This window comes from Clostridium sp. Cult1, assembly GCF_021655095.1.
Taxonomy (GTDB): domain Bacteria; phylum Bacillota; class Clostridia; order Tissierellales; family Tepidimicrobiaceae; genus Schnuerera.
The window spans coordinates 1,540,265-1,588,375 of sequence record NZ_PPXW01000001.1 but is presented as its reverse complement, the minus strand read 5'-3'; the positions used below and the strand labels follow the sequence as shown (position 1 = coordinate 1,588,375).

Below are 48,111 nucleotides of genomic sequence, written 5' to 3'. Positions count from 1 at the left end.
ATATCTTCTTCAGTTACTGAATAAAGAAATGAGATTTTTAGAAAAGTTTTAACTGCATAGTCTTTATTGACTATGACATTATTATACTAGGGGGGATATGGGTAGATGACTTTATTAGCTGATAATTTAAGTTTTTCCTATACTGAAGACTATATTATTCATAATATAGTGTTTTCAATAGAAAAGGGGGATTGTTTAGCGGTTTTGGGGACTAATGGGGCAGGAAAATCCACTATTTTAAAATGTCTAAACAGAATATTAGAACCTCGGCTAGGAACGGTATATATAAATGGTAGAGACAGTTCTTTATTAAAAAGGTCTGAACTTGCAAAAAAAATAGGTTATGTACCTCAAAGCCATTATTGTACAAGAAATACAGTTTTCGATACGGTTTTACTTGGAAGAAAACCATATATAAAAAGGGATATTAGGCAGAATGATATTGAAGTTGTTGAGGAAATCCTAGACTTATTAGGTTTAGATAATTATTCTATGCGTTACACTGATGAATTAAGTGGTGGTGAATTACAAAAAGTTATCATAGCTAGAGCCCTGACACAGGAGCCAAAGGTTTTACTTATGGATGAACCAACTAGCAATCTGGATTTAAAAAACCAAATAGAAGTACTTAATATAATTAGGAAAATCCTTAAGAAGAAAAAAATTTCAGCAGTAATTACTATGCATGATTTAAATTTGGCTCTACGCTTTGCTGATAAATTCCTCTTATTGAAGGAAGGTAAATGCTTTGATTTTGGAGATGCATCTATTATAAATCCTGAATCCATTAAAAAGGTATATGGCGTGGAAGTGATGATAGAAAGTTATTCAGGGATTCCAGTAGTTATTCCTCTATAAAATATATAGTTATTTTAAATATAATTTTTGAAAAGGAGGGTTAAGGATGAAGAGAAAAATAATTTTGTTATGAACTGTAGTAATATATACTGTTTGTGTTTTAACTGGTTGTACTCAGTCAGAGGACATTGTTAGTACTAAAAAAAGTCAAACTAATGACGACACTAATATTGTTGAAATAACAGATATGGCAGGACGTAGTATTGTTTTAGAAAAGCCAGTGGAAAGGGTAGTAGCTATAGGTTCTGCACTAAGAATTTACACTTATATAAATGGTACCGAAAAACTTGTCGGAGTTGAAAAGGGGCAACAATCTGCAGAAACTGGCCGTCCTTATATAATAGCCAACCCTGAGTTAGAAAAGCTTCCATTAGTAGGTGAAGGGTTTCCAGCAAGTCCAGATCCAGAACTGCTTATAAAGGTAAATCCAGATATTATAATAGCGGGAGATATACTAGATGTGGCTGAGATTGAGGAAATTGAAAAAAAGACGGGAATACCCATTGTAATTGTTACAACTGGTACTTCGGCAGTTTTTGATGAGGATATGTATAAATCCTTAAAGATTATTGGAGAAATAGTAGGAAAGGAAGACAGAGCAGAGGAATTAAAAGAGTATATGGAAGCTTGTAAAAATGAACTATTAAATCTCACAAAAGATATCCCAGAGGATAAAAAGCCAAGTATTTACATAGGGGGGTTAAGCTATAAGGGAATCCATGGAATTGAAAGCACTTCAGGCAATTCTCCTATATTAAATGCTATTAGTGCAAAAAATGTTGTCGATGGGCTGGTAAAAACTGGGTCTATTATGATTGATAAGGAACAGCTAATAGAATGGGATCCAGATATACTTGTAATTGATGAAAATGGTTTAAATTTAGTAAAAGAAGATTATGCTAAAAACCCAGATTACTATAATGCATTATCTGCTGTAAGAAATGGAAAAGTTTATGGACAACTACCTTATATTTCATACTATAACAATATTGAAACTGCCATAGCTGATGCATACTTTTTGGGAAAGATACTGTATCCCAACGAGTTTAAAGACATTGATGTTATAGAAAAAGCAGATCAGATATACACCTTTATGTTAGGTAAACCTTTATATAATATTATGGCAGAGAGATTTGGTGGTTATGTGAAAATTGATTTATAAAATAATAAGTTTTGAGGAAGGTGATTATAAAATATGAGAGAATTTAAAGTTTTAGAAATTAAAGAAAGTGTTTTTGAAGACAATAATCGACAGGTAGACCTTCTGAGAGAGAGATTAAAGAAGAACAAAACTTTCCTACTAAATTTAATGTCTTCCCCAGGCTCAGGTAAAACATGTACGGTTCTGAAGACTATTGAAGCCTTAGGCAAAGAGATGAATATTGGGGTTTTAGAAGCAGATATTGATTCAGATGTAGATGCCCATGCTGTTTTTGAGACTGGGACAAAGGTAATTCAGCTACATACAGGAGGAATGTGCCATTTGGATGCAGAAATGACTAAGCAAGGTATAGAAGGATTAGGTATAGAGGATATTGATTTTGCTATTTTAGAAAATGTAGGTAATTTAGTATGTCCAGCAGAATTTGATACTGGAGCTTCTAAAAATGCTATGATTTTAAGTGTACCAGAAGGGGATGACAAACCTTTGAAATATCCTCTAATGTTCTCGAAGGTAGATGTACTGTTAATCAATAAAATTGACACTCTAGATTATTTTGATTTTGACTTAGAAGCAGTTAAAGAACGTGTAAAGAAATTAAACCCAGATATAAAAATCATTCCTATCTCAGCAAAAACAGGTGAAGGAATTGATGAATGGGCAAATTGGCTTCGTGCTGAAATAAAAAATTGGAAAGAGTAGTAAACTTTAAAGTTTAGGGGGGCTTAATATGGTTAAGGAAAAAGTACTCGATCTTGCTAATCATATTGGTATGAAAAAACCTGGTTCTAAATCAGCATATAAACCTACGGATCCTGAGTATATGATTTTGGAGCCTGTTGTTACAGATGAAATGGCTGAAGTAGGGCTTTGTTTAGAGTTTCGAAAACCAAAGAGCGCTGAGGAAGTAGCTCTTTTGTGTGGTAAACCTGTAGATAAAACAGCAAAACTATTATGGGATTTAGCAGTGGCAGGAGTTTGTTTTGTTAATGAAATTGATGGCGTTGATAAATATTGGCTTGATACTTGGGTTCCAGGTGTTATGGAAATGATGGTTAACAACAAAGAGAATGTTAGAAAGTATCCACAAATCGCAGAAGCTTTTGAAGCATATGGGAGAGTAAGAGGCCCAATGACTGCTGGAGTTTTCCCTGTAGGTACGGGTCTTATGAGAGTTATCCCTATTGAAACAGCAATTGATGGTGAAACTAGAAGAGCATCCTATGAGGAGATTTCAAAATACCTAAATGAAAATGACATATTCTCAGTTTCAGACTGTTCTTGTCGTACGTCTAGGGAAATCATGGGAGAAGGTTGTGGACATTTAAAGGAGGATATGTGTATTCAACTAGGTCATGCTGCTGAATATTATATCCGCACTGGCAGAGGGAGACAGATTACCCGTGAAGAAGCTTTTGAAATTATACATAAAGCTGAAGAAAATGGTTTAATGCATCAAATACCTAATGTAGATGGTTTTGGCAAAACTCATGCAATTTGTAATTGCTGTTCTTGTAGCTGTTTTTCTCTTAGAACTGCTACTATGTTCTTAAATAACGATATGATACGTTCTAATTATGTTTCACGAATAGACCCAGAAAAATGTGTTGCTTGTGGCCAATGTGTACAGGTATGTCCAACTAATGCCCTTAAATTAGGTCAAAAATTATGTGAGGAAGCACAGGTTATTGAAGAAAGAATAGATTTACCATCTAATTCTAAATGGGGGCCAGATAAATGGAATCCAGATTATCGAATCAATAGGGAGATTGTTTTAGATTCAGGAACCAGTCCTTGTATAACTCAATGTCCAGCACATATTCCTATACAAGGCTATATTAAATTGGCTTCCCAGGGTAGATATACTGAAGCTTTAGAATTAATCAAAAAAGAAAATCCTTTCCCAGCAGTATGTGGACGGATATGTCCTAGGACTTGTGAATCAGTATGTACTAGGGGAAATGTAGATGAACCAATAGCTATTGATGATATTAAAAAGTTCATTGCAGAACAGGATTTAAATGCAGATATTCGCTATATACCTAAAAAAAGACATGACTATAGGAAGAAGATTGCTATTGTAGGAGCAGGACCTTCAGGTCTATCTTGTGCATATTATTTAGCTATAGATGGCTATAATGTAACTGTATTTGAAAAGCAAAAGGTTCTTGGCGGTATGTTAACTTTAGGAATTCCTTCATATAGATTAGAAAAGGATGTAATAAATGCAGAAATTGATATCTTAAGGGAATTAGGTGTAGAATTTAAGACGGGGATAGAAGTAGGAAAAGATATTACTATAGATGAATTGAGAAAACAAGGATATGAAGCATTCTATCTTGCTATTGGTGCCCAAGCTGGTAGGAAACTAGGTGTTGAGGGGGAAGATGCAAAAGGGGTAATCTCAGGTGTGGATTTCTTGCTAGATGTGAATCTAGGGAAAGATGTTAATATGGAAGGTGATGTATTAGTAATAGGTGGAGGTAATGTTGCAATAGATGTAGCAAGAACTGCTACAAGAGCTGGTGCTTCTAGTGTTGAAATGTTTTGTCTAGAGAGCAGAGAAGAAATGCCTGCCCTTGATGAAGAAATTGAAGAAGCCACGTCTGAAGATATAGTCATCAATAATGGTTGGGGTCCAAAACGTATTCTTACAGAGGATGGTAATGTTGTGGGAATAGAATTTAAAAAGTGCATTTCGGTTTTCGATGAAAATAAGAGATTTAATCCAAAATATGACGAGAACGATACTAAGATTGTTAAAGCAGACAAAATTTTGCTCTCCATTGGCCAAACAATAGACTGGGGTGGATTATTAGAGGGTTCAAAGGTAGAATTAAATAGAAACCATACAATAAAAGTGGATCCTATTACTTTGCAGACAGGAGAGTCAGATATATTTGCAGGTGGAGATGCAGCAACGGGACCTAAGTTTGCAATAGATGCTATAGCATTAGGTAAAGAAGCAGCAATTTCAATACATCGTTATGTTCACCCAGGGCAAGATTTAATCTTTGGTAGAGATAGAAGGGAATTTAAGGCTTTTGATAAGAAAAATCTGGACTTAGCAGGTTATGACCGTCTTCCAAGGCAGAGAACAGAACCTGTAGATGTATCTAGGGCTAAACAATCCTTTAAAGATTTAAGACCTACCTTGACAGAGGAGCAAGTAAAGAAAGAAACAGAGCGATGTTTAAGTTGTGGTGCCACAGTTGTAGATGAATATATATGCGTAGGATGCGGACAATGTACTACTAGATGTAAATTTGATGCCATATCATTGGTAAAAAAATATGATGCAGAAAATGTATCCTTTGAAGACCTTAAACCCATAATTGTTAAAAATGTTGTTAAAAGAAAAGGTAGAATGGTTGCCCATAGTATTAAAAAGACATTAAGTGGTACTAAAAAGAGGTAGTGATTCCAATAGAATTTTATTAAGAATAGGGGTGAGATAGAATCTCACCCTAGGTATTTATACTAGAAAAGAGGTGGGTATTTATGCATGAATTAGGAATAATGATTAATGTAGTACGGACTGTTGAAAATTTTGCAATAGAAAATGGTATTACTGAAATAGACACTTTAGTACTTCAAATTGGAGAGTTATCTTCTGTAATACCAAGGTATGCTAAAGCATGTTATCCTGCTGCAGTAGATGGCACCATGTTAGAAAATACTAAACTAGAGATTGAAATATTGCCAGGTAATTGCATATGTAATAATTGTAGTAGAGTATTTAATTATCTTCAATATAAGGGAGTTTGTCCAGATTGTAATAGTGATGACTGGGAACTTTTAGGAGGGAGAGAATTTTTTATTAAGGAAATAATCGCTTGTTAGATGAGAAAAGTATATGCTTTTTCTCGCCTAATTCTTATAATGATTTATAAATAGCAGACAAATATACTAAATCCTTTAAAATACCTTCTAATTAGAAGGTGTCAGACTGAAGACAAAGTACAAATTTTTTATAAAAAAGCAGAAAATCCTTGAAAGCAAAAAGGATTTTCTGCTTTTTTGTAGAATATATAATATATAACATATTTTTAAATGAGGTGTTGTTATGCTAACGATAAATAAATCTGATAAAAGAAATCAAGTTGAAATCATATCTATTTACCAATTGGTCCCAAAAGATCATTTAGTTAGAAAACTTGATGCTTGCATAGATTTTAGCTTTATCTATGATTTAGTAAAGGACATGTATAGTACTGAAACCGGCAGACCAAGTATAGACCCTGTAGTTTTATTTAAAATTGTTTTCATCCAATATATCTTTGGGATAAAATCAATGAGGCAAACTATAGCTGAAATAGAAACTAATGTAGCCTATCGCTGGTTTCTAGGATATGGTCTACATGATAAGATACCCCACTTTACTACATTTGGAAAGAACTATGTTAGAAGATTTAAAGATACAGACGTATTTGAAAAAATATTTATGCGTATCCTAGAACAAGCAATAGATGCAGGATTCATAGATACAGATGCAGTCTTCATAGATTCTACCCACGTAAAAGCTAATGCCAATAAGAAGAAGTACAATAAAGTTAAATTAGAAAAGAAAATGCGTAGCTACCAAGAATTACTAGACAAAGAAATAAATGAAGATAGAGAAATACATGGCAAGAAGCCCCTTGATATGAGTAAAAAAAAACAGAATACAAGGAAGTAAAGATAAGTAAAACCGACCCAGATAGTGGAATGTTATATAAAAGTGAGAAGGAAAAATGCTACGCATATTCTTTCCACACAGCTTGTGATAAGAACGGGTTTATACTTGGAATAGACGTAACTGCTGCTAATGTCCATGATAGTGCAATGTTTAAAACAATATTAGATAAGGTTAAAAGAAACTTAGGCAAACCAAAGTATGTAGCAGTAGATGCTGGATATAAAGTTCCGTATATAGCTAAATTGTTAATAGATCAAGAAATTAGGCCAGTAATGCCCTATACAAGACCTAGGGGTAAGAAAGAATTTTTTAAAAAACATGAATATGTATATGATGAATACTATGACTGTTACATATGCCCAAACAATCAAATATTAAAGTATAGTACAACCAATAGGGATGGCTATAGGGAGTATAAATCAGATTCTAAAATATGTATAAATTGCCCAGATATAAACAAATGCACAAATAGCAAAAACCATACTAAAGTTGTTACCCGTCATATATGGGGAAATTATATGGAGGAAGTCGAGCATTTAAGGCATACAAGCATTAATAAAGAAATATACGATATGAGAAAGGAAACAATAGAACGTGTATTTGCAGATATGAAAGAGAAGCATGGCATGCGCTGGACAACCCTACGGGGCTTAAAAAAAGTTAAGGCGCAGGCGATGCTTATTGCTGCTTGCATGAATTTAAAGAAGATAGCGAATTGGATGTGGAGGTCCAGGAAAAATGGACCAAATCCATCCAATCCATGCGTTAATATGCATGGTCTTTTATCAAATTTATATAGTTTTATTATTTGTTCATTAAGAAACACGGTTTCCATAAAGAAGGAAACCGTGTTTTGTCTACAAACTGATACCTTCTAATTAGAAGGTGTTTTAATTTTGTAAAAAGCAATACGAAAAATGCAAGAAAATAAAAAAAACTTGCAAAAACGTATTGTTATCATTTTAATTTTGTGTTAGAATAAATTCAATTATTATTTTTTATCAAAAAAACTACATATCTCAAAGAAGTATCAAAACTTGCAATAAACACAAAATCAAATATGAATTGGATTAAGATTTTGAACCATTATATTAATTTATTGAATTAATGCATCAAATTTGGTAGAAGAGATAAAGAGTAAAAAAATGAAACTAAAAAAAATAAACTTGCAAATAATAATGTTAAGGAGGAATAGCAAATGAATTATAAAGTAATCGATACTTTAAGACCAAATCTATTTAAGGATGTATTTCCTTATTCTGAAATTCCAAAGATTAAGTTCAACAATATCCAACTTCCTATGGAAATTCCAGAGGATATATGGATTACTGACACTACTTTTAGGGATGGTCAACAATCGATGGAAGCTATGACAGTTGATCAAATGGTAAGGATATTTGAATATCTACATGCATTAGACAATGGTTCTGGTATCATCAGACAAACGGAATTCTTTTTGTACTCAGAAAAGGATAGAAAGGCAGTAGAAAAATGCATGGCTAAAGGATATGATTTTCCTCAAATAACTTCGTGGATTAGGGCAAATAAAGAGGATTTTAAACTGGTGAAATCCATGGGGATAAAGGAAACTGGAATACTTATGTCTTGTTCTGATTATCATATTTTCCATAAACTAAACATGACTAGAAAAGAAGCGATCCAAACATACCTTACTATTGCAGAAAATGCATTGGAAAATGGTATTACTCCAAGATGTCATTTTGAAGATATAACTAGGGCGGATTTTTTTGGATTTGTAGCTCCATTGGCTAAAAGTTTAATGGAATTATCTAAAAAATACGATATTCCCGTAAAAATAAGAGTTTGTGATACTTTAGGTGTTGGAATACCTTATGTGGGAGTCGAATTACCAAGATCGGTGCCTGCTCTTGTTCACGGCTTAAGATATTACTGCGATGTACCTTCAGAATCCATAGAATGGCATGGACATAATGATTTTAATAATGTAGTTGTAAATTCTACCACATCTTGGCTATATGGAGGGGCTTCAGTAAATAGTACATTATTTGCAATTGGAGAGAGAACAGGGAATTGTCCTTTAGAATCTATGATATTTGAATATGGGCAAATTAAAGGGAACACTAAAAGCATGAATCTTAAAATCATTGCTGATATTGCAGATTATTTTGAAAGGGAGCTAAATTACAAAGTGCCAGCTAGAACTCCTTTTGTAGGTAGTGAGTTCAATGTTACTAGGGCTGGTATTCATGCTGATGGAATGCTTAAAAATAAAGAGATATATAATAGTTTTGATACTAAGAAGGTTTTGGGTAGACCACCTTTAGTAGCAGTAAATTCTTATTCGGGATTAGCTGGAATTGCTGCATGGATTAATGGATATTTTAGATTGAATGATGAAAATAAAATTGATAAAAGCGATGCTAGGATTATTGCTATAAAAAAATGGATTGATGATGAATATGCAAAGGGAAGGACTTCAAATATTAGAAATGATGAACTAAAGGAATTAGTTTTTAAATGTATTCCTAATATTTTAAACAATGAAGAAACTGAAGCAATGTAGACAAAGACTGGAGGAATATAAATGGGATTAACAGTAGCAGAAAAGATAATTAAAAAACATTTAGTAAAGGGAGAGATGAAGAAAGGAAAGGAAATAGGGTTAAGAATAGATCAAACTTTAACTCAAGATTCTACTGGTACTATGGCTTATTTACAATTTGAAGCTTTAGGTGTAGAAAGGGTTAAGACTAAAAAATCAGTAGCTTATATCGATCATAATTTATTACAAACAGGGCCAGAAAATGCAGATGATCATCTATATATACAAAGTATAGCAAAAAAATATGGGATATACTTTTCTAAGGCAGGTAATGGAATATGTCACCAAGTTCATTTGGAACGGTTCGGAGTACCGGGTGAAACTTTATTAGGTTCTGATAGTCATACGCCAACTGGTGGAGGATTAGGAATGTTGAGTATTGGCGCTGGTGGACTTGATGTAGCAGTGGCTATGGCAGGAGGAGCCTACTATATAAATATGCCTCAGATAGTGAAGGTTGAGTTAAGGGGAAAATTAAATGCTGGAGCATCAGCTAAAGATATTATATTGGAAGTTTTAAGAAGGTACAAGGTAAAGGGAGGACTGAACAAAATATTTGAATATGCTGGTGAAGGTATTAAAACCCTGTCTGTACCTGAAAGAGCAACTATAACTAATATGGGAGCAGAACTAGGAGCAACTACTTCAATTTTTCCTTCTGATGAAATTACCTTTAGGTTTTTAAAAGCTCAGGGAAGAGAAGAAGATTATACAAAAATAGAAGCTGATAAGAATGCTCATTATGATGAAATTATAGTTATAGAATTAGATGAATTGGAACCTTTAATAGCCTGTCCCCATAGTCCAGATAACGTAGTACCTGTAACGGAAATGGAAAAGATAAAAGTTCATCAAGTGGCTATAGGAAGCTGTACCAATTCTTCATATATGGATTTGATGAAGGCGGCAAAGATATTAGAAGGAAAAACCATAGCGGAGGATGTTTCTTTGGTTATTGCTCCTGGTTCTAAGCAAGTATTGAATATGTTGGCTGAAAATGGAGCTTTAGCAAAACTTATATCATCAGGAGCTCGAATACTGGAATCTGGATGTGGACCTTGCATTGGAATGGGTCAATCCCCTAGTACCAATGGGGTTTCTCTAAGAACTTTTAATAGGAATTTCAAAGGAAGATCAGGTACTGCATCTGCTGATGTATACTTAGTAAGTCCGGAAGTTGCAGCTGTTTCTGCTTTAACAGGGTATATTACCAGCCCCAAAAATTATGTTAGAGATTTCAATATAGAAATGCCAGAAAAATTTTTGATTAATGATAATTTAATAATTAGTCCTGCAAATAATGGAAAAGATGTAGAAATAATTCGTGGACCAAATATAAAGCCTTTTCCTCAGGCAAAGGCTATTGAAGAGACTATAAGAGGAAGAGTACTTATAAAATTAGGTGATGATATTACAACGGATCATATAATGCCTTCTAATGCAAAACTCCTTCCCTATAGATCCAATATTCCATATCTTTCAGATTATTGTCTTGTGCCTTGTGATTCACAATTCCCTGAAAGGGCTAAGAATAATGGAGGGGGAATTATACTAGGTGGACTTAATTATGGACAAGGTTCCAGCCGTGAACATGCAGCACTGGTACCATTGTATTTAGGCATAAAAGTTATAATTGCTAAATCTTTTGCAAGGATACACAAACAAAATTTAATTAATAATGGAATTATACCCCTAGTATTTATGGAAGAAAAAGATTATGATAGTATTAATATGCTTGATGACTTAGTTATAGAAAATTTATTAACCCAAATTGAAGAAGATGAAATAGTAATTAAAAATAAAACTAAAGGTCAACAATTTCTAATGGTTCTGGATGTAACTGAACGGCAAAGACAAATACTTAAAGCTGGTGGTCTTTTAAACTTCATAAAGAACTAGATTTTTTAAATTATCTGAAAGGGGAATTGATATGGCAAAAACTATAACTTTAATTCCTGGAGATGGGATAGGTCCAGAGGTTATTTCTGCTACCGTAAAGATTATTGATGCCACTGGAGTTAATATAAATTGGGATAAGGTAGAAGCAGGAGCGAATACTATAGAAACCGAAGGGACACCTCTTCCAGATTATGTAATAGATAGTATAAAGAAAAACAAGGTAGTTTTAAAGGGCCCCATAACTACCCCTATAGGACAAGGTTTTAGAAGTGTAAACGTAAGTTTAAGAAAGAAACTAAATCTATTTGCAAACATAAGGCCTATTAAATCTTTTGATAAAGTAGAAAGTCTTCATAAAGATGTAGATTTGCTTATAGTAAGGGAAAATACAGAGGATCTATATGCAGGTATAGAACGTATGATAGATGAAGATAGGGCAGAAAGTATAAAAATTATAACTAGAGAAGCTAGTGAAAGAATATGTAGATATGCTTTTGAATTAGCCATTAAAGAGAATAGAAAAAAGGTTACTCTGGTTCATAAAGCAAATATTATGAAATTATCCGATGGACTATTTTTAGAATCTGGGAGAAAAATTGCTAAAGATTATCCCAGTGTAGAGTTTGAAGAGATGATTGTAGATGCTATGAGTATGAAGTTAGTTCAATTTCCTCAAGAATACGATGTAATAGTAGCTCCCAATCTATATGGAGATATATTATCTGATTTATCTGCAGGACTCATTGGTGGTTTAGGATTAGCACCAGGGGTCAATATTGGAGAAGAGGTAGCAATTTTTGAACCAGTCCATGGTTCTGCATTGGATATAGCCAACAAGAATATAGCCAATCCCACTTCAGCAATTTTATCTGGAGTACTGATGTTAAAACATATTGGAGAATACAAAGCAGCAACAAAAATTGAAGAAGCCCTACAGATGGCATTAAAGGATAAAGAAAGTAGAACACTAGATATAGATGGAAAATTAGGAACAAAAGAGTTTACAGAAAAGATCATTGAGATTATGAATAGATGACAGAGTTTAGTATTTTGGTGGAGGCGATTAGATGAAGAAAAAATTCAAAAAAATATTAGTTGCAAATAGAGGAGAAATCGCAATTAGAATTTTTAGAGCATGTAATGAACTGGGAATAAGAACTGTAGCAGTATATTCTAATGAAGATAAAAACTCTTTGTTTAGAGTAAAAGCTGATGAATCCTATCTAATTGGGAAAAATAAAGGCCCTATAGAAGCTTATCTAAATATAGATGAGATTATAAGACTTGCATTGAAAAAAGGTGTAGATGCAATCCATCCAGGGTATGGGTTTTTATCTGAGAATCCAGAATTTGCAAGGAAATGCCAAGAAGTGGGGATAGAGTTTATTGGGCCAACCTATGATATGATGTTAAGTTTAGGAGATAAGATAAAGGCCAAAAAAATGGTAAATAGTGTTGGAGTACCTACAATTCCAGGAATAGAAAAGGCAGTAATTTCAGAAGAAGAGGTCATTGAATTTGCCAATTATTGTGGCTACCCAATTATGCTAAAAGCTGCTGCTGGAGGTGGTGGCAGAGGTATGAGAGTGGTAAGAGATGAGAAGGATTTGATTCAAGAATATTATAGTGCTAAAAATGAAGCCAAGAAGGCTTTTGGGATTGATGATATATTCGTAGAAAAATATTTGGAGAAACCAAAACATATAGAAGTACAACTTTTAGGAGATAAGTATGGAAATATCGTACATCTATATGAAAGAGATTGCTCCATCCAAAGGAGACATCAAAAGATTATTGAATATACTCCTGCCTTTTCTATAACGGAGGAGCAAAGACAAAGGATTTGTGAAGATGCAGTGAAAATAGGAAGAGCTGTTAATTATAGAGGTGCAGGAACAGTAGAGTTTTTACTAGATAAGTATGGAAACCATTATTTTATTGAAGTAAATCCTAGGATACAAGTTGAGCATACCGTATCTGAAATGACCACAGGTGTAGACATAGTTCAGGCACAGATTTTAATTGCAGAGGGATATTCTCTTGATTCTCAAGAAATAGGTATAAAAAACCAGAAGGATGTGCAACCAAGAGGATTTGCAATTCAATGCAGAGTAACTACAGAAGATCCATTGAAAAACTTTATGCCAGATACAGGTACCATAGACATGTATAGAACTAGTTCTGGATTTGGTATAAGACTAGATGGAGGAAATGGGTTTGCTGGAGGTACTATAAGTCCCTACTATGATAGCCTTTTAGTAAAGGTACAGGCTGGTCTAGAACTTTTGAAGATGCTAGCAAAAAGGTTAGTAGAGCCTTAAAGGAAATAAAAATAAGAGGAGTAAAAACCAACATACCTTTTTTAATAAATGTACTGAATCATGAAGAATTTTTAAGTGGAAAATGCGATACTGGATTTATAACATATAATCCTGAATTATTCGATATAAGAACCAAAGAAGATATAGAGCTTAAAGTGCTCAAATTTATTGGTGAAAAAGTAGTAAATGAAACAAAAGGGTATAAACCAGATTTTGATATTCCAAGGGTTCCTAAGGTGAATAGATCTAAAGAATATTTTGGTACCAAACAAATATTGGATGAAAGGGGACCAGAAGGTCTGGTCCAGTGGATTAAAAATAGAAAGAACCTATTGCTCACAGATACAACTATGAGAGATGCCCATCAGTCCTTAATGGCTACTAGAATGAGGACTACAGATATGTTAAGGATCAGTAAGGCAACTTCTGTACTAGGAAAGGATTTGTTTTCCTTAGAAATGTGGGGAGGAGCTACCTTTGATGTATCTTACAGATTTCTAAAGGAATCGCCTTGGACACGATTGGAACTTTTAAGAAAAAGGATACCGAATATATTGTTTCAAATGCTAATTAGAGGTTCTAATGGAGTAGGTTATAAAAATTATCCAGACAATGTAATTAGAGAATTTATCAGAGAATCTGCTGAAACAGGAATAGATATTTTTAGAATATTTGATTCCTTGAATTGGATAAAAGGTATGGAAATAGCTATAGATGAAGTGTTAAAATTAGGGAAAGTTGCAGAGGCTTGTATATGTTATACAGGTGATATTCTAGATGATAGCAAGGATAAGTATACCTTAGATTATTATGTAAAAATGGCAAAGGAAATAGAAAAGACGGGAGCTCATATATTAGGAATAAAGGATATGTCATCCCTTTTAAAACCTCAGGCTGCATACAATCTTATTAAAGCATTAAAAGAAGAAATCGACATACCTATCCACCTTCATACTCATGATACTAGTGGAAATGGCATAGCCACAGTATTGATGGCTGCTCAAGCTGGTGTAGATATAGTAGACACTGCTTTTAATAGTATGGCAGGTTTAACCAGCCAACCAGCATTGAACTCTGTAGTTGCTGCATTAGAGTATACTGATAGAAGTACGGGATTAAATTTAGATGATTTACAAAAGATATCTGATTATTGGAGTGATATAAGACCCATATATAGTCAATTTGAATCTGGTTTAAAATCAGGAACTACGGAAATATATAAATATGAGATTCCTGGAGGCCAATATTCTAACTTAAGACCACAAGTTGAGAGTTTTGGATTAGGCCATCGATTTGAAGAAGTGAAGGAAATGTATAGAGTTGTAAATGAAATGCTTGGAGATATAATAAAGGTTACCCCTACTTCTAAAGTTGTTGGCGATATGGCAATATTTATGGTACAGAATGATTTAACTCCAGAAAATATCTACCATAAGGCTAAAGACATGGCTTTTCCAGATTCAATAGTATCTTATTTTAAAGGTATGATGGGGCAACCTATGGGAGGTTTTCCAAAAAAACTTCAAAAATTAGTCCTAAAAGATGAAGAACCTATTAATTGTAGACCAGGAGAGTTAATTGAACCTGTAGATTTTGATAAAATCCGAGCATATTTAAAGGAAAAATATAATATAAATCCTTTAAAGAAGGATTTATTGTCCTATGCCTTTTACCCTAAAGTATTCGAAGATTATTTAAAAAATATAGAGGAACAAGGTGATTTTAGTAGAGTTAGTAGTGATATATTTTTCTACGGATTAAAAGAAGGAGAAACTGGAGAAGTAGAAATAGAAGAAGGAAAGATTTTAGTAATAAAACTTCTTGAAATAGGAAAATTAGATGAGGATGGATACAGGACTTTATATTTTGAAGTCAATGATAGCAGAAGAGCTGTAAAGATATATGATAGAGCCAGTAATATAGTAGCCAAACCAGTTTTCACCCAAATTGCAGACCCAGAGAATAAACTAGAAATCGGTGCCAATATACCTGGAACTGTAGCTAAGATTTTAGTTAAGGAAGGTGATAAAATAAAAGCAAATCAATTAGTAGCTATAATAGAAGCTATGAAGATGGAAACAAATGTTACTTCTTCAATTGAAGGTACAGTTAAATCAATATCCGTTAAAGAAGGACAAAAGGTTGAATCAGGAGAACTATTGATTAGATTAGAGTAGTTAAGAAGTTAATCCATAGCCAAACATTCCCCTTATAAAATAAATAATAGAAAAAATAAAATTTCAAAAAAGTTAAATAGTGGACAAATGTGATATAAAGTAGAAAAAAGGAATTTACTTTTGATATAATAATTACTAAATTCAAGTAGGGCAGACCTATATGTCTGCCCGAAAAATAATAGAAGATAGATGCATGGGTCTGCATCTACAATGTCTTAAAATTTTTGAGTATCTCTACAACTTCTTCCAAAATAAAATCTCTATTTTCTTCTGTAACTGTAATGACTATAACATCATCTCTGCCCTTTATATCATTAATGAATTTACAATTATCATCTTTTAAAACACCAAATACTATTTTTTCACTATCTAATATTTCAAATACTTTAGAAGTAAATATATCTATATCATTTTCTGCAGGACCTAGTTCATCTAGAACGATTACATCCCTATATTTTAAGCTCTTATCTAATATTGAAACAACTCCATTTTCGAAGGCTTCCATAAAACTTTTTTTTGAATTATCCCTTGAGTCAACTTTTATAATGGTATATTTTTCTTTATTATCATATAGGGATTTAACGATATATTTCCTATAATAGCCTTCAAAAATTCTTTCTGTTACATAGCCTCCAACTGACAAATCTATTTTTTTCAATGCATTTTTTAATATAGTTGATTTTCCTACTCCTATTTTTCCGGTTAAAAAGAGATTATTCATTAAAGACACCTCACATTTACTATAGTCTATGGATAATAGTTTAGCATATTTAGTAAAGAAATGAAATTTGTCTCAAAAATTATTTTAATGAATATTATGGTTGTTTACTACTTTACATAGGAAGATAAGTATGTTAAAGTATTAATAAACTAAATAAATCTCCGAGCATTTTAACCTGTGAATTTTAATTTATGGTTGACTTGCCGATAGGGTTTGACTGGAAACGGTCAAGCCTCCCATTGGAAAGGAGAAGTTTGTTATAACAGCATTTCCATTGGGGTGCTGTTTTTTACTTTTCCTCTCCTTAAAACTTTAGATTTAGTTAGAACTAAATTCGAAAAAAGAAAGGTGGAGGTAGAAATGATTATTAAAAAATTTAAATCAGTAACATTTATTCTGGCAATAGTATTGCTATTATCACAGGGAGTTGTATTGGCAGACAATATTGTTAATTATTCAGTAGAGATTCAAGGAACAGGTGTAGAAAAAGAATTAAAATTAACTTTAGAAGATTTGAAATCTATGCCAGAAGAAGCACAAATTAATGAAGAATACATATACAATAGCAAATCAGGAGAAAAGTCTGTAATAGTTAAAGGAGTTAGCTTATCCTATATATTAAAGGAAAAAGCTGGTGTAACTGCTAAAAATGCAGAGGTAAATTTTGAAACATCTGATGGTTATCCAATTGATCCTCAGACTCTAGAAGATATTTTCAATGAAGATCTTAAATATGTTTTAGCATATGAAATCAATGGTGAAGCAATAGATAATGATGACAACCCAGATAATGATGAAATAGTTGTATATAGAAAAGTGAAAGAAGAAGGAGAATTTGGTACTGTATTTAAGATGGTAGTGAAAATAACTGTGGGAGATCCTATTGATGGAACAGAAAAGGAAGAGCCAGTTAAAGAGGAACCAGCAGCAGAAGTGAAGGATATTGCTTTTACCGATATTACGGAAGAATATGAATTTGCTGTAACTGCCATAAAAGAGCTTGCAAAAAAAGGAATAATCAATGGAGTAGGTAATGAGAAATATGCTCCAGAAGAAGAATTTACAAGGGCTCAGTTTTGTAAAATAATTGTGGAAACTTTAGGTTACGAAAAAGGTGAATATACTGGTAATTTTAATGATGTTAAGATTGATAGTTGGTTTGCTCCATATGTAGAGGCAGCAGTTGAAAAAGGCTTATTTACAGGTTATTCAGATGGAACTTTCAAACCAGATAGGGCAATAACAAGAGAAGAAATAGCAGCTGTAGTAGGAAGAGCTGCTGTATTAGCTAATGTTGTGGATGCTGAAAAGATGGACAAGTTTGTAATGGAAAAGTCAAATTTTGAAGATAGGGATTTTGTTTCCCATTGGGCAGCTAGTCAAGTAGCTTGGTTAGAAGCTGAAGGAGTATTTGCTGATATTGCAGAAGAAAAATTTGAACCAGCAAAAGTAGTCAATAGAGCAGAAGCGGCTGTTATAGTATATAATACATTATTTAAATAATTGATTTTCCAAGAAGATTAAGAAAGAGGGGTAACATCGTTTTCCCTCTTTTCCATAATATAGGGAGGTATTGTATGAAAGAAAATAAAAAGGTTAAGTTTCTTTCAATTTTATTAATTTTAGGAATGGTTTTTTCTCAATTTACTTTCTTTATAGACTTTGTTGAAGCATCTAGAGTAGAGCTTTTAATTACAGGCACAGGTATTAATGAAGAAGTACGAATTACAGAATCTGACTGGTCAAAATATCAGATGATAGAAAGAATCTATTCTGGAAACAATAGCTTAAATTTTCATAAGATCATAAAAGCAAAAGGTTATGATTTATTCGATTTAATAGGTAAAAATAATTTAAAAACCAATAAGGATTATCAAATTAAATTTACTTGTGCAGATGGATTTGAATTTACTAAAACTATAGGTGAACTAAAAAACACTTATTATTTCAGGGATTTTACAGCTAAAAGCAAAGAAAAATCTGAACCTATGATTGCTAAGTATACAGCTATATTGGCTGACTATGCTAAAGATAATTTTTCACCTCCAATAAAATGGGAAGATAGAAATATAATTGAAAAGGATTTAGATAAAGGTTTCCCCAAATTAGTATTCGGTCAAACTAACATAGATGATATGAATTTATCCCAATGGGGGAAAGAGGTTGTAAAAATAACTATTGGAGAAGATAGGGCATCTGAAAAACCTAGTGACGGAATAGGATTAGATTCTTCCTATAAACATATTAGTCATGATGGGGCACCTTATAATATTGACGCTATAACCGGTGCAACTTTTACTATAGAAGGCCCTGGAATTGAAGGATATAGAGCTATATCTTTAAGGCAGATAGAAGAGGATATAGATGGACAAGAGCAAGGTACATATTATGAAAAAGTAGATGGAAAAGTTGTTCAAAACACCTATGAAGGAATAAATGGGAAATACTTAATAGACAATTACGTAAAGGTCAGATCAAATGCAGGGAATGTAATATTTAAAGATAAATCTAGAAAGACCATAATTACTGTACCTATAGGGGAAGTAGGTGATTATTTAATAGCTTATGGAATCAATGAAGTTCCCCTTGTATATCTAGATACAGATGTGGGATATAAGGCTAAAAAACATAATGATAATGGCTGTTTTAAGTTAGTCTATAAACAAGAGAAAGCCAATGCTAAGGAATTCTCCAATGTAGCATATATTTATATTGAGGAAAAGGACGCTAAAAATATTTATGAGCACACTTATCCACCTTATGATGATCCTAAATATTCGAAATATGAAATAATCATTCATGGCGATAAGATAGATAAGGAAATAAAGCTAAAAGTATCAGATATAGAAGCAATGGATGATATAAAGTATGAGGACGAGTATAGTCTTTCTAATAGTGAATATTTTTGGTATTACAATAAATATAAAGGAGTACCTTTATGGGATTTACTCTTAAAAGTAGGGATAGATCCAAAAATTGATGAGGATACTAGCATTCAGTTTATTGCAGCAGACAATTATAATTTTCCCCCAATGACCATAGGAGAAATAAAGGATAGTTCTCTATACGGATATTATGAAAAAAATGCAGAAGATGTAGGAGATGGGAAATTTGATGGCTCTAATGAAAAACCCCTTCATACAGGAATGCCCGTTCTTGTAGCCTATGGTTTTAATGGTTATCCTTATGTTATCAGACCAACAGATGAAGGATTTAATCCTGGTCTTGGTAATGATGGAGGACCACTTAGAGTTATATTTGGAAAGACGGATTATAATGATCCTAACGGTGCTAATCAAGTACAATTTTTAAAGGAAATTATTATTGGGGGAGGAGAGTCTGTATCCACTGATTCTGGAGATAAAACTGGGGAAGGTGAATCTACTCACAAAAATGTAGATAAAAGTTCTTCTTGGAACCATAATCAAGGAATCTATACTGAATACTTGGATATACCAGTTCTTCGAGTAACGGGTTCCCAAGTAAAGGAACCAATGACCTTTACTCTTAGGCAAATAGAATCTATGATAGATTATTCACTAAGAGATGTTTATACTGGAGATGGTGTTCGTGAATTTGAAGGAGTAGTACTATGGGATATTATTTCAAAAGTTGTTGGATTAAAAGATGATGTAGGTGTTCCAAGTATAAGGGTATTTAGTGGACCTAATTATAATCAAATTTTAAGAAGTAGCCAACAGTTGATGGAAGGAGTTTTAAATTCTAAAGAACAGGTTAAGAAGATTATTTTAGCTTATGCAGTAGATGGATATCCTCTAGTGCCTAATGAAAGCGATGTTGGATATATAAACAACAACGCCTATGGTCCTTTAAGACTTATAGTTGAGGAAAGCAAGTCCATGTGGGTAAAATGGACAGATTGTATCGTTGTAGGAACTGGAGATTATGAAGAGCCAAAGATAGAAGATGTAATAGAGTTGGATTTGCCAGAACTTTCGGGTTCTGATGAAGAGAAATATTTAAACAACAAAGTATGGATTACCTATAGAAACGATACAGGAAAAGAACTACCAGAAGCAAGTGTAAGGAGTATGGAATACGACAAAGATGGTAGTTTGTGGATTGGTACCAATAATGGGGGACTTTCTCATAGAACCCCTTCAGGAAAATGGTCTACTATAAAAGAAATAGAAACTGAAAATGCAGGTATTGTTAAAGTGGATACATGTTATGCCATAGTCCAAAGAGAAAATGGAGAGCTATGGATTACCCTTGGAGGAGCTTTAACACCTCAGGGAATATTGATAAAGAATAATAATACTTGGAAACTTTTAAATACAGAGAATTCATTGCTACCTGCCAATTTTGTTCAAGAATTAGAGCTTGATGGCAAAGGTGGATTATGGATAGGCACACAGAGTGGTGCTGTATATGTAGATAAAGATGATAATTGGACGGTTTATACAGAAAAAGAAGGACTTCTACCTTACTCTGTAGATGCTATAGAACCTGATGGAGAAGGGGGAGCTTGGATAGGATATTATCCTGATGTAAAAGGAGATGAGGAGAATCCACTTTATATTGGCGGATATCAACATATAGCAGCTGACGGAACTATTACAACCTATGAAGGATTTGATAACACTAATTTTAATCTAAATTGGGTAAGAAGCATATCTATGGATAATAAAGGTGGAGTATGGGTTGTAAGATCTGGTAATGCACCAGGTTTTGGCCAAGGAGAAGTAGATTATATATTAAATGGGAAGAGAAAGGTTTATACAGCAAAAGATTTGTATCCAACAATAACTGAAGATGATGATATAAGATTGGTCTTAGCAGACAAAGAAAATGAAGGAGTCCTTTATATTGCTACAACTGCTAATGGTATAATTAAGACTGAAGGAATTGGAAAAGTAGCTGAAATAATTAATGCATCAAATGAATTTCCATCTAAACAATGGAATAATGTCTATTTTCTAGATTGGGATAAAGACAATTTATTTGTAGGAACCAATGGTGGAGCGGCTATTTATACCTATGGAAAAACTTTTAATGATGTAAAGTCCCATTGGGCTAAAAGGGAAATTAAAAAAATGGTTACTATGGGCTATATAAAGGGAACTAATAACAAGTTTAATCCAGATAATGATATTACGAGAGCAGAATTTGTGGCTATAATGATTAGAATACTAGGTCTAGATTCACCCGAAATAGATAATATTCCTTTTAGTGATGTAAAATCTACAGACTGGTTTGCAAAAGATGTCTTATTAGCTGCAAAAGAAGGAATAATTAAGGGCTATAAAGACGGTACCTTCAAACCAAATTCACCAATTGAAAGACAGGAGATATCAACTATATTAGCTAATTTATTAGATGGAGAATTGACCAATGAAGAAGTAAAAAATATATTGACTAACTTTGATGATGAGGTAGACCAATGGGCAAAAAACTCTGTAGCTAAAATGATAGATGCAGAAATTATGAGAGGCTTATCAGACAATATTATTGGGGGACAGTTAAATGCAACAAGAGCAGAAGCTACAGTAATGTTATTGAGATTTTTAGAATATTAGTATAAGGCAATAGGACTTGATCCTATTGCCTATTTAGGAGGTTTATATGAAAAGGTTTAAATTTATTAATATATTTTTAATTATTACTTTAACCCTTTCTTTAATATTATCTGGATGTGGTTCAAAAGATGAAAATGAAGATACTACGGTGAATATAGAACAGGAAGAAGAAATAGGTCATAAGGATATAGAAGATGGAACTGAAAAAGAAACAAAGGAGGAAGTAGATCTATCTGAGGACCTAGAAAAGGGAGGCCAAGAAGAGGAATTAGAAAAGGAAGATCAAGTAAAACAAAATCTAGAAAGTGAAAACAAAAAGGAAGAAGAATCAGAAAGTGTTAAAAAAACAAATGATGAAGTTGAATCAGATAAAACCAATAAAAGTGAACAAGTAGAAGAAGATGACAATATTTTAAAAATAGAAGGAAAAGTAGAAAACCAGTTGAAATTAAGTTTAGATAACTTAAAAGATATGGAAAGTATTATTTTTCAAGGAGATTTTTATTCTTTAAACAATTTTGGGACTACTGCTCATACGAATTTTAAAGGCGTTAATCTATGGAAGTTGTTAGAACAAGAGGCTCAGATATCTTCAAATGCTACAAAGGTTACCATAGTAGCAACAGATGACTATAAAATGGAGTTTTCTGTTGAACAAGTTAAAAGACAAGATTATATTGATGAAACCGATCCTGATAAAAAGTTTCCTATGATTATTGCTTGGGAAGAAAATGGAGAAGAATATGATATAACAGAAGGGCCTCCCTTTAAATTGGTTGTAGGTCAGAAGGAACCAGGAGATATAAACAAACCTCAATGGGTATCAAATATCGATAAAATAATAGTAGAGTAGGTAGTGGTATGATGAAAAGTAAAAAATTCTATTTAGTTTTTTTAATGGTTGTGGTTGCTGTAGTTCTTATATTTTTCAGCCTAAATAATAAAGTTTCTGAAGAAGAACTTAAAGTAAAGGATTTTTACCCTAATGCCAAAAAGATTCAGATTGTTAAAGATATTTCGGATGATATATTTATTTCTTTAAATTTTCCAGGTATAAAGAGAGCTTATGAAATAGATGGACAAGTTAGGGCTTTTGTCGTCAGTTGTGTAGGTTACAATGGCCCTATTGATGTATTAGTAGCCATGGATAGCGAAGATGATAAATTAATGGGAATAGAAATACTAGAACATGAAGAAACCTTAGATTATGCAGAACATATTGAAGAGGATTGGTTTTTAGATAGATTTAAAAATATAGTAATTGATAAATATCTAAACCTGGTGGTTTTAGATAAGAAAAATCCAGAGGATATAGTCCAAGTAACTGGGGCTACTGTAAGCTCTCAGGCAGTAGTTAATGCTGTAAATGCGGCTATTGGAGCATATCAATATAAGGTGAATGATATAGAAATGGAAAGGGTTGCCGATGTGGTTCCCCAGGAAATGTGGCAAAAGGATACCAATAGCTTTGCAATAAACTGGGAAGATGGTTCGACTAGAATAGATATAGAGGAAATAAAAGAATATGAGCAGCTGGAAATGGAAGTAGTTTTGATCAATACTACAGGTACAGAGACTAAAATGAAGGTAAAAGGGCCAACTCTTAGAGATGTTTTGGAAAGAGAAGGTTTGGATTTAAAGGATTATGAAGGTGTAGGAGTCACAGGTCGGGATGGTTATTATACAATGATAGATAGAGAAAAACTGGAATCTAGTGATGTGATTTTGGTATGGCAGGTTAATGGAAAAGATTTAAAAGAAGAGGAAAAACCTGTAAGGATAGCCATACCTAATGAATTGGGACCTTATTGGGTTAAGATGGTTTCCAATATAGATTTATACGATGAAATATCGCCTAAAGACATTGATAAGATACATATATTTAATCCTTTAACTGAAGATATAGAACCTTATTACTATGAGTACTATGGCAGTAAAGACAAGTCTATCGAGGTAGGACAAATTCTAAGAAAGTTTGATATGGTTGATGAAAAAGGATTTTTCACAATGGCTGCTTCCGATGGGTTAATAAAAAATGAAACTATTTCTTTAGTCAGACAAAGATACTTTATAAAGGTAGAGGGGGAAAATGCCCCTATGAATATAGCACCAAATTTTAAACTTGGCATGAATGTTAAAAATATGACTCATTTTTCTACTACTAAAGATGCAGTAATATTTCCTGAAAAAATGGTTGAAGTAGTTAGAACAAAAGATATTAATGGTAAGGAAGGATTATTATTGGAAGATGTATTGTTAACAGCAGGTATGAGATGGACTGAAGGAAATCAGTTCGTAGTAGTAAGTAAGGATGATGAAATAGAATTATCCTTAAAAGAAATGATTAATTCCTATATAATAGATGGTGGCAATAAAGTAGTTTTATACCAAGGAGAAAGTGAGCTAATGAAAGATATAGTAAGGATTGAGAAAAAATGAACTTAAAAAAACGTAGTTTAATACAAATTGTTTTTACTCTACTTATGATATTAATTTCTATAATATATTTTTTATATATTAATGGAACTATAAACTGGAGAATATTATCAATTGGCGATATAAATCCCTATGGAGGGTGGAGTGCATTAAAATCTGCCTTTACAGACCCATCCTTTAGATGGAGGGGAATATCCAAATCTATGGCACTTACAATTGGAATATCTTTAACTGCATTATTAATGGGTAGGTTTTTCTGCGGATTTATATGTCCAATTGGAGCATTACAAGATTTTTTCAAGTTCTTAGGGGTAAAACTTGGTATTAAGGAAAAAAAGTTACCAAAGGGGAAATTTTTCAATCCTGAAATATTGAAATACTTTATACTATTGTTGATTTTGATATTAAGTATTCTAGGCAAGGGGAATGTAGTATCTCCCTATTCCCCTTGGTTGGCTTATTTAAATGTTTTTATGGGAATGAGTTTTCAAATAGGATCTATAGTATTGTTGTTGATTGTACTGTCTTCCTTATTTTCCAAAAGGGTCTTTTGCAGATGGTTTTGTCCTCTTGGAGCTTTTCAGAGTCTCTTATCTGCCTTGGGACCATCGAATATTTATAGCAATAAAAGATGCAATGGATGTAATTATTGTTTAAAGAATTGTCCTGTTAACATAGAAAAACCAAATAAACTGGAGATTTCACCAGAGTGTATTAAATGTTTAGAATGTGAAGAATCTCAGTGCTTAAAAGGTACAGAAGGTTATTCATTAAATTTTGGAAGGTTTAGTTTGGTGAAAAACCAGTATATAACAATTAGCCTTATTTTATTAATTAGCATATATCTTCTACTTCCATTAATTAAACCAAAGGCTAGCTCTCAATCTATTGTCGATTTAGACAGTTTAAAAGATGGAACTTATATAGGTACAGGTATTGGTTTTGGTGGTATTATGCAGGTAGAAGTTATAGTAGAAAACAATAGAATAATTGAAATATATCCAATTAGTCATAGTGAAACCACAGGGTATTATGAAGAGGTATTTAAAAAAATTTCTTTAGAGATAATAGAGACTCAAAATTTAAACATAGACACAATTAGTGGAGCTACAGCTAGTAGTAGGGGATTTATTAATGGGGTTAAAAGTGGAATAAGCCAAGCCTTAGAAAGAAAATAAGGAGGATGCTATGAATCTAAAAAAGATTATACCCATAGTGATTGTAATTGGAATAATACTTATATTTAGTTTTTCTAAAGGAGGAAATATATCTATAAATATTGTTCAAGGAGAAAATCAGCAGGTGGTAGAAAAGGATTTTATATACAATCATAGTGATGCCATAAGTTTCCCTGCTGTAGTAAGAAGTAGCGGTAACAAACCTGTTGAAACGGAATATAAAGGAATTGAAATGTCAAAGCTATTATCTTCATTAGATTTTGATATATCAAAGGTTGAAAAAATAACTTTTAATGCATCAGATGGATATAGGATTATCTTAGGTATAGAAGAGATAAAAGAGCCAAACAATATTTATTTAACCTTTGAAAGAGATGGAAAGCCGATGAAATCTAAGAGTCAAGGAGGCAATGGGCCATTCCAATTAGTGATAAGACAAGACCCATTTAGTCAACGTTGGATTAAGCATGTGGAGGAGATTATTTTGGAGTAGTATTTATATAGGATGAAGATATTTAAATTTTGGAGGAAATACTATGCTTAAAAGACTAGTCAATAAATTCTCTGTATTTGAAATAATTGTTATCGCCCTTATGGCAACATTAGGTATAGCAACTAAACCCGTTATAGTACCTCTTGCACATATTATAACTGGACCTCTTTATATTCCTGGTGGTGCCATTGCAGGTGGTTTATATATGATGTGGATAGTTTTAGGAATGGGTTTAATAAGAAAAATTGGAGTTGCTACATTAATATCCATAGTACAAGCTATTATGGTAGTGAGTCTAGGAATCTACGGTACCCACGGGATTATAAGTTTTCTCACTTATATAATTCCTGGATTAATAGTGGATTCATATATGTTAATGGTTAAATCTAAAATATTTCAAAAAGGTGATTTTTTTATTGCTGGAATATTAGCCAATGTAAGTGGAACTTTTTTGGTCAATGTAATCTTTTTTAGGCTACCCTTAATTCCTTTAGTGTTGACTTTGGCTACAGCTTCTTTATCAGGAGGAATAGGCGGATTAATAGCATATGGAAGTTATAAACAGCTGAGAAAGAATCAAGTATTGGAAAATCTGATCAATGGGAGAGAATATAATGAATAAAAGAAACTTTATTTTGTTTTTTGTGTTGAGTGTAATAATACTATCCATAACTTCATGTGCTAAATTTATGTCTAAGGATAATGAATTACCTCTTCCAGATAGAAAGGATATTGGAATGAATATTATAGACAGTGAAAAGAATATAAAATTTATCTCAATAGATAATCAAGATGAAGTATTTAAATTAGAAGGTATTGTAGAAGAAAAATATGAAGAAGCTTTAATCATGGGAGGATTAGGCGAGTTAGAATATATTGAAGAAGATGGTTATTTCCAAGTCAAGGATAATTATATAAATTACGTAGATGAAGGTGGTAATACCATAATAAAAGATGTAAAAGGAGTTATGATTAATCCTCCTAAGGCCAGTATAAAAGATGCCTATTATCATATGTCCCATTATTTAATAGAGGAAGATGTATTATTTATTTTATTAGATGGATTTGGCTATCATCAATATAAATATGCTGTAGAAAATGGATACCTACCTTTTCTAGGAATGCAACCAGAAACAACTAAAGCATTGTCTGTATATAAACCCGTTACAAATGCAGGGTTGGCTGCAATAATTACAGGTAAAAATCCTATAGAAAGTGGGATTTATTCAAGGAAACAAAGGGAGTTGAAAGTCGATTCTATTTTTAAATTTGCCCAAGATTTGGAGAAGAAGACTATGTATATAGAAGGAAATATTGGAATATTACAGACAGAAATTGAGCCAGTATTAAATTTAGATAGAAATGAAGATGGATTTACAGATGATGAAGTATTTCAATCTACTATGGACGCCATAGAGAAAGATTATAATTTTATATTTACACATTTTCATGGAATAGATGATTGTGGACATACCTATGGTGATCTATCTATAGAAGCCATGGAATTTATTAAAAGAGTAGATGCTTATGTGGAAGATATAGTGTCTAATTGGAAAGGTAAAGTAATAATCACCGCTGACCATGGTATGCATTCTACAGAGAATGGTGGGGATCATGGGGAATTTAGACATGAAGATATGGTGGTTCCCTATATAATTATGGATGGAGGGAACCAGTTTGAACAATAGAACTATAGGAATCATTATCTTTATACTAATTATTATTATGGGGGTTTTTGCTTTTATGAATAGGGAAATGGTAAAGGACAATAGACAAGCCCATGAGAATGCGGAGATTATAGTAAAAGGAGAAGGTTTAGAAACTAGACTAAAATTTGAGGATATAATTAAGTTAGGGGAAGAAGAATTTGCTGCAGTTTTAGATACTAGTGATAGTAATCCAGAAGAACATAATTATACTGGAGTGCCTGTAAAAAATATAATCGAGGAAGCTAGGATTGGTATTGAAGATAAACAGCAGATTCTAGTAAGGGGAATAGATGGTTATACTGTAGCCTTTAGTATTGAAGAAGTAATTGATAAAGATAATATATATTTAGCATATCAATTTAATGGAAATTTTTTAAAAAGCAAAGAAGAAGGAGGAAGTGGTCCTTATCAAATAATCGTTAGAAAAGATCAGTTTAGTCAAAGATGGTGTAAATTTGTAGTGGAGTTGGAAGTAAAATGATGAATCCGATAGAGATAAAAGATTTATATTTTAAATATAAATCTAGCTCCCATTATGTATTAAAAGGAATAGATTTAACTGTATTTAAAGGAGAGGTGTTAGCATTAATAGGTTCGAGTGGCAGTGGAAAAAGTACATTATTAAGTATAATGAGTGGAATAATTCCTCATATTCGTAAAGGGGAAGTCTATGGTGACGTTAAATTGTGGGGAAAAAACATGGATCATTTAAAGATAGCAGATATTACAAAAAGGGTTGGAATAGTATTTCAAGATCCAGATACTCAACTTTTTTCACCTACTGTTGAAGATGAAATAGCTTTTGGTCCTGAAAACCTAATGGTAGAAAGAGAAGAGATAGGAAGACGAATAGAAAAGGTACTTAGAATTGTTCATATGGAAGATTATAGATATGAAAATCCTAATAAATTGTCTGGAGGGCAGAAGCAATTAATAGCCATTGCTGCCGTTTTAGCTATGGAACCAGATATTCTATTATTTGATGAAATTACAGCTCAGATAGATAATGATGGGAGGAAAAGAATAAAGAAGATAATTCAAAATTTAAAAGAAGAAGGAAAGACTATAGTTTTAGTGGAGCATAATTTTGATATTTTAGATATAGCAGATAGAGTATTAGAACTAAAGAATGGTTTGCTAAGGGGTTATAAGGTTGGTGAATAGATTGGGCTATATAGAGTTGGAAAATCTATATTTTGAATATAATAATGAAAAGCCAATAATAAATAATATTAACTTAAAAATTATAAAAGATGAAGTTACAGGTATTATAGGGGCAAATGGAAGTGGAAAGACCACTTTAGGAAAACTTATGATGGGGATTTTAAAGCCCAAAAATGGACAAGTATATATTGCTAATAGAAAGATATCTCAATTTAGCTTAGCTCAAATAGGATCTAGGATAGGTTATCTTTTCCAAAATCCTGAAAATCACTTTTTTACCAATACAGTAGAAGAAGAATTAGGATTTACATTAAAGTTTAAAGGTTTTAATGAAGTGAATATAGAAGAGAAAGTAGAAGGGCTATTAAAATTGTTTCAAATAGAAGATTTAAGGAAACAATCCCCACTACTTCTAAGCCAAGGAGAAAAGCAACGGCTAGCTATAGCTACAATATTGATTAATGATCCAGAATATTTAATATTAGATGAACCGACTACTGGACTTGATTTTGAGAGGAAAAATATATTGATGGAAGTGTTAAAAGAACTTATGAAAAAAGGTGTAGGCATGACTATCATTAGCCATGATAATTTCTTTGTAGATGAAATTTCCCACCGAGTGATAAAGATTCATAGAGGTGAAATAACCTATGACCAAAGAACTTGAATTTGATCCAAGGACAAAATTGATTATTGTAATGTGTATCTCAACTTTAGGAATAATAATTAAAGATAGCCTTTCTCTTTTTTTAATTTTAATTTTAACTATTTTAATTGCTAAGCTTTTTAAGATAAATTTGAAAAGAAGCTTTAAAAAAACTAAAAGGCTTCTCTATGTAGTAATTCTAATTGCAATAATTCAAAGTATATTTTCTACTGAAGGAAGAATTCTTCTTTCTGCTGGAAACTTTATAATTCTGAATACTACTGGCTTGGCAAAGAGTATGCAATTTATATTGCGAATGATGATAATAATATTTTCTGTGACAATTATTGCTACTTCAAATTCAAGGGAAATAGTTCAAGGATTTGTCCAATGGGGATTACCATATGATATAGCTTTTATGGTAGCCCTTGGGATTCGGTTTTTGCCTCTATTAACTGAGGAGATTAAAGATTCTTTAATTGCTATCCAACTCAGGGGAATTGAAATCAATAATATACCAATAAGGAAGAGGATTAGTCTGTATTCATACATATTTACTCCCATATTAGTAGGAACTATATTAAAAGCTGAAAAGCTTTCTATAGCTATTGAGATGAGAGGCTTTAGAGCTTATGATAATCGTACAAGCTATTTGGTTTTGAAAATGTCTAAAATAGACTATTTGATAATTTCTATAAGTGTTTTTTTTACTGTTTTTTCTATTGTTTTTTATAATTTTAGATAATTGGAGGGAAATAGATGAAGGTTTTTTCCGTAGTGGGAATTACAGAATCAGGCAAGACTACCACCATAGAAAATATAATAAAGGAATTGAAAAAAAGAGGGTATTCTGTAGGGTCAGTTAAAGAAATACATTTTGAACAATTTGCCATAGATACTGAAGGGTCAAATACATATAGACATAAAGAAGCTGGGTCCCAATTGGTAACAGCTAGAGGGTATTATGAAACGGATATACTTTTCCAAGAAAAATTAAGTATAGAAAAGATATTGAAATTTTATGACCATGATTTTGTTGTATTAGAAGGGGTTATAGATGCCAATGTACCAAAGATAATAACTGCCCATAATGAAAAGGAAGTACTTGAAAGATTAGATGATATGGTATTTGCCATATCGGGAAAGCTATCTAACACATTAGAGGAGTTTGAAACATTACCAGTAATTAATACTATGAATAATGTAGAAAGGTTAGTTGATTTAATTGAGGAAAAAGTTTATGATAAATTACCAGACTTTCCAGAAGAATGTTGTGACAAATGTGGCTATAATTGTAGACAATTAGGTGCTATGATTTTGAAAGGTCAGGCTAAAAGGGAAGATTGTATATTGAAGAATTCAAAAGCAAAACTTCAAATAGATGGAAAAGATATAGATATGGTTCCTTTTGTTCAAAACATATTAACTAACGCTATATTAGGAGTAGCTAAGGAATTAGAAGGATATGAAAAAGGAAAGGAAATCACGGTTAGAATATTGTAGAGAAATATTCCTGATGTCACAGTTAAGGCATTATAAAATTATATTAAAAAAGTATACTATCAAAAAATATCTTGTCAGCATAAGAATTATAATAGATTTAATTTTGCCAGTTTTGAGAATAAAATTAATAAGATATGATATAATGCTAGTATAAATATGGTAAATGTTAGATAATATAAATTATAAAAAATTAAGAATTTGGTAAGGAGGTAAATTTGTTATGACAAAAATTATAATGGATAGTACATCAGATTTACCAGATGGCATAATTGAAAAGTATAGTATAGATATTTTACCCCTTAGAGTGTTTATAAAAGATAAGGAATATTTGGACAAGGTTACTATTTCTGTGGAAGATGTCTATGATGCAATGAGAAAAGGCATATGCCCTATGACTTCATTACCAAATCCTAAAAAAACCTATGAAGCATTTAAAAAATATGCTTCTAATGGAATAGACTTTATTTTTTACTCTTTTTCCTCTAAATTATCTAGTACATACGAAACCTGTTACCTTATTATAGAAAAGCTTAAAAAAGAATTTCCAAATGTTAAAATGGATATTGTAGATACAAAGGCTGGATCCTTTGCATCTGGATTGGTAGCTTTACAAGGCGCCATGTTAGCAAAATTAGGCAATAAATTTGAAGATATAGTCAAAGCATCCAAAGAAAATATACAATACATAGAACATATTTTTACTATCGATGATTTAAGTTGGCTTTTAAAGGGCGGCAGGATTAGTAAAAGTGAAGCAATAATAGGAAATGCTTTAAATATCAAACCTATTTTAGATGTTCAGGATGGGAAAATGGTAGTTATTAAAAAAATTAGGGGAAGGAAAAGAGCGTTAAATACAGTGGTAGATCTTGTCCAGCAAAGAATTAAAGAATTCCCAAATCAAATCATTGGTATAACCCATGCTGATGATTTAAAAACTGCTTTAGAAATAAAGGACATGATAATCGAAAGGATCGGAAATAATAATAATATTTTAATAGAAAAAATAGGCAGCGTACTTGGCTCTCATTTAGGTATTGGCGGGGTTGGGGTATTCTTTTTTAACAAAAAACCAGATTCCTACGTAAATAGTATACAAATATAATATTTGGGATAACTGATTTTTTTGTATAGACCATAAAGACCAATTAAGTATATTTTATATAGTTTCGAGGAGAGGTAAAATGAAAAATAATAAGATTATAATTCAAGGGAAAAATATATCTTTAAAGCTTATTGAAGATAGCGATATTCAAGACTACTATAAAAGTGGTTTTGAATCTATTGATGAAGAAGTACAATGGTATACTGGTACAAAACATGCTGCTACAAAGGAAGAGATAGAATCATATGTTCATAAAATTGTTGAAGATGATTCTAGGTATGATTTTTTGATTATCAATTCAGAAGGTCAAATTATTGGTGAATCAGTTATTAACGAAATAGATGAAAATGCTAGATGTGCAAATTTTCGAATTGCTCTATTTAAGAGCCAATGTTGCGGACAGGGAATTGGCAGTGAAGCTATCCAGCTTACTTTACAATTTGGATTCGAAAAGTTGAAATTACATAGAATTGAGTTGGAGGTATTTTCGTTTAATACACGGGCATATGCAGCATATAGCAATGCAGGATTTGTTGAGGAAGGTAGAAGACGAGAGGCAGAATTTATAGATGGCAGATATTGGGACGTAATTATTATGGGAATTCTTCATCATGAATATAAGGAAAAGGTATTAGTTTAATAATAATGTAAAGATGATACCTTTTTTTCAACCTCTAATTGAAAAAATGAATTCTCAATTAATAGTCTATTGATATAGTATAGATTATCAAACTATAATCAAATAAAGGAAATAAAGTATAAAATTCAGATACAGGGGTTGATTTAGATTATTGAAACAATAATTTTGATATTATTAACAAATGGAATATAGTTTAAAGTTGGAGGGGTTAATATGGATACAAGGGAAGTTTTAAGTAGAAATATTTCTAGGTATCGCAAGGAAGAGGGCTATGCCAGGAGGAATTGGTAAGAAGATAGTAACAAAAGTTAATGTTTTTGTGGAAAAGCCTTTTATTGATCCGCCACCAGAGAACGAACCTAATGCTTTTAATTGGATTTCAGGTGAATTATTTAACTATTATCATGATTGGGAGATTATAAAATTTGAAGAGATAATTCGATTTGCCTTTGAGGATAACTATGTGTTTCGCATATCGACTGGGTGTATTAAAGATAACCTAGGATCTAAGAAAGTAATGCAAAAATGCGGTATGATTAAAGAAGCGGAACTCAAAATGATTGAATGGTATGATGGGAGAATGAAAGATAGAGTATTATATAGACTATTAAAAAATGAATGGGTGGTTAATGGCGCTAAAAAAAGTATACAGAATAGCTTTATAAAGAGTTCTTTTCCATCTTCATGCACATAATAATCCTAGAAGAATAAATTATATTATATAATCATTTATAGGAGGTTTTCATATGGGGAAGATTCGAAGAATGTTTCCGGGAGGGAATACTGCTAATGGGTTTTATTCTTTCCATGATAATATAATGGGTCCAGATAGGAATAAACTATATGTGCTGAAAGGGATGCCTGGTGGAGGAAAGTCTTCTTTAATGAAATATATTGCTGAGAGGGTTTTAAAAAAAGGATTTAGTGTAGAGTATCACCATTGTCCATCAGATCCACAATCAATAGATGGAATAGTCATTGAAGAATTAAATATTGGAATAGTAGATGGAACTGCCCCGCATATAATAGATCCAGTATATCCTGGATTGACTGATAGATTAATAGATTTAGGTCAATTTATAGATGAGGAAAAGCTATTAAACTCTAAAGACAGGATAATAAAGGCTAAATTGAACAATAAAAAAGCCTATGGAAAAGCTTTTGCCTATTTTAAAGCAGCAAAAATTGTATTTGGGATAATAGAAGAAAACAATAAAATAGGGGTAGATTTTAATGGAGTAAATAAGGAAACTAGTCAGCTGACAGATGAAATCTTCGCAAAAAAAGGAGAGAAGAGGGACTCACCCTTTAAAGAAAGGCACCTTTTTTCCAATGCTAATACACCTGAGGGGTTTGCAGACTATACAGAATTTATTTTAGAGGGAATTGAAACCGTCTACTACTTAGAAGGAGAAATAGGCACAGGAAAGTCTACATTATTAAATAGACTTATAGAAGAAAGTAAAATTAGAGGCTACCATTTAGAAATATACCATAATTCTACTATACCAGAAAAAATAGAAACTTTAATAATTAAAGACATAGATACATGTATTACTTCAAATAAATATGGAGTAAAATATGCAGATAAAAAAATAGATTTAAATAAATATTTCGATGATAAGATAAAGAATAGCGATGATTATAAAACTTATGAATTACTAATTAAAAAAGCTATAGCTAGCTTAGTTAATGCTAGTGAAAATCATCAAATATTGGAAAAGACATATAAACCTGTAGTAGACTATGGTGGAGTAAATAGGATTAGGGAAGAACTATTGAAAGAAATATTAGACCATGTAGATTATAACTAAAGACTGTGAAATGGTTTGTTTTAAAAAGGGATCTCATAAGTATGAGATCCCTTTTTAAAGATTTTCTATAACTCTATCATAAAAAGCTTTTAATGTTTTATCTAGCATATCTATTGGGCAACCGCCTTGTATGGTTTGGGGACTACCTCCTCCTCTAATTTCCATGTCCTGGGAAATTTCTTCAAATATTTCTTTCATATTTATCTGTAAATTTTGGCTTCGACTTAAGATGAATTGTCCAGTGTCCTTACCCTCTACACCAAAAAGAACAATGGTATTTTCGATTAAATTTACATATGGAAGTAAACTTTGTAATTCTTTAAACTCCATATCTATAGATTTATTAAAAATTAAATTAATACCATTTATCGTCTCTGACTTCCTTATTAAATCAGCTGCAATATATTTATTTAGCTTTTCTTTTAATAGTCTATTTTCCTTTTCTAAATTTTCTTTTGCAGTGTATAATTTCTCTACCCTATTATAAGCATCCTTGTCTTTTGAAGATAAAAGATTGCTGATATCTTTGATAGATTTGCTTTTCCAAGTATAATCTTTTAATGCCCTATTACCACAGACGAATTCAACTCGAATATTACCTTTATAAGACTCTACTTTTCTTATCTTAATCATTCCAATCTCTCCTGTGTTCCTTAAATGAGTACCACAGCAAGGAGAGAAATCAATCCCATCTATTTCGACAATACGGATATTAGAATTAACTATAGGATCCTTTCTTACAGGTAATTTATCCATGTCTTCCCTTTCAACTATATAGGACTTAATTGAAAAATTGGAAAAGATTATCTTGTTAGCAAATTCTTCTATTTTTTCGATTTCTTCTTCGGTGATCTTAGGAATATCGATATCTATATAAACGTATTCTTTTCCAATGTAAAAGCCTATGGTTTCACCATTAAATAGTTTATAAAAAACTGATGACAAAAGATGCTGTCCAGAATGTTGCTGCATATAATCAAATCTATTATTCCAATCTATGAATAGCTGTACTCTATCACTATGGATATTTTCTTTAACCACATGTACAATGTCTATTCCATCTTCATAGGTATCGAGTACCTCTACTCCATTGATAGTTCCTTTATCTCCAGGTTGTCCACCTGCAAGATTTGGATAAAAAATAGTTTTATTTGTTTTAATATAATATTTATTATTCATATATTTCTTTTCTGTAATCCTAGCTTCAATTTGACGTAAATATGGATTTTCTAAATATATTTTTTCTGTCATCTCTATACCACCTTTTTCTATAAGTATTATAATTATAATATCATTTTTTAACCAAAACTAACAACATTAATTGTATTTCCTATGCTATAATCTAAATTAGTAAATTAGATGATTTTAAATTTAAAAAGGAGTGTAGACATGAACACACAAAATATGGGTAGTATGTTTGTGTTATTAGGGATGATTTTAGTAATATGGTCTTTAAATCGAATTAATAGGAATAAAAAGGATTGATACTATGAGAAGGCCTTTTGTTTTTCTTACCATTCCTATGATATTAGGGATAATATTCTACTATTATATTTACACAAACATCTACTTAATTCTAGTTTTATTTTTATTGTCTTTAATTGTCAATTTAATTGGATTTAAATTTAGTCGGAAAATCATATCGTCTATTTTTATTTCTATATTTCTATTAGGCATATTGATAGCAGGTTTTAAAATGGAGAGTAGTTATTTAATAAAATATATAGATAGACCAGTAGAGTTAAAGGGAAATATAAAGGAAGTAAAATCGGTTTCTCAGGAAGAAGGTAGATATGTAATCCAAGTTGATAATATATTTGATGATGGAAGGAATACAAAAGTCTCAGAAAAGGCATTGTTAAAGGTACTAGGAAACAATAGATTAGAGCTTGGAGATAAAGTAAGATTCATGGGAGTATTGAAAGAGCCTTTACCTAATACTAATCCAAAATTGTTTAATTATAAATTAAGCTTGCTAGCGGATAATATACATACTACAATAACCATAAAGGATTATTCAATACTAGATATAGATAAGAAGAATTCAAATCCTCTATCGAGACTTAAGAAAGGATTTGTTAGTAGGGTAGAGGGGGGATTGGATCTTTATTTGACAGAAGAAAATGGTTCTTTAATGAAATCCATACTATTAGGGAAATACTCCTATTTAGATGAAGAAAGTAGTCAGAAATTTAGAGATTTAGGACTAGCTCATATATTAGCGGTATCTGGATTACATATTGGAATTATAACTAGTCTTTTCATTACATTATTTGCATATTTGGGAATGAATAGAAAACTAAATATAATATTGACTATTGGAGTCATATGGATATATGGATATATAATTGGAAATCCTGTGTCTGTTCTCAGGGCTAATATAATGTTTAGCATATTATTGATTTCACAACTAGGAGCAGAACCCTATGACTCAATAAATACCATGTTTTTTTCATTGTTTATATTGATTATTATTAATCCTTTTTGGATATTTAATCTGAGTTTTCAATTGTCTTTTATTGCTACTTTTTCTATTCTTTATTTTGTTGATAAGCTTAACTCAATATTATACTTAAATGACGGCAGCATTTTAAAATCTCTATCAGGAATGATATCGGTACAAATTGGTTTATTGCCAGTGTTAGCTTATTATTTTAATAGGATCCCTGTCATTAGTTTGGTGACAAATTTAGTAGCGGTGCCTATATTTACTATTTGTTTAATCCTTAGTATATTTTTAATATTTTTTTCTTTATTTAGTATTAGTATATCTAGTTCTATTGGCGTTATAATAAATTTTTTATTAAAAATACAGTTTAGCGGCCTAAGAATATTAGGTAATTTTCCTGTTCTAAATATTAGAGTACCTTCTCCATCATTAATAGGTATATTAATATATTATATAATGATTTTAATAGTCTTTAAAGTAATTGATATAAGCTATCTTAATAATAGAGTTAATAAATCCATAGTTTTTTATATTTTATTATTAATAATTTTCAACACATTGATTTATAATTTCCATACTAGTATAGATATTGATTTTATAGATGTAGGGCAAGGAGACAGTATATTATTAAAAACTAGAAATGGAAATTATTTAATAGATACTGGAGGGAATATCTTTGGTGACTTTGATATAGGTAAAAACATTCTTCTACCTTATTTGGAGAAAGAGGGGATATTTAAACTAAAGGGAGTTTTCATATCCCATTTTGATGCTGACCATTGTAAAAGCTTACCTTATTTAATTGATAATATTAAAATTGAAAATATATACTTTGGATATGAAAGGGAAGAAAATGAGTTATATAGACTGATCGGGAAGAAGGCATTAGAAAAAGGGATTCCGATTAGTGTTTTAAAGAAGGGAGACATACTTAAAATAGATAAAGATACTAATATATATGTAATTGGTCCCAGTGATAATATAGTAGATAATTTAAACAGTACAGACAATGATTTGTCTTTAGTATTATTATTGAATTATTTTGATATTAATATTTTATTTACAGGAGATATTGAAAGAATGGGGGAAGAAAATGTGAATAATAGTTTAAATCTAAATATTGACTTTTTAAAAGTGCCCCATCATGGTAGTAATACTTCTTCTGGAGAAGATTTTATAAATAGATTAAAACCTAGTATTGGTATTATTTCTGTTGGAAGAAATAATGGCTTTGGACATCCCCACAAGGAAGTTCTAAATAGATATAAGGCCCATAATATTGAAATATATAGAACTGATGAGTTAGGATTGATAAATCTTATATTAAATAAAGATGAATATAAAATAGTACCCTTTTTAAAAGATAGATGGAGTATACTAGATATAGTAAGCAATTATAGTTCTTATTTAATATATTTAATTATTTACTTTTATATATCCTATAAGATCATAATAAAATTTCTACTAATTGAGGAGGAGATGGCTAAAATTGAACTACAAGGAATTTATTAAGAAATCGAAAGACAATGAACTAAAGCCTGTATATCTTTTTCATGGTGAAGAAGAGTATCTAATCGATTATACCATGACTACTTTAAAGGAAATATATATAGATAGTTCATTTGAGGCTTTAAACTACATAGTGCTAGATGGAAAGGAAATAGATTTTGAGACTATATTAAACGCTTGTGAAACTTTACCTTTTATGACGGCGAAAAAAATCGTAGTTATTAAGGATTTTCCATTATTTAAAAGTAAAAAGGGAGAAGATGATATTTCAGATGAATGGCGCCTTCCACCTTCTAAAAATCCATTGATAAAATATGTGGAGGAATTAGAGGATTATCTTTGCCTCCTATTTGTGGAAAAAAACAATAATATTAAAAAATCCAATGCACTATATAAAGCTATAAATAAGGTAGGTGGAGTAGTTGAGTTTACAAAGTTAAAAGGTAAGGATTTAGATACTTGGATTGAAAATAGTTTTAAAAAATACAATAAGAAAATATCTAAATCAGATGTTAATTATTTTATCCAACAGTCTTCTTATTTTGATTCTAACCGCAGTAAAACCTTATATGATTTAGAAAATGAAATTATAAAAATTTCTGATTATCTATCTAATGGGGAAGAAGTTACTAGACAAATCATTGATCTATTAATGGCTAAGCCTTTAGAGATGAATGTATTTAACTTATTGAATAGCATAAGTCAAAAAGATGGAGAAAATGCTATAAGATTATTTAATGAAATGTATATGTCCAACGAGCCAGCCTTATTTATACTCCATATGATAGTTAGGCAATTGAGAAATATGTTGAATTATAAGGTATTAAGACTTAAGGGTTATTCTGAAGGGGATACCTATGGCAAGATGAGTCTATCCAGATATGAATATCAAAAAGTATCGAAACAGAGCAATAATTTTACAATACCTCAATTGGAAAGAGCTATGCTTTATTGCTTAGAAACGGACAAGACTATAAAATCTAGTTCTATAAAGGATAGACTAGCTTTAGAAATACTAATAACTAATCTATGTTTTAAAATTTGAGAAAACAAAAAACTTCGGGATTGCCGAAGTTTTATTTTATACAGCTTCGTTTATTTTTTTGTTTAATCTTTTAGTTAAAACGCTAACTCTCCTTGAAGCAGCATTTTTATGAAGAACGTTTTTATGGCTTGCTTTCTTTAATTTTTTATCTATAATTTTAAGTAATTCCTTAGCTTCATCAAGGTTTCCATTTTCTATAGCTAGATCAAATTTTTTAATATAGGTTTTAATTTCAGATTTTCTACTCTTATTTAAAGCGGTTCTTTTTTTAGTTGTTCGGATTCTCTTTTCTGCAGATTTAATATTTGCCAATAGTTTCACCTCCTCAATCTTAACAAGAGATATTTTACCACGAAGAAGTATAAAATGCAAGGATAATTAAGTTTATTATACATAAAATTGAGCTATTGAAGAAAAATAATACTAATTAGAGATAAGGGAGGAATTTGAAATGATAGAAATAAGGACAGATTTGGCAATAGAAAATAGAGAGCTATATCAGGAGCAAAATGAAGGAGAAGTACCTGGAGTAGAAATAGAGGAGGAAAAAGGGGAGGATTATACTGTAACGAGGGTAAAGATAATAGACGAAATGGGTTCACAAAATTTAGGGAAGCCAAAAGGAATTTATATAACTATTGATGTACCTAAACTGAAAAATGCAGACCAAGATTTAAAAGATGAAATAAGCAAGCTATTGGCAAAGGAAATAAAAGGGATTGGTATAGCTGACGAAGATACCAAAACTCTCATCGTAGGACTAGGAAATTGGAATGTAACCCCAGATGCTCTAGGACCCAAGGTGATAGATCGAGTTTTAGTAACTAGACAGTTTTTTATTGCTTATAATAAAGATAGAGACGAAACAGTGGCTAATGTGGCTGCTATTTCTCCTGGAGTAATGGGGTTAACGGGAATTGAAACAGGGGAAATAGTAAAGGGTATAGTAGAGAAGACAAATCCAGATTTAGTTATTGCTATAGATGCATTAGCTTCTAGAAGAATGGAGAGGGTGAGCACTACTATACAAATATCAGATACAGGGATAAATCCAGGTTCTGGTGTAGGTAATAAACGAATAGGATTAAATGAAGAGTATTTAGGGGTCCCAGTTATTGCTATTGGTGTTCCAACAGTCGTGGATGCTGCTACTATGGTAAATGATACTATGGATTTAATCATAGGCTCTATGAAAAGCGTAGCCGAAGTAGGGACTGAGTTTTATACTACCCTTGAACAGGTATCTAAGGATGAAAAGTATGAGCTAATAAGAGAGGTTTTAGAACCTTTTATGCCAAATGTAGTAGTAACGCCAAAAGAAATTGATTTAATTATCGATGATTTGTCAATAATCATAGGAAATGGATTAAATATGGCTCTACACCATGGTATAGATCTAGAAGATGTAAATAAATATATTCGATAGAAGAAAATACTCCTTAAACAAATATCATATATAGGTTCTTAAATGAATATAATCTATGTATTGAATACTTAATTTAAGGAGTGTTTTTATGAAGGGGAAGGACAGTAGAAATAACTACATTATTTTTGCATTGATATGCCTTATAGTATTCAACATAGGTACAATGTTGATTAATTGGAAGGGAGATAAAGCTAAGCCCGTTTTTAGTGAAGAAAAATCATATCTTAAAGATGGTAGTGCTTTTATTTCCCTTTTTAGTAGAACAAGCTCCATAATAAACCTATATAGAAATCAGGAATATCCAGATAATAGATGGGATGAAACCTTTTATAAAAATCTATCTGTAATAGATGAATTGAAGAATTTTGTCAAAGCACAATTTCCTTCTATATTATTTATTGGAAATGATTCTTCATCTGTCCATGATACTAAAATAGAAGATGGAGATATTGAAAATAATCCAAGGATAGTTGAAGATTTTATAATAATAGATAGGTTAGAAGAGTATGAAGATTTAATAATCATTAACGACTCTGAAGGGAAAGTACCGGCTTCAAATCTACCCAAACCTTTGAATATTAACTCATTAAAAATAGATAAAGAAAGACCCTATATACTTATATACCATACACATGGTACGGAGTCTTATTCTTCATTGGAGAATAATCAACACCATACAGCTGATAGAAAGTATAATGTAATTAGTATAGGGGAAATTATTTCTAAAACACTAGAAACAAATGGTCATAAAGTGGAGCATGTAACTAAGTATCATGATGTACCTTCATATAACAAATCCTATACTGAGTCTTTAAAGACGGTAAATGAAAAGTTAAAGGACAATAATAATTTAAAGATTTTATTGGATATCCATAGGGATGGACATGATCATAATGATCCTAAAATTATAAAAAATATGAAAAATTTGATAGAAAAATCTAAAATCCTAGTTGATGGAAAAGAAGCTGCTACTTTTTACTTCGTTATAGGACCAGATTCTCCTAATAAGGATGCAGTATTAAGCTTTGCAAAATATGTGAAAGCAGTTACTGATGTTTTATATCCAAATTTATGTACGGGAATCATGATAAAGCCTGTAGGCAAATATAATCAATTTCTCTCAGATTATTCAGCTTTAATCGAAGTGGGAAGTAATTTAAATACTATGGAGGAGGCTAAGGAAACGGCTAGGATATTAGGTGAGATATTAAGTATAGTAATAGATAAGATTCAAGAATAAACTTTTTTTTAATTATAAAAAATGCTATAATTAAAGTACGTTTCTAAGATGAGGAGGAATTAGGATGGAAGAAGACAACAACAAAATTGTAAAAAATGAAGCCATAGAATGGATTAAGAGTATATTATTAGCTATTGTTATAGCCATATTAATAAAGACTTTTATATTCAATACTACTTATGTATTAGGGAATTCTATGTATCCCACGCTACATGAAAAGGATAGACTTTTTGCAAACAAAATACCTTTATATTTTTCTGGGCCAAAAAGAGGGGAGATCGTAGTATTAAAAGCGCCAGATGCACAGAACAAAGATTATATAAAACGGGTAATCGGTCTTGAAGGAGATACAGTAGCTATAATTGATGGAAAAGTATATTTAAATGGAGAAATATTAGAAGAAGACTATATAGAAGAAGGTGCCTATACACATGTATATAATGAAAACTACTGGGAAGTTCCAGAAGGATATGTTTTCGTATTGGGAGATAATAGAGATGAAGGGGCTAGCAAGGATAGTAGATATTTTGGTTGCGTACCTATAGACTCTATTAAAGGAATAACAAACTTTAGATATTTTCCTTTTAATAATAGATTTGGAAAATTAGAGTAGTATAAAATAGCTCTCTTTAGACAAAATAATTAGGGTGGTATTTTTGGGGACTAGAGTAGACAAAAGGAAGAGATTAAGAAAACAGAAGAGAAAAAATTTTTGTAAATCAATTATAATCATTTTTACATTACTTATACTTTATTATGGAATAAAGGTAGTGAATACACATATTGTTTATTTAGATTATTTGAAGGATCCAATTATATTTAATGTAGATTTTAAAGAAAGAAAAATATATTTATTTGGTGAGAGCTATTTAATAGATTTAAAAATATTTAAAAAAAGTAACTAAAAAGACCAGAATATGCTGGTCTTTTGTTTTACTTCCGTCTATTTTTCTGTTATAATTATAGTTTGGAGTTATTGTAACATTATAAGGAGGAAAAGTATGCCGAATGTTAATCAAACCAATATAAGGAATTTCTCTATTATTGCTCATATTGATCATGGAAAATCCACCCTTGCAGATAGACTAATAGAAAAAACTGGATTGTTAACATCTAGGGAGATGCAAGATCAAATCCTAGATAGTATGGAATTAGAAAGAGAAAGAGGAATAACTATCAAATTAAAGAACATAAGACTTAATTATAAGGCCAAGGATGGAGAGGAGTATGTTTTAAATTTAATCGATACACCAGGCCATGTAGACTTTAACTATGAGGTATCTAGATCCTTAGCAGCTTGTGAAGGAGCATTATTGATAATAGATTCAACTCAAGGAATAGAGGCTCAAACTTTAGCCAATGTATATTTAGCTTTAGAACAAGATTTAGAGATTATTCCTATTATCAATAAGATAGACCTACCTAGTGCTAGACCGGATGAGGTAAAAAAGGAAATCGAAGATGTACTTGGTATAGATGCAGAGAGTGCCCCTTTAATATCAGCTAAGGAAGGATTAAACATTGAAGCTGTTTTGGAAGAAGTAGTAAATAAAATTCCAGCTCCAAAGGGGGATAAAGATGCGCCTTTAAAAGCATTAATTTTTGATTCCTATTATGATAGCTACAAAGGTGTAGTAGCTTATATAAGAGTTTTTGAAGGGATACTTAAACCAGGTATGGAAATAAGGATGATGTCATCTAATAAACATTTTGAAGTGACTGAGGTAGGAGTTACTACTTCTAAACAAGGGCCTGTAGATCAATTAAAAGCAGGAGATGTAGGTTATGTTGTAGCAAGTATTAAAAATGTAAAGGATGCAAGAGTAGGGGATACTATTACAGATCACAATAATCCAACTGCTAATCCTCTTCCAGGATATAAAAAAGTAGTCCCTATGGTATACTGTGGAATTTATCCTGCTGAAGGAGAGGATTTTAATTCTGTTAGAGATGCTCTTGAAAAACTTCAGGTAAATGATGCTAGTTTAATATTTGAACCAGAAACTTCTGCTGCTCTAGGTTTTGGATTTAGATGCGGGTTCTTAGGTCTACTTCATATGGAAATTGTTCAAGAAAGATTGGAAAGGGAATTCGATTTAAATATTGTAACTACTGCTCCTAGCGTAATATACAATGTTATGACTAAATCGGGAGAAATGTTATCTATACAAAATCCAACTAATTTACCTAAGGAAACTGAAATAGAATACATGGAAGAGCCCATAGTATCTGCTTCTATTATGACTCCTACAGAATATGTTGGCGCAGTAATGGAACTTTGTCAGAATAGACGGGGCACATTTTTAAATATGGAATATTTAGAAGAAACAAGAGTAGTAATGCATTATGATCTACCTTTAAATGAAGTAATATATGATTTTTTTGATGCTCTAAAATCTAGAACTAGAGGTTATGCTTCATTAGATTATGAGCTTAAAGGTTATGAAGAATCTGAATTAGTTAAATTGGATATATTAATTAATGGAGAGTTGGTAGACGCCTTTTCAATAATAGTCCATAAGGACAAGGCTTATGAAAGGGGTAGAAATATTGCTGAAAGGTTGAAAGATGAAATACCTCGTCATCAATTTGCTGTACCTATACAAGCTGTAATCGGTTCTAAGATAATCGCTAGAGAGACTGTACGGGCTCTTAGAAAAGATGTACTGGCTAAATGTTATGGTGGAGATATTACTAGGAAGAAAAAATTATTAGAGAAACAAAAAGAAGGGAAGAAAAGAATGAGACAGATTGGTTCTGTAGAAGTTCCTCAATCTGCATTTTTAGCAGTACTAAAATATGACGAAAAATAAGAATGCACACTAAAGTGTGCATTATATTTATCCACTTTTAGAAGGGAAGGTTTGAATTGAAGGAGTTAGGAATATATATTCACATTCCATTTTGTAGTAGCAAATGCTATTATTGTGATTTCGTATCTTTTCCTCATCAAGATGATAAAATAGATAGATATATAGACTATTTAATCACGGAAATAAAAGAATATAGAGAATTATTAAAAGAGTATAATGTCAAAACAATATTTATAGGTGGGGGTACTCCTTCCTATTTGGAAGGAAAGCATATTGGGAGAATATTAGAATATATTTATAAAAATCTTAATGTTGATACATTAGAAGAAGTAACAATTGAATCTAATCCTGAGACTTTAAATAGGGAAAAACTAAAATTATATAAAGAATACGGAATTAATAGAATAAGCATAGGTGTTCAAAGTTTAAATGATTATCTTCTAAAAGCAATTGGAAGAACCCATACTTCAATGGATTTTTATAGGAATTTCGAACTGACAAGAAATTTGGATTTCAAAAATATAAATGTGGACTTAATGTTTGGATTACCTAATCAAACTATAAAAGATTGTGAAGAAACATTGGAGAAAGTGGTAAAGTTAGGTGTAGAACATATTTCTTATTATAGTTTAATATTAGAAGAAAAAACTTTAATGGATAAATGGTATATAGAAGGAAAAATAAAACTGCCTGGAGAGGACATAGAAAGGGAAATGTATCATTTCGGAATAAATTTTCTTAAAAATCAAGGCTATAAACATTATGAAATATCAAATTTTGCCAAGGCGGGAATGGAATGTAAACATAATCTATTTTATTGGCAATTAAAACCTTATGTGGGTTTTGGACTGGCTGCCCATTCTAATTTAAACCATAAAAGATTCTGGAATTTTAATAAATTTAAAGATTATTATAATAGATTAGGTGAAAAGAGGCTTCCTATTGTAGAAGAAGAAAATATTGATAGAGAAATGGAGGTAGCAGAATATTTAATTATGGGACTAAGGCTAATAGAAGGTATAAATAAAAATGCTTTCTTTAATAGATTTAAAATTAAAGCAGAGGATATATATGGAGATGTATTTGAGAAATATAAGGAACAGGGTTTATTATATATAGATGATGAATGTATTAGATTTACTCCTAGAGGATTAGATTTATCTAATATTGTATATGTAGATTTATTACCTTAATAATTTTAAAAAGGTATTGACAAGGAGCTAATGTTTATGATAATTTAAGATTAGCACTCAAGCATATAGAGTGCTAACAAACATCCAAAGCATAAATACTGAGGTGATAAATATGTTGGATGATAGAAAGATAAAAGTTCTATATGCTGTAATAGATAGTTATTTGTTAACAGCTGAACCTATTGGTTCTAGAACCATATCAAAACAATATGATTTAGGTGTAAGTTCTGCTACTATAAGGAATGAGATGTCAGATTTAGAGGATTTAGGGTATTTAAATAAGCCTCATACTTCATCTGGTAGAATTCCTTCGGATAAGGCCTATAGATTATATGTAGATCAGATGTTAAAGGCAAAGAAACTCAAAATAGATATGAATAAAAAAGAAGAGATAAAGAGGATATTGACTAGAGAATCTAAAGAAATAGACCAACTAATCCAAAATGCTGCTAAAATATTGTCAGCAATTACTAGTTATACTGCATTGGCTATATCACCTCAATTACAGAAAATTAAACTAAAACATATTCAACTAATACCTATCGATTATTCTGAAATATTGGTAGTGTTAGTTGGAGATTCGGGCATAGTTAAAAATACTATATTTAGGATTGAACAAGAAATACCGGAAGAGCAACTTAATAGAATATCCAATTTTCTTAACCATAAATTAAAAGGACTAACTATTGATGAAATAGGAAAAGCAATGGATTATGGAATATTTGAGGAAATATATGAATTTAAAGAGATTATAGATAATATTATACCTATTATTAACAAATCTTTAGAAGATGTAGAAGATGTTGAAGTATATGCGGATGGGGTTACAAAAATTTTCAATTTTCCTGAATATAAGGATTTAGATAAGGCCAAATCTTTTATATCCTTTATCGAAGATAAAGACCTATTAGTGGATATATTGTTGAACAATCCCATAGAAAATGGAATAGAAATTACTATAGGGGATGAAAATATATATGAACCAATAAAGGATTGTAGTTTAATTACTACCACCTATAAATTAGGTGATATGACAATTGGAAAAATTGGAGTTATTGGTCCTACAAGAATGGATTATTTCACTACAATAAATTCATTAAAACTTTTCTCTATGAATTTGACAGAGATACTGAATATGTTGTTTAGGAAAGGATAGAGTGTAATTTAAATTACACTCTATCAAAACTTAAAATGGGTAAAAGGGTGATTAAATGGAAAAAAAAGAAGAACTAGAAAGAGAAGAATTAGAAGAGGATATAGTGGAAACACAAGATATGGATGAGAAAGAGAAATTAGAAGAGGAATCCTCGGAAGATTCTCAAGAAGATAATCAAGTAGAAGAGTTAACCAACAGACTTCTAAGGCTTCAAGCAGATTTTATCAACTATAAAAATAGGGTTGAAAAGGATAAGGAAAGGATTTATACTTATGCAGCAGAGGATATTATGACCCAGTTATTACCTGTATTAGACAATTTTGATAGGGCCTTAGAAAGTGTTGAAAATAAAGATGGCTTCTACGAAGGTGTAAAAATGATATATGATCAGATATTAAAGGTACTTAATGAAAATGGTTTAAAGGAGATGGAGTGTTTAGGGGAAGCTTTTGACCCTAATTTTCATCATGCCGTTTTTGCAGAAGAATCTGAGGATGAGGAAGAAGGTACTATATTAGAAGTATTACAAAAAGGATATTTGTTAAAAGATAAAGTTATTAGACCTAGTATGGTTAAAGTAGCTAAGTAAATAATTTTAAGGAGGAATTTATATGGGAAAAATAATTGGTATCGATTTAGGAACCACTAACTC

Annotated in this window: 38 protein-coding genes, 2 pseudogenes and 1 riboswitch; of the genes and pseudogenes, 37 read left to right on the top strand and 3 right to left on the bottom strand. The window is 31.4% G+C overall.

Annotated elements, in window-relative coordinates:
* Nucleotides 1–105: 105 nt before the first annotated feature.
* The 10 genes and pseudogenes from C3E89_RS07850 (at nucleotide 106) to C3E89_RS07805 (ending at nucleotide 15,679) form a co-directional block, all read left to right on the top strand.
* Nucleotides 106–858, top strand: coding sequence for an ABC transporter ATP-binding protein (locus C3E89_RS07850; protein ID WP_236911886.1), 753 nt, complete (start codon nucleotides 106–108; stop codon nucleotides 856–858).
* Nucleotides 859–1,045: 187 nt separating this feature from the next.
* Nucleotides 1,046–2,020 (top strand): iron ABC transporter substrate-binding protein, encoded by a 975-nt coding sequence (locus tag C3E89_RS07845; RefSeq protein WP_236911885.1) that lies wholly within the window; start codon nucleotides 1,046–1,048, stop codon nucleotides 2,018–2,020.
* Nucleotides 2,021–2,053: 33 nt separating this feature from the next.
* A complete protein-coding gene (hypB, locus tag C3E89_RS07840) occupies nucleotides 2,054–2,722 on the top strand; it encodes a hydrogenase nickel incorporation protein HypB (protein WP_236911884.1) in 669 nt (222 codons plus the stop codon).
* A gap of 28 nt (nucleotides 2,723–2,750) precedes the next feature.
* On the top strand, nucleotides 2,751–5,438 hold the full coding sequence (locus C3E89_RS07835; protein ID WP_236911883.1) for an FAD-dependent oxidoreductase: 2,688 nt from the start codon (nucleotides 2,751–2,753) through the stop codon (nucleotides 5,436–5,438).
* Nucleotides 5,439–5,521: 83 nt separating this feature from the next.
* Nucleotides 5,522–5,863: a hydrogenase maturation nickel metallochaperone HypA/HybF gene (locus tag C3E89_RS07830; protein ID WP_236911882.1), complete on the top strand. Its 342-nt coding sequence runs from the start codon at nucleotides 5,522–5,524 to the stop codon at nucleotides 5,861–5,863.
* A 223-nt stretch (nucleotides 5,864–6,086) separates the two neighbouring features.
* Nucleotides 6,087–7,580: pseudogene (locus C3E89_RS07825) on the top strand (IS1182 family transposase).
* A gap of 316 nt (nucleotides 7,581–7,896) precedes the next feature.
* Complete coding sequence (locus tag C3E89_RS07820) at nucleotides 7,897–9,243, top strand: 2-isopropylmalate synthase (RefSeq protein ID WP_236911881.1); 1,347 nt, start codon at nucleotides 7,897–7,899, stop codon at nucleotides 9,241–9,243.
* A 21-nt stretch (nucleotides 9,244–9,264) separates the two neighbouring features.
* Nucleotides 9,265–11,181 carry an aconitate hydratase gene (locus C3E89_RS07815; RefSeq protein WP_236911880.1) on the top strand — a complete coding sequence of 639 codons (1,917 nt, stop codon included), beginning with the start codon at nucleotides 9,265–9,267 and terminating at the stop codon, nucleotides 11,179–11,181.
* A gap of 31 nt (nucleotides 11,182–11,212) precedes the next feature.
* Nucleotides 11,213–12,217 (top strand): isocitrate/isopropylmalate dehydrogenase family protein, encoded by a 1,005-nt coding sequence (locus C3E89_RS07810; RefSeq protein WP_236911879.1) that lies wholly within the window; start codon nucleotides 11,213–11,215, stop codon nucleotides 12,215–12,217.
* A 31-nt stretch (nucleotides 12,218–12,248) separates the two neighbouring features.
* A pseudogene (locus tag C3E89_RS07805) lies at nucleotides 12,249–15,679 on the top strand (pyruvate carboxylase).
* A gap of 205 nt (nucleotides 15,680–15,884) precedes the next feature.
* Here the strand turns inward: C3E89_RS07805 and C3E89_RS07800 are convergent.
* Entirely contained in the window at nucleotides 15,885–16,400 is a 516-nt protein-coding gene (locus C3E89_RS07800; RefSeq protein WP_236911878.1) for a nucleoside-triphosphatase, read from the bottom strand.
* 147 nt (nucleotides 16,401–16,547) lie between these two features.
* A riboswitch (molybdenum cofactor riboswitch) is annotated at nucleotides 16,548–16,666 on the top strand.
* 94 nt (nucleotides 16,667–16,760) lie between these two features.
* Here C3E89_RS07800 and C3E89_RS07795 point away from each other — a divergent pair.
* From C3E89_RS07795 to C3E89_RS07715, 17 genes are all read left to right on the top strand, one after another.
* Nucleotides 16,761–17,903: an S-layer homology domain-containing protein gene (locus C3E89_RS07795; RefSeq protein WP_236911877.1), complete on the top strand. Its 1,143-nt coding sequence runs from the start codon at nucleotides 16,761–16,763 to the stop codon at nucleotides 17,901–17,903.
* A gap of 74 nt (nucleotides 17,904–17,977) precedes the next feature.
* Nucleotides 17,978–21,940, top strand: a complete 3,963-nt coding sequence (locus C3E89_RS07790; RefSeq protein ID WP_236911876.1) for an S-layer homology domain-containing protein — start codon at nucleotides 17,978–17,980, stop codon at nucleotides 21,938–21,940.
* A gap of 46 nt (nucleotides 21,941–21,986) precedes the next feature.
* Nucleotides 21,987–22,793, top strand: a complete 807-nt coding sequence (locus tag C3E89_RS07785) for a molybdopterin-dependent oxidoreductase (protein WP_236911875.1) — start codon at nucleotides 21,987–21,989, stop codon at nucleotides 22,791–22,793.
* An 8-nt stretch (nucleotides 22,794–22,801) separates the two neighbouring features.
* A complete protein-coding gene (locus C3E89_RS07780; RefSeq protein ID WP_236911874.1) occupies nucleotides 22,802–24,379 on the top strand; it encodes an FMN-binding protein in 1,578 nt (525 codons plus the stop codon).
* The gene (locus tag C3E89_RS07775; protein WP_236911873.1) at nucleotides 24,376–25,554 is read left to right on the top strand and encodes a 4Fe-4S binding protein; all 1,179 of its coding nucleotides are present in this window, start codon (nucleotides 24,376–24,378) and stop codon (nucleotides 25,552–25,554) included. The genes C3E89_RS07780 and C3E89_RS07775 overlap by 4 nt, the downstream gene beginning before the upstream one ends.
* Before the next feature lie 10 nt (nucleotides 25,555–25,564).
* A complete protein-coding gene (locus C3E89_RS07770; protein ID WP_236911872.1) occupies nucleotides 25,565–26,047 on the top strand; it encodes a hypothetical protein in 483 nt (160 codons plus the stop codon).
* Between the two features lie 43 nt (nucleotides 26,048–26,090).
* Complete coding sequence (locus C3E89_RS07765; RefSeq protein ID WP_236911871.1) at nucleotides 26,091–26,669, top strand: ECF transporter S component; 579 nt, start codon at nucleotides 26,091–26,093, stop codon at nucleotides 26,667–26,669.
* Nucleotides 26,662–27,735 carry an alkaline phosphatase family protein gene (locus C3E89_RS07760; protein WP_236911870.1) on the top strand — a complete coding sequence of 358 codons (1,074 nt, stop codon included), beginning with the start codon at nucleotides 26,662–26,664 and terminating at the stop codon, nucleotides 27,733–27,735. The genes C3E89_RS07765 and C3E89_RS07760 overlap by 8 nt, the downstream gene beginning before the upstream one ends.
* Nucleotides 27,725–28,237 carry a molybdopterin-dependent oxidoreductase gene (locus tag C3E89_RS07755; RefSeq protein ID WP_236911869.1) on the top strand — a complete coding sequence of 171 codons (513 nt, stop codon included), beginning with the start codon at nucleotides 27,725–27,727 and terminating at the stop codon, nucleotides 28,235–28,237. The genes C3E89_RS07760 and C3E89_RS07755 overlap by 11 nt, the downstream gene beginning before the upstream one ends.
* The gene (locus C3E89_RS07750; protein ID WP_236911868.1) at nucleotides 28,234–28,920 is read left to right on the top strand and encodes an energy-coupling factor ABC transporter ATP-binding protein; all 687 of its coding nucleotides are present in this window, start codon (nucleotides 28,234–28,236) and stop codon (nucleotides 28,918–28,920) included. Before C3E89_RS07755 ends, C3E89_RS07750 begins: the two co-directional genes overlap by 4 nt.
* Nucleotides 28,913–29,587 (top strand): energy-coupling factor ABC transporter ATP-binding protein, encoded by a 675-nt coding sequence (locus tag C3E89_RS07745; RefSeq protein WP_236913451.1) that lies wholly within the window; start codon nucleotides 28,913–28,915, stop codon nucleotides 29,585–29,587. Before C3E89_RS07750 ends, C3E89_RS07745 begins: the two co-directional genes overlap by 8 nt.
* Nucleotides 29,571–30,311 (top strand): energy-coupling factor transporter transmembrane component T family protein, encoded by a 741-nt coding sequence (locus tag C3E89_RS07740; protein ID WP_236911867.1) that lies wholly within the window; start codon nucleotides 29,571–29,573, stop codon nucleotides 30,309–30,311. The genes C3E89_RS07745 and C3E89_RS07740 overlap by 17 nt, the downstream gene beginning before the upstream one ends.
* A gap of 14 nt (nucleotides 30,312–30,325) precedes the next feature.
* The gene (gene mobB / locus C3E89_RS07735; RefSeq protein WP_236911866.1) at nucleotides 30,326–31,069 is read left to right on the top strand and encodes a molybdopterin-guanine dinucleotide biosynthesis protein B; all 744 of its coding nucleotides are present in this window, start codon (nucleotides 30,326–30,328) and stop codon (nucleotides 31,067–31,069) included.
* A gap of 220 nt (nucleotides 31,070–31,289) precedes the next feature.
* Nucleotides 31,290–32,174, top strand: coding sequence for a DegV family protein (locus tag C3E89_RS07730; protein WP_236911865.1), 885 nt, complete (start codon nucleotides 31,290–31,292; stop codon nucleotides 32,172–32,174).
* A 79-nt stretch (nucleotides 32,175–32,253) separates the two neighbouring features.
* Entirely contained in the window at nucleotides 32,254–32,814 is a 561-nt protein-coding gene (locus C3E89_RS07725) for a GNAT family N-acetyltransferase (RefSeq protein ID WP_236911864.1), read from the top strand.
* Between the two features lie 271 nt (nucleotides 32,815–33,085).
* Nucleotides 33,086–33,508, top strand: a complete 423-nt coding sequence (locus C3E89_RS07720; protein WP_236911863.1) for a GNAT family N-acetyltransferase — start codon at nucleotides 33,086–33,088, stop codon at nucleotides 33,506–33,508.
* Nucleotides 33,509–33,560: 52 nt separating this feature from the next.
* Nucleotides 33,561–34,628: an ATPase gene (locus C3E89_RS07715; protein ID WP_236911862.1), complete on the top strand. Its 1,068-nt coding sequence runs from the start codon at nucleotides 33,561–33,563 to the stop codon at nucleotides 34,626–34,628.
* A gap of 54 nt (nucleotides 34,629–34,682) precedes the next feature.
* On the opposite strand, the gene C3E89_RS07710 is transcribed toward C3E89_RS07715, so the two are convergent.
* Nucleotides 34,683–35,879, bottom strand: a complete 1,197-nt coding sequence (locus tag C3E89_RS07710) for an alanyl-tRNA editing protein (protein WP_236911861.1) — start codon at nucleotides 35,877–35,879, stop codon at nucleotides 34,683–34,685.
* A 238-nt stretch (nucleotides 35,880–36,117) separates the two neighbouring features.
* Here C3E89_RS07710 and C3E89_RS07705 point away from each other — a divergent pair, with 238 nt between their 5' ends.
* Both C3E89_RS07705 and holA read left to right on the top strand, forming a co-directional pair.
* Nucleotides 36,118–38,589 (top strand): DNA internalization-related competence protein ComEC/Rec2, encoded by a 2,472-nt coding sequence (locus tag C3E89_RS07705; protein ID WP_336512938.1) that lies wholly within the window; start codon nucleotides 36,118–36,120, stop codon nucleotides 38,587–38,589.
* On the top strand, nucleotides 38,567–39,631 hold the full coding sequence (gene holA, locus C3E89_RS07700) for a DNA polymerase III subunit delta (protein WP_236911860.1): 1,065 nt from the start codon (nucleotides 38,567–38,569) through the stop codon (nucleotides 39,629–39,631). Before C3E89_RS07705 ends, holA begins: the two co-directional genes overlap by 23 nt.
* A gap of 36 nt (nucleotides 39,632–39,667) precedes the next feature.
* Here the strand turns inward: holA and rpsT are convergent, their stop codons facing one another.
* Entirely contained in the window at nucleotides 39,668–39,943 is a 276-nt protein-coding gene (rpsT, locus tag C3E89_RS07695) for a 30S ribosomal protein S20 (RefSeq protein WP_236911859.1), read from the bottom strand.
* A 139-nt stretch (nucleotides 39,944–40,082) separates the two neighbouring features.
* On the opposite strand from rpsT, the gene gpr reads away from it, so the two are divergent.
* From gpr to grpE, 8 genes are all read left to right on the top strand, one after another.
* Complete coding sequence (gene gpr / locus C3E89_RS07690) at nucleotides 40,083–41,057, top strand: GPR endopeptidase (RefSeq protein ID WP_236911858.1); 975 nt, start codon at nucleotides 40,083–40,085, stop codon at nucleotides 41,055–41,057.
* An 88-nt stretch (nucleotides 41,058–41,145) separates the two neighbouring features.
* On the top strand, nucleotides 41,146–42,297 hold the full coding sequence (spoIIP, locus tag C3E89_RS07685; RefSeq protein WP_236911857.1) for a stage II sporulation protein P: 1,152 nt from the start codon (nucleotides 41,146–41,148) through the stop codon (nucleotides 42,295–42,297).
* A 64-nt stretch (nucleotides 42,298–42,361) separates the two neighbouring features.
* Complete coding sequence (lepB, locus tag C3E89_RS07680) at nucleotides 42,362–42,910, top strand: signal peptidase I (protein ID WP_236911856.1); 549 nt, start codon at nucleotides 42,362–42,364, stop codon at nucleotides 42,908–42,910.
* A gap of 43 nt (nucleotides 42,911–42,953) precedes the next feature.
* Nucleotides 42,954–43,202: a hypothetical protein gene (locus C3E89_RS07675; RefSeq protein ID WP_236911855.1), complete on the top strand. Its 249-nt coding sequence runs from the start codon at nucleotides 42,954–42,956 to the stop codon at nucleotides 43,200–43,202.
* Between the two features lie 96 nt (nucleotides 43,203–43,298).
* Nucleotides 43,299–45,110: a translation elongation factor 4 gene (lepA, locus tag C3E89_RS07670; RefSeq protein ID WP_236911854.1), complete on the top strand. Its 1,812-nt coding sequence runs from the start codon at nucleotides 43,299–43,301 to the stop codon at nucleotides 45,108–45,110.
* 56 nt (nucleotides 45,111–45,166) lie between these two features.
* Nucleotides 45,167–46,303, top strand: coding sequence for a radical SAM family heme chaperone HemW (hemW, locus tag C3E89_RS07665; RefSeq protein WP_236911853.1), 1,137 nt, complete (start codon nucleotides 45,167–45,169; stop codon nucleotides 46,301–46,303).
* 112 nt (nucleotides 46,304–46,415) lie between these two features.
* The gene (gene hrcA / locus C3E89_RS07660) at nucleotides 46,416–47,459 is read left to right on the top strand and encodes a heat-inducible transcriptional repressor HrcA (protein ID WP_236911852.1); all 1,044 of its coding nucleotides are present in this window, start codon (nucleotides 46,416–46,418) and stop codon (nucleotides 47,457–47,459) included.
* 55 nt (nucleotides 47,460–47,514) lie between these two features.
* Complete coding sequence (gene grpE / locus C3E89_RS07655) at nucleotides 47,515–48,048, top strand: nucleotide exchange factor GrpE (protein WP_236911851.1); 534 nt, start codon at nucleotides 47,515–47,517, stop codon at nucleotides 48,046–48,048.
* The last annotated feature ends 63 nt before the right edge of the window (nucleotides 48,049–48,111 follow it).

What these genes read in the sequence shown, in the direction of transcription:
- C3E89_RS07850 (WP_236911886.1), top strand. Translation starts at nt 106, where the DNA reads ATGACTTTATTAGCTGATAATTTAAGTTTTTCCTATACTGAAGACTAT.
- C3E89_RS07845 (WP_236911885.1), top strand. Translation starts at nt 1,046, where the DNA reads ATGGCAGGACGTAGTATTGTTTTAGAAAAGCCAGTGGAAAGGGTAGTA.
- hypB (WP_236911884.1), top strand. Translation starts at nt 2,054, where the DNA reads ATGAGAGAATTTAAAGTTTTAGAAATTAAAGAAAGTGTTTTTGAAGAC.
- C3E89_RS07835 (WP_236911883.1), top strand. Translation starts at nt 2,751, where the DNA reads ATGGTTAAGGAAAAAGTACTCGATCTTGCTAATCATATTGGTATGAAA.
- C3E89_RS07830 (WP_236911882.1), top strand. Translation starts at nt 5,522, where the DNA reads ATGCATGAATTAGGAATAATGATTAATGTAGTACGGACTGTTGAAAAT.
- C3E89_RS07820 (WP_236911881.1), top strand. Translation starts at nt 7,897, where the DNA reads ATGAATTATAAAGTAATCGATACTTTAAGACCAAATCTATTTAAGGAT.
- C3E89_RS07815 (WP_236911880.1), top strand. Translation starts at nt 9,265, where the DNA reads ATGGGATTAACAGTAGCAGAAAAGATAATTAAAAAACATTTAGTAAAG.
- C3E89_RS07810 (WP_236911879.1), top strand. Translation starts at nt 11,213, where the DNA reads ATGGCAAAAACTATAACTTTAATTCCTGGAGATGGGATAGGTCCAGAG.
- C3E89_RS07800 (WP_236911878.1), bottom strand. Translation starts at nt 16,400, where the DNA reads ATGAATAATCTCTTTTTAACCGGAAAAATAGGAGTAGGAAAATCAACT.
- C3E89_RS07795 (WP_236911877.1), top strand. Translation starts at nt 16,761, where the DNA reads ATGATTATTAAAAAATTTAAATCAGTAACATTTATTCTGGCAATAGTA.
- C3E89_RS07790 (WP_236911876.1), top strand. Translation starts at nt 17,978, where the DNA reads ATGAAAGAAAATAAAAAGGTTAAGTTTCTTTCAATTTTATTAATTTTA.
- C3E89_RS07785 (WP_236911875.1), top strand. Translation starts at nt 21,987, where the DNA reads ATGAAAAGGTTTAAATTTATTAATATATTTTTAATTATTACTTTAACC.
- C3E89_RS07780 (WP_236911874.1), top strand. Translation starts at nt 22,802, where the DNA reads ATGATGAAAAGTAAAAAATTCTATTTAGTTTTTTTAATGGTTGTGGTT.
- C3E89_RS07775 (WP_236911873.1), top strand. Translation starts at nt 24,376, where the DNA reads ATGAACTTAAAAAAACGTAGTTTAATACAAATTGTTTTTACTCTACTT.
- C3E89_RS07770 (WP_236911872.1), top strand. Translation starts at nt 25,565, where the DNA reads ATGAATCTAAAAAAGATTATACCCATAGTGATTGTAATTGGAATAATA.
- C3E89_RS07765 (WP_236911871.1), top strand. Translation starts at nt 26,091, where the DNA reads ATGCTTAAAAGACTAGTCAATAAATTCTCTGTATTTGAAATAATTGTT.
- C3E89_RS07760 (WP_236911870.1), top strand. Translation starts at nt 26,662, where the DNA reads ATGAATAAAAGAAACTTTATTTTGTTTTTTGTGTTGAGTGTAATAATA.
- C3E89_RS07750 (WP_236911868.1), top strand. Translation starts at nt 28,234, where the DNA reads ATGATGAATCCGATAGAGATAAAAGATTTATATTTTAAATATAAATCT.
- C3E89_RS07740 (WP_236911867.1), top strand. Translation starts at nt 29,571, where the DNA reads ATGACCAAAGAACTTGAATTTGATCCAAGGACAAAATTGATTATTGTA.
- mobB (WP_236911866.1), top strand. Translation starts at nt 30,326, where the DNA reads ATGAAGGTTTTTTCCGTAGTGGGAATTACAGAATCAGGCAAGACTACC.
- C3E89_RS07730 (WP_236911865.1), top strand. Translation starts at nt 31,290, where the DNA reads ATGACAAAAATTATAATGGATAGTACATCAGATTTACCAGATGGCATA.
- C3E89_RS07725 (WP_236911864.1), top strand. Translation starts at nt 32,254, where the DNA reads ATGAAAAATAATAAGATTATAATTCAAGGGAAAAATATATCTTTAAAG.
- C3E89_RS07720 (WP_236911863.1), top strand. Translation starts at nt 33,086, where the DNA reads ATGCCAGGAGGAATTGGTAAGAAGATAGTAACAAAAGTTAATGTTTTT.
- C3E89_RS07715 (WP_236911862.1), top strand. Translation starts at nt 33,561, where the DNA reads ATGGGGAAGATTCGAAGAATGTTTCCGGGAGGGAATACTGCTAATGGG.
- C3E89_RS07710 (WP_236911861.1), bottom strand. Translation starts at nt 35,879, where the DNA reads ATGACAGAAAAAATATATTTAGAAAATCCATATTTACGTCAAATTGAA.
- C3E89_RS07705 (WP_336512938.1), top strand. Translation starts at nt 36,118, where the DNA reads ATGAGAAGGCCTTTTGTTTTTCTTACCATTCCTATGATATTAGGGATA.
- gpr (WP_236911858.1), top strand. Translation starts at nt 40,083, where the DNA reads ATGATAGAAATAAGGACAGATTTGGCAATAGAAAATAGAGAGCTATAT.
- spoIIP (WP_236911857.1), top strand. Translation starts at nt 41,146, where the DNA reads ATGAAGGGGAAGGACAGTAGAAATAACTACATTATTTTTGCATTGATA.
- lepB (WP_236911856.1), top strand. Translation starts at nt 42,362, where the DNA reads ATGGAAGAAGACAACAACAAAATTGTAAAAAATGAAGCCATAGAATGG.
- lepA (WP_236911854.1), top strand. Translation starts at nt 43,299, where the DNA reads ATGCCGAATGTTAATCAAACCAATATAAGGAATTTCTCTATTATTGCT.
- hrcA (WP_236911852.1), top strand. Translation starts at nt 46,416, where the DNA reads ATGTTGGATGATAGAAAGATAAAAGTTCTATATGCTGTAATAGATAGT.
- grpE (WP_236911851.1), top strand. Translation starts at nt 47,515, where the DNA reads ATGGAAAAAAAAGAAGAACTAGAAAGAGAAGAATTAGAAGAGGATATA.